Source organism: Streptomyces sp. NPDC088766 (genome assembly GCF_044750845.1).
Lineage (GTDB): Bacteria > Actinomycetota > Actinomycetes > Streptomycetales > Streptomycetaceae > Streptomyces.
The window spans coordinates 110,972-168,642 of the sequence record NZ_JBIVKQ010000012.1; the positions used below are offsets into that span (position 1 = coordinate 110,972).

Sequence of the window (57,671 nt, forward strand, 5' to 3'; positions counted from 1 at the left end):
GGTCCGGTTCGCGGCCGATACCCTGGACGGCATGACGTCGCACCAGAGCACCCAGACGATGAAGCCCGCGACCGCGGCGAAGAAGCTGGGTGTGTACCTCCCCGCCACCCCCGCCGAGTTCCAGGAGGGTGTCGTCACGCGCGCCGAGCTGAACGAGCTCCAGGCGAACCCGCCGGAGTGGCTGCGCGCCCTGCGGGACAAGGGCCCGCACCCCCGTCCGGTGGTGGCGGCCAAGCTCGGCGTGTCCATCGCCGGACTGGCGCGCGGCGGTGTCACGGAGGCGCTGACCACCGAGCAGATCCAGGAGATCAAGGACGCCGGGCCCGAGTGGCTGGCGAAGGAGCGCGCCACCCAGGCCGAGGTCCGCAAGGAGGCGGCGCGCCTGCGGCAGCGCGACGCCGAGAAGGCGGCCGGCGCGGAGTCCTGACCCGCCTTTGGTACGGCGTCGGAGCCTGACCCGCCTTCGGTACGGCGTCGGAGCCCGCCCCGTGCGCCCGTGGTGGTCGCCCCCGGCCGTCGGGGTGACTACGATCTGGTCAGGTTCACCGATGTGGGTGTGCGAGGTCGCTGGGGGTTGGGATGGTTGCTGGTCGTGTGGTGCGCTTCGACAGCCAGCGGGGTTACGGGTTCATCGCGCCCGACGACGGCGGGGAGGACGTCTTCCTGCACGTCAACGACATGCTGATGCCCGAGTCGCAGGTCCGCCGGGGCATCGTCGTCGAGTTCGAGATCGAGGACGGCGAGCGCGGACCGAAGGCCTCCGGGGTGCGGCTCGCGCGCGGGGCGGACGGCAAGCCGCTCGCGGCCGACGACGACGTCCTGTGCGACGTGCTCAGCACGGAGGAGTTCACCCGCGACGTCACCGAGGCCCTGCTGACGGCGGCGCCCTCGCTGACCGCCGAGCAGATCCTCCAGGTGCGCTCCGGGCTGGCCCAGTTCGCGAAGAACCACGGCTGGGTCGAGGGCTGACCTCCCCCGCCGGCCCCCGGCCGCTCTCCCCGGCCGCCCCCTGTCGGTACACCTCCCGTCACCGGCCCGTGGGCCGCGTACCGCCTGGCCCCCGCCGCCCGTTTCCACCCGGCCCGTTTCCACCCGGTGGTTCGAGGGCGTGCGGCGCGGCGACGATCGAGGCCCCCGGTTCCAGGAGAACGGTCGCCGGAACGCCGGCCTCTCGTCGGAGACCCGTTGTCAGTGGCCTGATCTAGAGTTCCCGTCACTTGATCACTGCGGGTGCGGGAGGCACGCATGGGGTGGGTGTCGGCCGGCGGCTATGAAGTCGCCCTCGACGACGGCAAGGTGGTGTGCCGCAACGCGGCGGGGCGACGGTTGAAGTCCGTTCCGCCCAAGATCGCCGACGATCCGGCCGTGGTGGGCCTGCGTCAGCTCGTCGAATGGCTGGAACGGCACGAACAGCGGTGCCTGACCGACGTGGAGCGCTGGATGGTGCGCTCGCTGCCGGTGCCGTTCGCCGTTCTCGCGCGGGTGTGGCCCGACCCGGCGTGGCAGGCCGCCCTGCGCGACCTCGTCGTCACCGGGCAGGACGGCGAGGTGGCCGGATTCCTGCGGGACGCCGACCCCGAGCGCGGCCTCGGCCTCGTCGACCTCGACGGCGACACCGTCCGCATCACCCCCGGCCTCGTCCGCCTCCCGCACCCCGTGCTCCTCGAAGACCTGGAGGACCTCAGGGAGTTCGCCGTCGAACTCGGCGTCGAGCAGCGCGCCCAGCAGCTGTTCCGCGAGGTCTGGCACCGGCCCGCCACGCTCGATCCGGAGGGCACCTCCGTCGAGGAGTACGCCGGCGGCGCCTTCAAGGAGCTGCGTTTCCTGCACGGCAGGGCCGCCCAGCTCGGCTACCGCGTGCGCGGCGGCAGCGCCGTCTGCTCCGTCCTGGAGGACGGCCGGGGCGTCGAGGCCCGGGTGTGGATCGGCGACTACGAAGGCTACGAGGAGACGGAGACCGGCCCTCTCACCTTCACCGACACCGCCGGCCGGGCGCTGAAGCTCGGCCAGGTGGGGCCGGTGGCCTGGTCGGAAGGCATGCGCATGGCGGCCTCGCTGTACGCCGGGCGGAACATCGAGGACGAGGAGCAGGCGGCATGACGACGTACGACGAGACGGCTTTTGCGGCACTGCTCGACGCCGGCGCGATCCTGCCGCCGGGCACCACCGGCCGGGAGGACGCCGACGTCCTCACCGTGCGCACGTACACGCATCCCGCCCTGGACGAGCGCAGGATCGTGCGGCTGGTGCCGGGCACACTCGGCGAGGCGGAGGACCTGGCGCTGGACTTCCTCGGCCTGGTCCGGGATCCGGAGACGCCGGAGGTCGGGCAGATACGCCGGGAGACGCTCGGCTTCCCCGCCTGGGCGCTGGTCAACGACCCGGCGAACGGCCACCACGCGCTGGCCCTCGTCAAGGACGTCGAGCGGCTCGCACGGCAGGCCAAGTCCCGCCCCGGCACCGCCAAGGAGGGCTTCGAGGCGCTCGGCGAACGGCTCGGCCGGGCCGTGCCGCACTTCCTGCCCACCTTCTACGAGCAGGCCGCCCGCGTCTTCCTCCAGCACGAGAACACCACGTACGCCGCCGCGTTCTTCGGCAAGGCCCGCGAGGCCGAGCGGGTGCACGCGCTGGCCGTGGACGAGGAACGGCAGCGCGCCGTGTTCCTGGAGTTCGCGTTCGCCGGGGCGCTCACCGTGAAGGCGCTCAAGGAGCACGTCAAGGCTCTCGCGGCGCGCCTGAGCCCCGCCGACGCCTGGAGCCAGTTCCGGCAGCTGACGGTGGAGCGCTGCGCGGCCGGTATGCCGCCGTACGCCTCGCTCCCGCAGGACGCGCGCGGGCTGATCAAGGCCGCGGGCCTGGACCGGGTCACCGAGGAGTGCGCGCTGGTCGCCGACCTGATCACCTCCCCGGCGGCGGTCCGGGCGCCCGCGTCCTTCTGGAACACCTACCGGGCGACGCTGGTGCTGCTCGCGCGACAACAGCCCGCCGTGCGGGCCCGGCTGCTGGAGATCATGCCGGCCGGCCTGGGCCGCGCCACGCGCGACGACGAGTTCTGGCTGGACCTGCTCACCGAGTGCGGCGCGGATCTGCTGCTCACCGGAGAGACCGGTTCCGACGTGGACGCGGCGGACTGGCTCAGCCGCTGGTCCCTGCACCGCAAGCACGGCAGCTCGGTCAGCGGCCGCTCGCCCGCCACCCTGGCGCTCGTCCGGCGGATGGCGTCGCGGCTGCGCGAGGGCGGCCGGCCCGTCGACCTCTTCACCGGCCGCTGGCACTCCGGCGCCGACCTGGACCTGCTCGACCTGTGCCTGGCGGAGGACGTGCCGCTGGCCGACCCCGGCGCCGGCCAGAACGTCTTCCTGCCCCTGGGCCAGTGGCTGAAGGACAAGGCGCCGGGGCGGCAGGACCTGACGGCCCTCGCGGCGCACCCGCGCCACCGCCGGCTGCTGTACCTGTCCGTCGGCACGCTCAGCGGCCACCGGCCGGACACGCAGCTGCTGGAGGGGCTGGCCGGTCATCCCGTCCTCGCCGACGTGCTGCGCCAGTGGCTGGAGGACGCGGCCGGGGAGCTGACCGCCGCGGCCGGTCTGCCCGCCGCGCGCGCGGCGCTGGAGAGACTGCGGCCGTTTCGCGCGGTGGCGGCCCGGGTCAGCCCCGCCGCCGTCGCCGAGGTCGCCGCGCACGAGGTCGCGCCGCTGCTGGGCCGCACGCTGCGCGCCGGCATCCCGGACGAACTGGTCTGGCCCGCTCTCGAAGAGGCGCTGAAGCGGCTCGACGCCGAGACCAGGCGCGACCGTGACGACACCCTGCGCGTCGAGGAGGCCTGGCCCGCGCTGATCCTCTCCCGCAAGCACAAGGTGATCGTCGTCGGCCCCGAGGACATCCTCCTCGAACACGAGGTGCGGCTGCCCGACGGCCTGGACCGCTGGCAGCGTCCGTCGTTCCGCTTCACGGACGGCGAGCTGCTGGTGACCTGGCCGCACGGCAGCAAGCAGTTCGGCTACTGGTCGGCCCGCCCCTCCGACACGTTCCCCCTGAGCGGCGAACGGGCCTCCCACTGGTACGGCGCCAGCGACGCCGGTGAACCCTCGATCCCGCTGCCGGGAGGCGGCCGGGCCACCGGCGGCCGCACGCTGCACGCCGGCGACACCGTCCTGCCGCCGAGCCGCCGCATCCTCGGCGACGGCACCTCGTACTGGCGTCAGGGCCGGCAGGGGCGCAAGCAGGTGTGGCTGGAGTACGACCCGGCCACCGGCACCCACGGGCGCGCCTCACTGCCCGCGTTCCTGCGGACAGGCGTCACCGACGAATCCACGCTGCTCCAGCAGCACTGCGCGGTGCTGCCGCTCCAGCCCGGTCTGGAACACAGCCCGTTCGGTACGGACGGCACGGTCCTCGGACGCTGGGTGCGCGAGGAGGGCGAGGGCGCCGAGGCCCGCATCACCGCCGGCACGCCGGACGGGCGCACGGTCTGCCTGCCGAAGGGCCGCGACGGCGTCGCGCGCGGCGTGCCGGTCGGCGCACTGCGGCTCCCCGGAGGGGCCGAACCCGTCGTCGTCGCCCTGCACCGGCAGATCGCCTTCCACACCGCGGACGACACCTCCGAGTCCGGGGAGTCGGGACGGGTGACCCCGCTGGAGCGGGGCGGCGAGTTCGCCGCCGGCACACGGCTGGTCCCGCCGGTCGACTTCTGGCACGCGCTGCGGCCCCGGGACGAGGCCGCGTCGGCGGTCCTGCGGGCGCTGAGCGACGAGCAGGCGGCCACGGTGCTGCGCACCGGCGCGGAGGCGCTCGCCGAGCACGCCGCGCGCGTGGCGGCGGCGAAGGCCGCCACGGCGGGCGCGGCCGAGGGTGCGGCGGCCACGACGGGGACGTCCGCGGTGTCGAACGACGCCGCCGACGGCAAGCCCGTCCTGCCGACCGCCGACGAGGTCCTGCGCGAGGCGGTCTCCCGTTGCCTGCCCGGTATCGGCGAGCGGCGCCTGCTCATCGGGGTCTCCGCGCTGGTGCGCGCGGTGCTGCGGCTCGCGGAGTCGACCGCCGCGTTCGTGGCTCCTCCGGTGGAGCTGAAGCCGGTGCAACGGCGGCGCGTCGAGGGCATGTTCGACGACTACAGTCCCCGGCACGCGGACGACCAGACGCTGCGGGAGGCCACCGCCGGCCTCGCCGACCAGCAGGGCTGGTGGGGCAACGGGCAGCAGTGGAGCGCCGTGCGGCAGATCCGCGCCGTCAACCACGTGCTGTCCGGCAGGCCCGCCGACGGCAGGCCGCTGCCCGAGCGCTCCCGGTCGACGGGGTCCGCGGAGGGATGGCGGAGCGACGAGTTCACCGTCCCCGGCATCGGGATGCTGTGGCCGTCCCTGCTCGACGTGCTGCGGCCCCTGGCCTACCGTGCCGCCTCCCCGGTCCTCTCCGACGCGCACCGGGAGGCTCTCCTGGTGCTGTTCGAGGTGATCGCGGACGGACGGCTGGCCGCGGCCGACGGCGCCGCTCTGCGGGAGGTCGTGCTGAGCGAGCCGCAGCACAAGCACGAGCGTGTGGGCCAGGTGCTGCGCCGCGAAGGCCGTACGGTCGTCGTGCTCGGCTGCCGCCAGGTCGACCGCGAGAAGGGCCGGGTGCACTGGCTGGCCCTGGACCACGACCCGTCCGGCGCGTTCGGCGCGATCGCCCACTTCGTGCTGGAGCGGGAGACCGCGCACCCGCCGGTGTTCCCCGCCGACGCCCTGGCCGCCGTCACCGGGCTGATCCGGGACAAGGGCGCCGCGCCCTGGCAGCCGGAGGCTCCGGACGCGCTCACCGCCGCGACGGGGGGCGGGCTCGGGCCCGTGCAGTCGGCGCTGCTGCTGGCCGGCAAGCCGGTGCAGGTGGCCACGGACCTGCTCGCGACCATCGGCCTGAAACCCCGTCAGAAGGCCTTCGGTGACGGCCTGCTGACCTCCTTCCGGCTCGGCGACGGGCCCGCCCTCGTCGGCGCCCTGCTGCCCGACAGCCCCGGCGACCTGTGGACCGCCGGCCCGGACACGGCGGCCGCGGGCCGGGTCTGGCAGGAGCGGTTCGGCGGGTTCGTCCGTCTCCCCGAGGACATCGCCGCCGACCTCGAACTCGCCGGAGTCTCCGCCGGTGCGGCCGAGGACGTGCTCAACCCGACGCGTACGCCCTGGATCAGCCGCACCACCGTCCAGCGGCCGGGCAGGAACGGCGACCTCGTCCCCGACGACGCCCGGGCGCTGCCCGGCCGCCACCACCTGTCGAACGCCGTGGCCTCCCTGGCCGGGCTCGCCTACACGCTGCCGTACGGCCATCCGCTGCGCGCCGCCCTCCCCGAGGGGCTCGCCGCGGTCCGCCGCCGCCTCACGGACCCGGGACTGCTGCTCGACCTCGACGTCACCTGGGCGGAGAAGGGCATGACCGCCCCCGCCCTGCGCAAGGCCTACGGTCTGCCCGCCACCGGCGGCGGTGACGCGGACGGTCTGACCCGGCTGGGCGAAGCACTCGTGCTGCGCCCCTGGTACCAGGACCAGGAGGCGGTCCTGGTGCGGCCGGCCGGGCTGAGCGGGCCGGACGACGCCGTGTTCGGACTCGTCGAAGGGCTGGCCGGACCGGGACGCGGCGGCGGCCTGCGCGCGCTGCGGGCCGTCCTCGGCGACGACCTGGCCCGTGCGCTCGCCGCCGGCACCGGTCCCGAGGAGGCCGGCGGGCACGCCCAGGACCCGATGGCCACCGTGCCGGAGCTGGTCGCGGAGGTCGCCGGTGCGCACGGCCTGAGCGAGGACGCGGCGGCGCTCTACCTCCAGCTGCTCGCCCTGCCCGATCCCACGGACCGCAACTGCGCCCGCTGGACCGGCTGGAAGCCCGCGCGGACGAAGAGGGCCCGTGCGGAACTCGCGGCCACCGACCTGGTCGTGGAGGCCAAGCGGCCGCGTGCCGGGCGCACCCTCTTCCTGCCGTGCGGCTGGCGCGAGCCGAAGGCGCCCGCGCTGCCGGTCGAGGTGTGGAAGGAGGGCCTGTATCCGGTGGGCGAGCGCGTCCGTGCGGTGCCGCTGATGCCGGTGCCCGAGCTGTTCACCCGCGCGTGGGACCGCGTCCGGGCCGGCGACGCCCCGGCCTACGAGGAACTGACCACCCGCGCCACCCGAAAGGGCCGCCGCCGATGACCACCGTCCCCCCGCACCTGGAAGAACACGCGCCGATGACGACCACCCTCTCCCCCGCCCCGGCCCGCCAGGTCGTCCCGCCCGAGGACCGGCACGCCACCGAACTGGCCTTCCTCGCCGCGTACGACGACGGGCCGCGCCCGCCCGCCTGGCGGCTGACCCCGCGGGCGGTCGTCACGTTCGTCATGGGCAGCGACGGACGGGCCCTGAAACTGCCCGACGGGGCCGAGGCGGCCGAGGGGGTGCCGCGCCGGCTCGTGATCGAGGGCAAGTTCGTGGGCGACCGGGCCCTGGTCGAGCGGTGTGTGGTGACCCTCGCGGGCGAGCGCGGTCTGCTGCTCGTCGGCGAGCCCGGCACCGCCAAGTCCATGCTGTCGGAGCTGCTGTCGGCCGCCGTGTGCGGCACCAGCGGCCTGGTCGTGCAGGGCACCGCGGGCACCACGGAGGACCAGCTCAAGTACGGCTGGAACTACGCCCTGTTGCTGGCGCAGGGACCGAGCCGGCAGGCGCTGGTGCCCTCGCCGGTGCTGACCGCCATGCGCCGGGGCGGTATCGCACGGGTCGAGGAGGTCACCCGCTGTCTGCCCGAGGTGCAGGACTCCCTCGTGTCGCTGCTCTCCGAACGGCGCATCGCGGTACCCGAACTGGCCGGCTCCGAGGACGCGTTGGCGCACGCGGCACCCGGATTCAACCTCATCGCCACCGCCAACCTGCGCGACAAGGGGGTCTCCGAGATGTCCGCGGCCCTCAAGCGCCGCTTCAACTTCGAGACGGTCGGCCCCATCCCGGACGTCGACGCGGAGACGGCGCTCGTGCGCAGCCAGGCACGGGCGTCGGTGGAGCGGGCGGGGGCGCCGTTCCACGTCGACGACGCGGTGCTGGAGGCGCTGGTGACGGCCTTCCGGGACCTGCGCGAGGGCCGGTCGGCGGAGGGTTGGGAGGTGGAGCGGCCGTCCACCGTGATGAGCACCGCCGAGGCCGTGTCGGTGGCGGGGGCCCTGGCTCTGGCGGCGGCGTACTTCCCGGGGGACCGTGACGTGCTCGGCCTGCTGCCGGGCCACCTGCTGGGCGTGGTCCGCAAGGACGACCCCGCCGACGCGGCCCGGCTGCGCGGCTACTGGGACGGTCCCGTCCGCCGCCGCGCGGAGCAGGGTTCCGCCACCTGGCGCACCCTGTGGGACCTGCGCACGGTTCTGGAGGGCTGACGGCCGTGTCCCTCTCCCGCCTCTCCACCCGCCTCGGGCCGGACGCGGCCGGATCCGGCTCCGGTCAGGTGCCGTCCGGTTCCCGTCCCGGTTCCGTGCCTCCCGAGGAGGCCCTCGCCGCCCTGACCGGCCCGGCGGCGCCCTACCTGGTGGGCGTACGGCATCACGCTCCCTCCCTGGCCGCGGCGGTGCCCGCGCTGCTGGACGCGGCGAAGCCGGACGTGCTGCTCATCGAGCTGCCTGCCGAGATGCAGGAGTGGCTGCCGTGGCTCGGGCACGAGGAGACGCGGGCCCCGGTCGCGCTCGCCGCCGCCCCCGCTGACGGGAGGGGCGGCGCGGGGCCGGCGTTCTATCCGTTCGCGGACTTCTCGCCCGAGCTGGCCGCCGTGCGCTGGGCGAACCGCCGGGGCGTGCCGGTGGTCGCCTGCGACCTGCCGCTCGCCGACCGGGCGTGGGGGGAGGGCCGGGCCGCCGCCCCGGCACCGGGTGCGGGCGGTCCCGGGCTGGCCGCCGCGCTGCGGGCCGGGGTGAGCGGCCGTCCCGGGGACGATCTGTGGGACCGGCTCGTCGAGGCCACCGCCCCCGGTTCGCCGCCGGAGGCCCTGCGCCGGGCGGCCCTGCTCACCGGCTGGGCGCTGCGCGAGGACGCGGCCGCGGCGGGCGGCGTGCCCGAGCTGGACCTGCGGCGGGAGCGGTGGATGCGGGCGCGGATCGCTCGGGCCACCGCACACGGGGAGCGGGCCGCCGTGGTGGTCGGGGCCTTTCACGCCCCGGCGCTGGTGGGTGGACACCCGGAGGAGGCGGAAGAGGCCGGTCAGGCCGCAGCCGGCCCGGACCGCCCCGCGTGGACCACGTCTCTCATCCCCTACACCTACGCCCTGCTGGACGAGCGGTCCGGTTATCCGGCGGGCATCCGGGACCCCGAGTGGCAGGACATGGTCCTGCGGGCCGCGGGCGTCCCCGAGGCGCTGGAAGAGGCGTTGACGCGGGCCGCCGTCCGCGTCTGTGCCGAGCTGCGCCTTCTCGGCCACCCGTCGGGGCCCGCCGACGCGCGGGAGATCGTCCGGCTCGCCTCCGATCTGTCCCGGCTGCGCGGGCTGCCCGCGGCGGGCCGGGGTGAGCTGGTGGAGGCCGTGCAGACGGTGCTGACGCAGGGTGAGCCGTACGGGCGGGGGCGGGCCGTGGCGCGGGCGATGGAACGGGTGCTGGTCGGTACCCGCACCGGGCGGCCCGCGCCGGACGCGCCGCGCTGCGGTCTGGCCCCGGCGGTGGAGAGCGAGGTGGCGGAACTGGGCCTGCCCGGACCGGCGGACGGGGTGCCCGGTGCGGCGCGGGATCTGCGTCTGGACCCGCTGCGCTCCGATCTCGACCGGCGCCGTGAGCTGCTGCTGCGCCGGCTGGCGGTGTGCGGGGTGCCGTACGGGGAGGCGAAGGAGGTGAGCGGCGCTGGGGGTGCCGAGGCACTCACTTCGCGCTGGGAGGTGCGCTGGACGCCCGCGACGGCGGCCATGCTGACCTCGGCCGGTGTACGCGGGGTCACCGCCGCCCAGGCCGCAGAAGGGGTGCTGCGCGAACGGCGGCGCGCCGAGGAGGACGAGGGCGGGCCGACGGCGGCGCAGGCACTCGACGGGCTGGCGCAGGCCGCCGAGTGCGGTCTGACCGGGCTCGCGGACGAACGCCTCGACGACCTCGCCGAGGTGCTCCCCGGCGCCGGCACCCTGCCCGAGCTGCTGGCCGGGCTGGCCCTGCTGGACCGGCTGCGGGCCGGGCACGTCCCCGGCCTCGGCGCCGACGGGGACCGTACGGCGCGGGCGGCCGGCGTGGCCGGGCTGCTCACGTCGGCGGCGGTGCGGCAGGTGGACGGCCTGACCGGTTCCGAGGAACTGGCGGACGCCCGCGCCCTGCTCGAACTGGCCCACCGTGCCGACCTGTCGGGCGGCATCAGGCTCACCGATGCCCTTGGCCGGCTGGCGGCCGACGGGTCCCCGCTGATGCGCGGCGCCGCCGGGGCCGTACGCGTGCTGCTCGGGCAGGAGGATCCGCGGGTGTTCGGGGACCGGGTGGCGTCCTGGGTCGACGGGGCCGTCGACGCCGACTCGCGGGCCGCGCTCACCGCGCGGCTCGGCGGGCTGCTGACCGCCGCCGGTCCCCTGCTGGAGGCGGCGGCGCCCGCGCTGGAACCCCTGCTCGACCGGGTGTCGGAGCTGCCCGACCGGGAGTTCCTCGACCGGCTCCCGGCGCTGCGCGGCGGCTTCGACGCCCTCAGCCCCGCGGCCCGCGACCGTCTGCTGGCGGCCGTCGAGGAACGCCTCGACGTCTCGCACGTCGCGGACACCGGCGGTGTCGACCCGGCCGCGCTCGCCGCCTGGACGCGGGCGGACCTCGCCGGCCGCGAGACCCTGCGGGCTCTGGGGCTGCTGCCCGCGCCCGCCGCTGCGCAAGCGGACGTGCTCGTCGGGTCGCCGGGGGCTCGGGCCGAGGGCGGTCTGCTCGCCCCCGGTGACCGCTGGCGACTCGTCCTGGGCCGCAGGAAGGATCAGCTTCCCTCCTCGGCGGCCTCGCTCGCGACCGCGCTGGACGAGCTGTACGGCAGCGGGCGCGGGGAGGGCAGCAGGGGCGGCCTGACCGGGCGCGGCTCGGGCGGTGGCCGGGAGGTGCCCTATCCCGGCGTGCGGGAGTGGTCGCAGGAGCTGGCGGTGCTGTTCGGTCCGGGCATCCGGGAGGAGGTGCTGGCGGCGGCCGCCGCTTCGGGGCGCACGGACGTGCTCGCCGAGCTGGACGCGGACAGCGTGCGCCCCTCGGTCGACCTGCTGCGCACCGTGCTGAGTCACGCGGGCGGTCTGCCCGAGGCCCGGCTGGCCGCGCTGCGTCCGCTGGTCCGGCGGCTGGTCGAGGCCCTGACCCGGCAACTGGCCACCCGGCTGCGGCCGGCCCTGCACGGCACGGCCCTGCCCCGCCCGAGCAGACGGCCGGGCGGCGGTCTCGACCTGCCGCGCACCCTGCGCGCCAACCTGGCGACCGCGCGCCGCGCCCCCGACGGCACGATCCGGGTCATCCCCGAGCACCCCGTGTTCCGCACCCGTGCGCGGCGGTCCGCGGACTGGCGGCTGATCCTGGTCACCGACGTGTCCGGGTCCATGGAGGCGTCTACGGTCTGGGCCGCGCTCACGGCGTCGGTGCTGGCCGGGGTGCCGACCCTGTCCACGCACTTCCTGGCGTTCTCCACCGAGGTCATCGATCTCACGGGGCACGTCGAGGACCCGCTGTCGCTGCTGCTGGAGGTCAGCGTGGGCGGCGGCACGCACATCGCGGCGGGACTGCGGCACGCCCGTGAGCTGGTCACCGTCCCCTCGCGGACCCTCGTCGTGGTCGTCAGCGACTTCGAGGAGGGCTATCCGCTCGGCGGGCTGCTCGCCGAGGTCCGCGCGCTGGTCGGGGCGGGCTGTCACGTCCTGGGCTGCGCGAGCCTCGACGACACGGGCCGGCCCCGCTACTCCACGGGCGTCGCCGGTCAGCTCGTCACCGCGGGCATGCCCGTGGCCGCCCTCAGTCCACTCGAACTCGCCCGCTGGGTAGGGGAGAAGATCGCATGACCCCGGACCTGTCCGCGGAACACCCGGACCCGGAAGGGACCACTGATCGCCCTGGCCCGGAAGGGACCTCGCGTCACCCGAACCCGGAAGGGACCTCGCGTCACCCGGGCCCGGAAGGGGCCTCGGACCGTCCGGGCGCGGGGCTGCCCCCGGTCGCCCCGTCCGTCACCGCCGAGCTGGTCGGGGCGCTGTCGCCCCGGCTCCGCAAGCGGCTGGACGCGGGGGTCGCCAAGCTCGCGGCCCGTCCGGTGGTGCGCGACGGCGACATCGTACGGATCGCCGTCGACGACGGCACCGACCTCGAACTGCGCGCCTCCGGCGGGGCGGTGACCAGCACGGACGCCATCCGCTGCGGCTGCCTGCTGGCACCGGACTGCCTGCACCGCGCGGCCGCCGCCTCGGCGGCGCCGGTCGCCGAGGACACACCACCGGCCGCACCGGCCGGCGAACCGGCGGACACGGCAGGGGTGTCGCGGGAGGACGCCGGACCCGAAACCGGACCCGAGCCGCAGTCCGCCGGGCCGGAGGAACGCGCCGCCGCCCGTGCGGTGTTCGAGGCGGCGGCCGCCGTTCTGGAGGCCGGCACCGACGGGGCCGGCGCCGTGCTCCAGTCCGAGTTGCTGCGCGCCGCGCACACCGCACGCCTCGCAGGTCTCCCGCGCGCCTCGGCCGCCGCGGTCTCCGTGGTCACCGGGGTGCGCGCGGCCCGTTCCGCCGACCCGGCCCACCGCCTCGACGACCTCGCGGACGCGCTCCGCGGCGTCCTGGCCGTGGCGCACCGTCTCCCTCACGCCACGGGCCCCGACCTGGCCGAACTGCGCGGCACGGCACGGCAGCCGTACCGCCCCGACGGCTCCCTGCGGCTGTACGGACTGTTCTCCGAGCCGGTCCTCACGACCACCGGTTACGCGGGCGCGGTCACCTGGACCGCCGATGCCGACGGCCGCCTCTACACGGTGTCCGACGTGGCGCCCGGCGGTCCCGGCCGCGCGACCGGTGCCGCCGACCGGGCCGTCCGGATCGGCGACACCTCCCTGACACACCGTGAACTGGCGCGCGCGGGTCTCGCCGTGTCGGGCGCGACCGTCTCGCCGACGGGGCGCCTCGGCGCGGGGGCGGGGGTGCGGGCGGTGCGCGCGTCCGGCGCGGCATGGCGCGGCGAGCCGCTGGACCGGCTGTGGGCCGTACCCGTAGCCGATCAGGTGGCGCGAGCCCTCGGGGGCGGTCATGATCTGCTGTTCCTAGAGGTGACGCTCCGGGGCGCGGTCCGGGAGCCGGCGGGCGACTGTCTGCTGGCCGACTGCGCCGGCGTGCCCCTGCGGCTGGCGGTGGCCCACGACGCGCCCGCTCTGCCGTACCGCGAGAATCTGCGTCTGCTGGCGGCGTCCGGGGGCGGCAGCGTGCGGGTCGTGGCCCGGCTGGCGCCCGGGCCGGTTCCCCGTGCGCTGCTGCTGGCCACCGAGCACCCGAGCGACCCGGCAGCCCGGGTGGACCTGGGGCTGGACCGGCTCCAGCACGCGGACCTGCCCGCGACGACGTCCCGGGACGGGATTCCGGCTCCGGCCCCGGACGTGGACGAGGCACCGCTGCACCTGCTGCGCCGTCGGGTCCACCAGGCCGTGTCGGGGGGCCGCCGGGTGCTGGCCTTCCCGGGCGGCGCGGCGGGCGACGGGGCCCGGCTTCGCCGCGTGGGGCTCGGCACGGCGGGTGACCTCCTCGACGCGCTGCACGCCGCCGCGGCGGACCGCGCCCGTGACGCGTTCGGTCGGCTCCTGCCGTCGGACTCGGGGCGTTTCGCGAGCGCGTGGCTGGCGGCGGCGCTGTACACGGGCGAGGTCGAGCGGGCGCTGTGCGCGCAGGCGTGGGGGGTGGCCGCGCTCCCGGCGTGAGGGCGATCCGCGGACCCCCTCTCTTTGGATCCGCGGCCCCGCCTCTTTAGGACAGGACCTGACCTGTATCCCTCCTAACGTGGTCCACGAACGCGGAACACACCTCTCGGAGACGGAGACACGCCATGTCCCTGAACAGCACCGCCCCCCTCGCCCCGACCCTCACCGGGGAGCGCGCCGACCTGCTGGAGACCCTGGCCAAGCACCGCGGTTTCCTCCGCTTCACCACCAACGGCCTGACCGACGAGCAGGCGGGGCTGCGGACCACCGCCGGCGAGCTGTGTCTCGGCGGCCTGATCAAGCACGTCACCTCGGTCGAGCGGAACTGGGCCGCCTTCATCGTGGACGGCCCGTCGGCGATGGGCGACTTCGACGACATGACCGAGGAGGACTTCGCCCGACGCGCCGACGAGTTCCGGATGCTGCCCGGCGAGACGCTGGCGGGGGTGCTGGAGGAGTACGCCGAGGTGGCCCGCCGCACCGACGAACTGGTCGCGTCACTGCCCGACCTCGACGCGGCGCACCCGCTGCCGTCGGCGCCGTGGTTCGAGCCGGGCAAGCACTGGTCGGCCCGCCGGGTGCTGCTGCACGTGATCGCCGAGACCTCCCAGCACGCGGGGCACGCCGACATCATCCGCGAGTCCCTGGACGGCGCGAAGACCATGGGATGAGCCGGTTGAGCCGGTTGAGTCGCTCGTCCGTCAGGAGACCCGGAAGCCGTCGGGGGGACGCTCGTAAGGCGGGCGGGGCCGGCGCGGGCGCCTTGCGTGAACGTCCGTACGGGCGATGCGGGCCCGCCCGGAGACGGGTTTCCCGGCTGCCCGCCCCACCGTCGTGGTGGGGCAGGCCCCACCTCCGGTCCGGTGGGTTGCTCCCTCGTGCCGATGAGGGGAACACGGCATCGTTCGACGCGGCGGTTCTGCAGTGGGGTTGGAGTCCAAGTGGCCCAAGTGTCCAGGCCCGCGTGCCAGTAGGTCCGATCACCCCGGAAGGAACCCGCGATGACGTCGCCCGTCCTGTCGATGCCTCAGCCGAAGCCGCGGCGGCAGTCGGCGCAGGAGCCGCTGCGCACGGGTGGCGCGACCGGTGCGGGGTCCGCGGTGGTGGCTGCTGCGTCGACGACGCCCGGCCCGTTGAGCTCCTTCGTGCGGTTCGTGGTCTGCGGCGGCGGGGTCGGGCTCCTCTCCGGCGCCGCCGTCCCGCTGGTGGCCACGCTGATTCCCTGGGCCCTGGCGAACGCGGTGATCACCGTGGTCTCGACCCTGGTGTGCACCGAGTTGCACGCCTTCTTCACCTTCGGCACCGGACGACGCGCCGGGTGGCGCCGTCACCTGCAGTCCGCCGGTTCGGCGACCGCCGCGTACGGGGTCACCACCGCCGCAGTGTTCGTCCTGTACGCGGTGCGGTCGTCACCCGATCTCGTCGCTCAGCAGTCCGTGTACCTGGGCGCCTCCGCCCTGGCGGGCACGGGGCGCTTTGTGGTGCTGCGCCTGTTCGTGTTCGCGGACCGCGCGCGGAGCGGAACGGCCGAGGCCGCGCAGGGCGGAGCGGCCACGCCGGCCGCGGCCGCTCGGGCCACAGCCGCTCCTGTCTCGGTCAGGCCGACCGCGGCCGCCGCGTCCGCCGCCGGACCGGTCGTCGTCGAGCCACCCGCGTTCCGGACGGCCGTCGTCACGCGGCCGGCCCTGGCCGCCGCCTGCTGAACGGCACCCCGGGGCCGCTGTGCCGACGGGCCGAGGCCGGGATGCTGTCGGCGCCGGTCTCCTCGAGTACGCTCCGGACCTGTTGCGCGGCGTGGAACTCGGCCGGCATGTCCTCGTGCCGGGCGGCCCGTCCGGGCATCGGGAGGCTCCGCTGGACGGGCAGGCTCCCCCGTGGTGACCGTGCGTCAGCCCCGGCCGGATGACTGTGCCGCCTGCCCCGGCGGCCCGGACGGCGCCGTGTCCGCCCCGTCCGCCGTGAGCGCCGTGAGGGTTTCGCGGGCGCGGGCGGCCAGTTGCTCGTCGGCGCGGATGATCCGGTTCTCGATCCCTGCGGTCACCACCCGCCGGTCGCCCCGGCCCAGACGTTCGACGCGGTGCAGGTGTTCGCCGGTCAGGGCGGCCCGGCCCAGCGCCGACAGCGCATCGAACGCGGTGGCCGCGTCGATGTCGGACTCCGCCGCGTCCAGTACCTGCCCGGCCAGCGCGGTGCGCTCCAACGGGCCGCGCAGTTCCTCCTCGGGGAGCGCGGCCAGCAACGCGAGGACCGCGGCCGGTGCGTGCAGTGGTGTGGCGAGGAGATCCTCCAGCGCCGGGCGCAACGGCCGGGCCGCGGGCCCCAGCCGGACCGCGAGGCGCGCCGTCCGCAGGGCCGTCCACCGGGTCCAGGGGCCGCCGTCGGCTCTGATGACGGCGTCGAACACCGGGACCACCGTGGCGGCGTCGCCCGTGATGTCCCAGAGCGCGGCGGCGAGTTCCGCGAGGGCGTCGAGCCGGGGGACCGACCGGCCCTCGGACCGTTCCCGCAGGGCGTCGCGCATCGCGGGCACGAGCTCCCCCGCGGCCTCCCCGAGACCGGTGACGAGCCGGGCCGCCTCCCGCAAGCACCTTCCCTCGCCGGTCAGTTCGGCGCGTATCGCGGTGAGCAGTGGTCCGCTCTCGCCCGTCAGCCCGTGCAGAGCACGCGCCGCGGACAGCCGTCCCCCGTCGGGACCGTGCAGGGCGGCCGCGCTCAGGGCCTCCACCGTGCGGGTGCGGGGCTCGCCGTCGTGCGGGCAGACCGCGGCCAGCGCGGTGGGACCGGCGAGCGGGATCCTCGGCAGCGCGTCGAGCAGTTCGGGGACGGCGGGGGCAGCCCGTTGTCCCCAGGAGGCGAGCAGCAGGGCGAGATGGATGGGCTCGTTCCCCTTGGCCCCGGGGTCGGCGAGGCGCCGTCGGACCGCGTCGAGCAGTGCGGCGTCGTAAGGGAAGGGAGCGCTGACGGCCGTACCGAGTGCGCGGGCCCCGGCGGCCTCGGCCAGCGCCAGGGGGCGTTCCGGCAGCCGCTCGGCGAGCAGCGGGGCCGCCGGGCCGGGGGCGGCCGTCACCAGCGCGGCGAGTGCCCGGTCGGCAAGGTCTCCGTCACCCGCGGCGAGCCGGGCGAGTGCGGTACCGGCGGCGCCCGCCTGCTCCGCGACCTTGCCGAGCAGGGTCACCACATCGTGCGGCGGCTGCGGTTCGTCGAGCAGGGGGAGCAGCGCGGGCAGCAACCGCGCGGGCGCGGAACGGGACACCATGCACGCGTGGTCCGCCGCCCACACGGCTTCGGCGCGTACGTCCGGCGTCGGAACGCGCAGGGCGTCCGCCAGCAGTACGAAGGCGGCCTCCCGGTCCTCGGCCGTGCCCCGCCGGAGCAGCCCGCCGACCACGGCCTGGAGGGGCTCGCACTGCTCGAACGCGGAAACCAGGCCCTCGGCCGGCAGCGCGGCGAGTACGGCGTCGTGCTGCCGGGTGTCCCACGGCAGGTCCGCCGCCAGGCAGGCGAGGACGGCGGTGACGCGCAGCCGGGGCGGACCGTCCGGCGCGAGGGCGGCCAGGGCCGTCGGGGCGCCGCGTGCCGGGTCGAGCCGGACCAGGGCGGTCACCAGTTCCGCCCTGACCACCTCGTCGGACTCCTCCTCCCACCGTCGCCGCAGCACGGGCCACGCCTCGGCGGGGGCGGCGGTGTGCCCGGCCGCCCATACGGCGGCCTGCCGCACCCGCGCCTCCCCGGCGCCCGTCAGGTCCAGGACGGACGGGAGTTGACCGGCGACCGCCGCGCGGCAGGCGCCCGCTGCCACCCCGTGCTCGTCGGTGCTCTCGGCGATGCCGCCGAGCAGGACGAGGAGGTCGGCGCTGCGGTGGCCGGCCGCCGCGAGACGGGCGAGGAACGGCACCGCTTCGGCGGTCGCCGGGTAGACGGTGCCCTGGTGCAGGATGCTGCCGTACAGCTCGTCCAGGGCGTCGTCCGCGGTGTCCGGGTCGTCGCCCGCGAGAGAGCGCAGGAGGGCGGGCAGGTCCTCCGCGCTTCCGTAGGCGTGGTCCAGTTCCGGCCAGGGACGGTCGTCGAGTCCGGCGAGGGCGAGCGTGCGATCCATGGGCGGATCTTCGCAGAGCGGCACACCGGCGCCGCCACCGCCCGGAGCGCCGCGGAGTCAGAGCCTGGTCGGCGGTACGGCCCGTCACGGGAGGACATGCCGATGCCGGACGGTCCGTCCCTCTCGGCGTGACCTGCTCGGCTTGGCGACCGGTCACCGCCGACTGACGACAGGTCAGGCAATCCCCGGGGAACCGCCTCGGGGCAGGTCCCAGCGGTGTGTTCGGTGTCACGCACTCCGGGCACCGTCTAAGTCGTCTACATCACAGCGGAAATGTCCTTTTATCACCCATGCTCGAGACAGATGCCGGCTCCCGAACTGGAGCTCCCCGGCGACGCCTTGGGCACCGAATCCTGAAGTGACCCATGACACAGCACTCGTGACACTCCCGCTCGTTCCCTTGGAAAGGTGACCCGCAATGGCCGCTTACCTCTGCCCTCCTGCCGTGATACATGGCGAACACGCCGTGCGGACCAGCCAGATCGTGGCGGAGGTGCGCGACCGGCATCCACATGCGGCGTGGGCGCCGCGCATCGACGGCATCGCGGCGAGCACGGGCATCGAGACCCGCGGGTGGATGCTGCCGCTGGAGACCGCCGTCGCGCCCGGCAACGGCGGCGGCCTGCCGGCCGTCGGCGCCGGACCGGCCCAAGAGGCCTTGGCACGCGCCGGTTTCGCCCAGCAGGACGTGGAGCGGGTGATCGCCACCCTGGAGGCGATACCCGGGCCGCAGACCGTCCAGGAACGCACCGCGCCGGCCTGGGAGGCCGTGCAGTCCTACGGCGAGCGGGCGGCGCGCGGGGCCCTGCAGATCGCCGGACTGGAGGCCGCGGACGTCGACTGCCTGATCACCAGTCACTCCACCACCCCGGCACTGCCGGGCCTGGACGTCGCCCTGGCCAACAAGCTCCCGCTCCGCAGCGACACGATGCTGCTCCCGGCCACGCAGTGGGCCTGTGTCGCGGGGACCCGCTCGCTGGCGCTGGCGGCGGATCTCGTGGCCGCGGACCCCGACCGGGTGGTCCTGGTCGTCATCGCGGAGGCGCTCAGCACGACCTACCAGCCCGCGGACGACACCCTCGAGTCCCTGATCGTCCGGTTGTTGTTCGCGGACACCGCCGTCGCCGCGGTGGTCACGGGCCGGCCGCGGCGCGAGTCGGTGCTGCGGCTGGACTCCGCCTGGCACCACACCCTGCCCGGCACACAGGACCTGCACCGCCTGGAGACGCGGGCGGACGGCACCCACTTCGTGATGGACCGTCGCGGGCCGCGGGCCGTGCAGGAGACGGTGACCGCGATGTGGGAGTGGCTGCGCGTCCGTTACCAGGACGACCCCACCTCCTGGCACCCCGACGTGCTGCTGGCGCACCCCGGCGGAACCCGCGTGCTGGAGTACATGGAACAGACGATGCCCGACTCCTGGCCGTCGGGACTGCTGGACCACAGCAGGGAGAGCTACACCAGCGGCAATCGTGGCGGCGCCGCCGTGTTCGACATCCTGCGGCGGGCGCACGACGCCGGGCAGAAGCCGGGCAGTCGCGCCGTGCTGTACGCGGCGGCGCCGGGCCTCACCGCCACCGCCCTGGAAGGGGAGTGGCTGTAGGGCGGGCCCGCGCCACCGCAGCGGCGACGGGCCGTCCGCGGCACCGGCCGCGCCACGCCGCCGTCACCGCCGAGTAGCGCCGTGCGGACCGTGGTGCCGGCCGACGCGCACGCCACCCGCACCGACACCGCGCTCCGGTACGCCGGGCCGGAGCCGGCCCGGCGGCCGCGTGCTGGGCCGAACGGGTGCGGCGGCTCGCGGAGCACGGCAGCATCGCGGTACGCCGGCCGTGTCACCTCACGACGGTCGCCCACACCACCTTGCCGGTCTCCGTCCACCGCACCCCCCACCGGGTGGTGAGCCTGTGCACGATGTGCAGGCCACGACCGCCTTCGTCGAGGAGGCCGCCCAGGCTCAGACGCGGCCTGCCGTTGCCGGTGTCGCCCACCTCGCACAGCAGGCCGTGGCCGGCCCTGATCAGCCGTACCGTGATCGGACCGGTGGCGTGGCGCACCGCGTTCGTGACCAGCTCGCTGACCAGCAGCGACACGTTGTCGCGGGTGTCGTCCCTGGTGCGCCATTGCCGCAGCAGCGCGGAGACCTGCGCGCGGGCGCGGGCGGGCGCGTCGTCGCGGGCGGGCAGCCGCCAGGTCGCGGTGTCCCCCTTGCGGTAGCCGATCGTGCGGGCGAGCAGCAGGGTCACGTCGTCGCGCTGGCGCGCGGGCGCCAGCACGGAGACGACCCGCCGCGCAGCCTGCTGCAGGGAGTCCCAGGGGTGCACCGCGGACACGGTCTCCGCCAGCCTGCCGATGCCCTCGTCGATCGACATGGCCGGATCCTCCACCAGGCCGTCGGTGTAGAGGGCGAGCAGGGAGCCCGGGGGTGCGTCGAAGGTGTGGAGGTCGAACGGCTCACGCAGCGCGAACTCGGCGCCGAGACCGGGATGGGGGCGGACCGCGAGCAGGTCCGCCTGCCCGTCCGGCGACACCAGGACCGGCGGGAGGTGGCCGGCGCTGGACAGCGTCACCTGGTGGCTGACCGGGTCGTAGAGGACGATGCAGCAGGTCGACCCGAGGGCGCTGTAGCCGGCCGTCAGCCCGGACTCCGCGTCGTCCAGCAGCGTCACGGTCTCGTCCAGGTGCTCCAGCACCTCGTCGGGCGCCAGCCCCGCGGACAGCAGCGCGCGGGCCTCCATGCTCAGCTGGCCCATGGTCGCCGCGGCCCCCAGACCGTGCCCGACGACGTCACCGACCACCAGCGCGGTACGGCCGTCCGCCAGGGGAAAGCTGTTCACCCAGTCGCCGCCGACGCCGGCGCTGTCGGGGGTGGCGGGCTGGTAGATGCTGGCAACCGCGATGGTGTCGCCGCCGGTCCGGGGCAGCAGCCGGCGCTGCAACGCCAGGACCTGGGTGTGCTCGCGCTGGTGCTGGCGGGCCAGATCGACGTGATGGGCGGTCCTGGCCACCAGTTCCTGCAGGTCCAGCAACTCGCTGTCGCGGAAGGGACAGTCCGCCCGCCGCCAGACCTCCGCCACGCCCAGCACGACGGGCGGCGTGCCGTCCAGCACCAGCGGGATGCACGCCACGCCCGCCGACCGGTCGCCGGGCACCAGGGCGCGCACCACGCGCGGGCTGCCGAGTACCCGCTCGACCGTTTCCCGGTCGGGTATGACGATCGTCTGCGGGGCGTCGTCCCGCCGTACCGCCTGCGCCAGCAGGCGGCTCGCATCGCCGGGGAGATCGTCACCCGGCGTCGCATAGCCGTCGGGCCACGCGCGGTCCGGCACGAGAGCCGCCCGCCGGAGCCGGATGCGCCCCGGCGCCTGCCCGGTGACTCCCTCGCCCGTCCACACGGCGAAGTCGAGGTCGACGGCAGCCACATCTCCCCAGGCCAGCAGTGACTGGGCCAGCGACTGCGCGGTCTCGCCGATGTCCAGCGACGTGCCGATCGCGGTCTCGGCGGCGTACAGGTGCAGCCTCCTGGCCATGGCGATCAAGGAGACGGTCAGGCCCTCCTCGGTCGCCGCGGCGGGCAGGATGCTCAGGGAGACCACCAGCTCCGACCCGTCGCCACGCCGCAGGCGCTGGATCCGGGCGACGTGCGCCTCACCGGTCTCCAGAACCTGCCGCAACCGCCGTGTGACCGTCGGTACGTCCCCGGAGGGCAGGAGATCGACGAAAAGACTTCCGACCTCGGCTTCCAGGCCCGCGAACACGGGGGCGTCCAGATTGCAGCGGGTGATCCTCAGATCCCGGTCCAGGTTGACCGCACCGAGAATCTGATCCTGCCGGCCGGCTTCCGGGTCGTCGGGCACGCGTCGGCGGGCGGCGCGGTCGTCCTGCTCCTCGGCGGCTGCCGCTCCGCCGCGCGGGATGTAGCGCCCCAGGGCGCTGCTCACCAGCTCGAAGGGCGACGACGGAGACGGTGTGGAGTCCATGCGGCTCTCTCGGCAATCCCCGGCACAGCACCGGGGCCGTACTCGGATCCGTGCGACGGGACCCCGAGATCCCCGACCGCACACCTCATTGAATAACACCGGAGGTCGCTTCGCCCACACCGGCGGATCGCGCGGTGAACACGGACCGTGAGGGAATGCCGCAGCGCGCAGGCCGCGGCCGCCGTGCCGGTGGGCGCCGTGCCGGTAGGAGGTACGGATCAGGAGGTACGGATCGTGACCAGCTCGCCGCCCCCCTTCCCGACCTCGCCGGGACCGGCACGCGAGGTCTCCGTCCGGCACCTGCGTCAGCCGAGGAAGCTCAGCCGTACCTGACGGTCGGCGTTGTCCTTGGTCCCACGATGGGCGTCCTGGCCGCCGACCACCTGGCCCGTGCCATCGTGGGCGCCCCGAGCTGGATGCCCGCCGGGCGGCTCGACCTCGCCGGGCACGTGTTCCTGGACGCCGTCGCGCGGGAGTCGTACCGGCGGTGGGGTGACGTGGCCTGCCAGACCGTGGGGTTCTTACGCCTTCCGCCGGACGCCGTCCCGGTGACGCGCGGCTGGCCCGGATCGTCACCGGCCCGAGCCGCCGCAGTGAGGAGTTCCGTTCCCTGTGGGCGTCACAGAAGGCAGGGGAGAAGTCGTTCGGTACCAGGAGCCTGCGGCACCCGGTGATCAGTAACGTGAGTCCCTCGTTCCGCGCCGACACGGGGAGGTGGTGCGGAACTTCGGGGCCATGGGCCGCCTTCCGTCAACCGACGCGGTTGACGGGCGGGCACTGCCATCGCGCGTCGATGACCTCGGGGCGTGGGAGATACATGCGCAGCGCGGCGTACCAGATGCCCTGCTGCGGCGTGGGCAGCCAGTTGGACTCCCGCTCCGGCCCCGGCGAGTCCGGCTGCAGATAGAGGGTCAAACCCCCGTCGTCGTCTGTGACCAACCCTCGGGTGCGGTCTCCGACGGAGTACCGGTTGATCGGGTTCGGGACCAGGTTCCGGTCCTCGTCGTAGGCGGTCAGCGACCAGAACGCGTCTACCGGGGGCAGCGTCCCCGCCTCGAAGCGCAGCTCGTAGCGGCCGGTGGTCAGCGTCTCGTCAGCGTCGTCGGTGAAGGCCGTCAGGTAGACCGCTTCCTCGGGATCGTTGACGGCGATGCCCACCAGGGACTGCTCCGCGGCCCGCCTGAGAAAGTCGTCCCCGTAGTGCCCGACCTCCCCGTGAGGGTAGCGCCAGCCGTTGACCAGCTCGGCCCACTGGCCGCTGAGCAGCTGCTGTTCGAGCATGGGCACAGCGGTGGCGGCGGCCCGGATCAGGCCCTCCTTCACCGGCTCCGGCTGTGCCTCGACGTCCAGCCCCGGGCCGATGCCGATCTCCGCGAACTGCCGGAGCAGGACATCGTGGTGCTTCGGCAGAGGGTTCTCGGCGAGCGCCGCGTTGAGTGTCTTCCACGGACCGAGCGGATCCTCGGCGGGGTCGACCGGTACCGGTACGTCGCGGCGTTCCGGGAGCGCGGCGCCCTCCTTGCCGAACAGGTGGAGCGGCGTCAGCCGGTACTGCTGCTGCAGCGCGTGGACGGCCGGGAGGTCCTCCTCGCCCTCGACGAGGGTTCGCCCGACGATCAGGACCCACGGGGTGGGGGCGGTCGCCGTGCGGCGCACGCCCTCCGGGAGGTGCCCGCTCCAGCCCGGGCCGATGAGGGCGAAGTCACCGGCCTGCGATCCGGTCGCCCGCATGCCCACGTAGTCGTAGTTGTCGGAGGTGAAAGCGACCAGTTCGAAGGTGAAGTAGCGGGCGCCCATGTCCGGATGCGAGAGAATGAGGGGCTCCTCGCGCAGGTCCACCCACGCCCAGGAATACAGCGTGTCGATGTTGGGTGACACGCCCTCCCTGTCCGAGACGTCCCAGAGTCTGCTCGCATGCCAGAAGTGGTTGACGGCCATGTGGGGCGTCGTTTTCGTCTCCGGCCTCTGGGTCACCCAACGGTGGCGGAGCTCTGCGTTGTAGATGTAGGGGAAGCCATAGATGAAGGCCTGCTCCCCCAACGTGTACGCGTACTCGCGGCGCCAGTCGTCCACCCGGCCGGTCAGCGCCGGCTTCACCGAGTGCCATGCCACGGGCAGGGCCCGCGTCACCTTCCTGGCGCGGTCGATGGTGTCCCCCGGATGACGTACGGCCGCCGCGGTGGCCTTTCCGGTGGCGGCCGCCGCTTGGCCGAGACCGGCTGCCGCCGCGGCGAGATCGTGGCGCAGACCTCGCCTGGGATGGTTGCTGTCGGCTGAGGATGCCATCACCGCGTTCCTCTCCTGAAGCTGAACGGCACAGCTTGCAGCCACCATGCGAACTCACCACGCGAACTGGGGAAACCGGCGACCGTCGACGACGCGTCCCGCCTCCTCCCGGTGCGCCACGCGGCGGCATTCTGCGCTCTGCTTCGTGGGGTTGCCGGGCCGGTGCTCGAACAAGCACCTACTCTTCGAGTAGATCACCGCGTCCATACCCCGGCAAATGGGGCTCGTGGGTCACGACGGCCCCGATCTGTCACTCAGCGTGTTCACGGGGCGGCAGACGAGTCGGGCTGTACGCCGGGGCCTGTCCCACCCAGGGAGCGATCACGCTCTGACCTGCACGTTCACGGGCACCCGGCGGCTGGTTTCGCCCTCAGGGACTTCGCACACGCAACAGGTTGACCAGTGCCACCCCATGCTGGACCGTCCAAAGGCGTCTGGCCACCGGCCGGCCACCCCAGGGCATCCATGCTGCACCTCGGCACCTACTCACATGCGTTGACGCACCTCCACAGGTCACGGGCAATGCAGACGTCCATGTCGCTCACCTTGCTGGCGCCTCAGCAGGCGCCTCCGGGGACGTGGACCGGCCCTTTGGGCAGGATGTTCCCCGCGCCGACAACGACTCCCGTCGCCACACCCGCGACGGCGACCGCCAGTCCGTACCCACGGGCGTCGATGTCGTAGACACCCGTGAGTGATCCTGGCGAGTAGATACCGGTCGGCCGGGGCGAGGGCTCGGCGGTGGGCGTACGGGGAGCCTTCGCGGGCGTTCCGGTACTCGGTCCTGGCGTGCGCGGCGGTTTCTCGACGGCTTCATTGCTCGGCCGGCCCGATGCCCAGCAGGTCCAGCAGCCGGAAGAACAGTTCCTCCGCGAAAAAGGCGTCCTCCACGGCGAACACCTCCAGGAGGCCGGACGGATCAGGTAGGAGGCCGGCCTCCCTCGCCCAGACGGCAGCGGCGTGTGCGGCCGCCTCCGGGGGCGGGAACTCGGCGTCGAAATCCTCTTCGTCGTCCTCGCAGTAGGCCTCGGCGGCCTCCCGGACCAGACAGGCCCGCCAGTGGCCGCCCCCGGCGGAGAAGCCCTCGACGAAGACGGTGTCGCTGTCCAGTACGAAGCCGGTCAGCGCCGGCGCGCCCGTCTCGTCGGCCAGTTCGGCGAGCAGGGCCGGACCGTCGTCGGCGAGTTCGGGGCCCGGGCAGCGGCCGATCTGCCAGCCGCCGGGGCGGTGTTCGTGCTCGTCGATGCCGTCGTGCCGTTCGACGACGGCATGGATGCCGTCGAGCGGGGTTTGGCTGCGGCACACGACGTAGGAGCCCCAGAAGCCCATGTCAGGTCTCCCCCGCCACGCGCTCCCGCAACCGCTGTCGCGCCCAGACGACGAAGGCCGGGAAGACCCCGTCCGCCTCCGCCTTGTCGACCAGCGCGGCCACGTCCTCGACCGGGTCGTCGTCGACACGGAGCACGATCTCGCTCTGTACGGCGCCCCACATCCTGACCAGGTCGCCGTTCGGGTTGGTCCGGGTCTCCGCCAGGAGGGTCCCGCGGTCGAGCAGCCGCGTCATCCGCGGAAGGTCGTCCTCGACGAGGACGCGAGCCAGTTCCCGCCCGCACAGATCCCGCGTCGTCGGCTCCGTGAACGCCCACCGCGACCGGAACGGCATCTCCTCGTCCGGCTCGTGGGCGACCGATGCCGGCGGCATCACCGGGCAGTTGGCCAGAGCGCCGCTGGCATCGGGTGCCGGCGGCTCGGCGTACTGCCGCTTGAGGAATTGCCAGTACGGCAGGGGTACGACCCAGAAGGTGACGTCGAAGACGTGTCGGCCCGGGTCGACCGCATGGGTGTCGAACTGCAGGAACAGGTGATCGCCGTTCTCGGCCGCGAGCCGGAAGGCTCTGCCCTTCCTGGTGAATCCGGCCGTCTTCATGACCGGAACCACATGCTGTTTGATGAGGGTGTCAAGGGGATTCATGTCCGCCGCTTCCTTCTCACGCCGCCAGTTCGAAGAGACTCGCGGCGACGGTCGCGCTCACCGATACCGTGGCCGCCGCACCGCCTCCCTCGACGACCACCGGCGCTGCCACGATGACGATGGGTACCAGCAACGGCCACTGATTCACTCCGTCCGTCGCCTGGGGCACGATACCCAGTCCGGGCTGGTCGATCGTCCCCGGATAGGGTCCCGGTCCGGGCCCGGGTGTGGGAGTGGGCTGGGGCGCGGCCTGGGCCTGCTGCTGGGCCGCCGCGGGGCTGGAACTCAGCACGCGCTTGAACTTCTTGTTGTTGGGTCTGCCGTAGATGACCGCGCCCGGTTCCGGGCCGATCACCTTGTCGCCGTTCACCACGTTGTACGGGCCGCCGATGGTCCATCCCAGCACCGTGTTCTTCCCGTCGGCGCGCATGCGGTTGGCGTACCACTGGGCCTCGGGTACGGCCTTGGACGCCACGCCCGCGGACTTGACCTCCCAGACGTAGTAGACGTCGTGATTGGCGTCGTAGCCGACGATGTCCGGCACGCCGTAGCTGCACGACGCCCCGACGTTCCTGCCGGGGTGCATGCACTTCTTGCTCGCACCCGGTACCTGCATCGACGTGTAGATCTTGAAGTTCTTCACCCCGAGGGCCTTGACCTGCATCTGGATCACCTTGATGGCCCGGTCGCGGGCCTGGTCGTGCCTGGTCGTCTTGTTGCCGGTGGCCGCTGCCGGCGCCGGGGATGCGGGGCCGTCGTGGCTCGACCCGTCGTACTGGTCGGACTCCGGGTCGTTCTGCGGCTTGTACGTCCCGTAGGTGCCGTTGCTGCCCGAGCAGTAGTGGGGATAGCAGGACTCCAGACCGGTCGGGTCCGAGTGGGTGACCGGGTTGTTGTTGGCGTAGGTGTAGCCGTTGAGCGACTGGGCCTGGTCTGTGGTCAGGATCGGGTCGACGCTGATGAAGCGGCCGGTGACCGGGTCGTACTCACGGGCTCCCAAGTGGGTAAGGCCGGTGCCCGAGTCGGCTGTCTTGCCGAGGAAGCCCTTGTCGTCCGCCCAGCTGCCGGCGCCACCGGGACGGTTCGCGCCGAACGGTGTCATGTAGCGCTTGGTGACGGCCTGCGTGGTCGACTCGACGGCCAGCGCGGAGGTGCCGTGCCGGTCCGCGGCGAGCCAGGTCAGCGTGTTGGCGCCGGACTTGTTGCTGCGCAGGGCGACGGTGGAGTCGCCGGCGGTGTAGTAGCGCTGCGCCCAGTACTTCGTGGTGGAGGTGCTGGTGTCGAGGTGGACCTCGGTGGCGCCCAGGTAGAGGACTGTCTCGCCGGCGGTGTTGCGCCGGATCAGCAGGCTGCCGTCGGCGTCGTAGACGTAGCCGGTGGTACTGCTGCCCTCGACGAGCTTGCCGAGGTCGCCCTCCTCGTTCCAGACGAGGGACTGGGTGGCGCTCCCGTCGGGGCGGGTGGTGGTGTTCCCGGTCGTGTCGTAGGCGTAGGTGGGCGTCACGCCGGTGCAGGAGGCGGCCGTGGTGACCGCCGCCAGGGCGTGTGTGCGGGTGCCGTCGTAGCAGTAGGTCTTCTTGGTGTCGCCGCCGGCGCCATGAACGGTCTCGGTGGAGCGCAGACCGGAGTCCTGGTACGCGTACGTGGTCCAGTAGGGGCTCGCCCCGCCCAGGTTGGCCGTGGTGCGGCCGGTGGCCGAGCAGTCGGCGGTCCTGGGCGTCCAGGCCTCGGTCAGCCGCTGGTGGCCGTCGTAGGCGAAGCACTGGTTGTCCGCCGCCGACGTCCCTCCCAGGGTGGTGGGGTCGAGGACGGAGGTGACGTTGCCCGCGTCGTCGTAGGCGTAGTTGAGCTCCTGGAGCTCGTATCCGTGGGTCTGGTCGGTGACCGCGGACTGTTTGAGGCGGCCGGTGCCCTCCTCGAAGGTGTTGGTGATGTACGCCTTCTTGGTGCCGGTGGCCGCGGAGGTGCCCAGGGTCAGCTGCTCGGTCTCGCCGAGGGCGGAGTAGCTGGTGCCGAGGACGTAGCCGCTGGCCCCGGAGACGGTGGTGGGCAGGCCTACGCCGTTGTACTCGTTGTTGATCTGCTCGGCCGCCAGGCCGCCGGCGGCGGGCTCCTTGGTGTACTGCCTGGTGCCGTCGACGTTGTAGTAGGAGGTGAAGTCGAGCGTGGTGGAGGGGACCGCTCCCGAGGTGACCAGGGCGTCTCCGGCGGGCAGGACGACCTGGGTGCCGGTGGGGCGGTACAGGGCGTCATAGGCGGTGATCTTCTTGGTGTAGGCCGTGCCCGAACTGCCGCCGACGTAGCGGACGGCGGTGTCCAACTGCCCCTTGGCCGCGGTGTCGTAGGTGTAGGCCGTCAGCTGGTTGGCGGCGACCCGTTCTTCCGCGGTGGAGGTCAGGTCGGCGGTGGCCGGTGCGCTCCAGGTGCCGGAGACCCGGCCGAGGGTGTCGTACGCGGAGATCGACGCGCGTCCGGCCGCGTCCTTGACCCATGAGACCTGGTCGGCGTCGGTGTAGCCGGTGGTGGTCTTCCCCTTGTCAGGGTCGGTGGAGGTGACCTTGCGGCCGTAGAGGTCGTAGCCGTAGGACCAGCCGGAGCCGTCGGGGCCGGTGACCGTCGACTCCTTGCCGTCCGGGGTGTAGGTGAAGGACGTAGAGGTGTAGGCGGAACCGGGGCCGGAACCGTAGGCGGAGTCCGCGGGGGAGGCGCCGGCGTACTCACGCCGCTCGACGGTGCGGCCGAGTGCGTCGGTGATCACCCGGGTCGCGGAGCCACCGGACGGAGCGGTGGTCGCGGTGGAGTCGCCGGTGTATCCGGTCGAGGTGGTCCAGCGCTTGACGCCGTAGACGTAGAGCGAGCTGCCGGTGGGCCGTTCGGCGCCGTCGAAGGTGGTCGCGGTCTGCTGCGCGGCCTCGCCGTACTCGGCGCGCGTGTAGGTCCCGTTCGGGGTCTTGTCCTGGTCGAAGATCTGCGCGTAGGCCTCGTAGGCCAGGCCGCGGCTGTCGTAGCGGGTGTCGGTCAGCAGTCGGCCGCCGAGCGGGCTCGGGGACTGGGTCTGCAGGGGCCGCAGCAGCGCGTCGTAGAGGCTGTAGACGGTGTTGTAGGTGTTGCCGTCCGCCTTCAGGGTCGAGGTCGACGTCCAGGAGGGGGCGTCGGGATCGACCGAGTAGGCGTACGTGTAGTTCGCCGCCTGTTCGGAAGAATGCGAGCGGTTGGGCAACCACACCGAGGTGATCCGGCCCAGCGCGTCGTACTCGCTCTCGGTCAGCTTCGTGTTGACGTCGTAGACCTTGGTCTTGGAGCCGCGCGCCGGGTCCAGATAGGTGTAGCTCTTCTGGCTCTTGGCGTTGGTGATCACCGTCCGGGTCAGCGGGCCGGCGTCGGTGGGTGTGTAGGCGGCGCCGGTGGTGTTGCCGGCGGCATCGGTGACGGATATGGGACGGCCGAGTTTGGTCGTCGAGGTGTCGTAAGCAGTTTTGCTGACGGTCTGCCAGGAGGTGGGAGTTCGCTCGCCGTTGGTCGCCGTGGTGGGGTAGGCCGAGGCGCGGCCCTTCCAGGTGGCCAGCCCCAGCGTCGGGGTCTGGGCGGCGCTCCATGCGGTCGCCGAGGTGTTGTCGTAGACGGTCGCGGTGTCGGAGAGCACGTCGCCCGGGCTCGCGGCGGCCGTCGGCAGATTCAGTGCGGTCTCGGAGACGGAGCAGGGCCGGCCCACGACTCTGGTGCGGGAGGGCAGGGCGGTGATGCCCAGGCCGTCGTTGCGGGCGTACCAGTTACGGGTGCAGGTCTCGTCGCCCGACTTGGCGGTGTCGCCCGAGTCGTCGACGGTGGCGGCCATGCCGTAGTCGTCGTAGGTGGTCGTGGAGGTGCGGGTGCGCCACTTCGCGAGGGCGGTCAGATGGGTGTGGGTGTACGCCTTGGCCTCGCGTACGTAGTAGGCCTCGGTGTCCGTGTACGACTTGTGCTGGGTGGCCGTCTTCTTGGACCAGGGGTCGTGGACGGTGACGCCGACCGGTGTCGAACCGTCGTAGGTGATCTTCTCGCGCAGGAAGCCGGCGTACGGCTCGCTGTCGGTCTGGCCGGCCACGTCCAGACCGCCGACGTCGACGCCCTCGACTGCGGCGGAGCGGCGGTTGCTCACGTCGAGCTTGCCGTCCGCGTCGAGCAGCCGGTCGCCGTTCATGCCCTGGAGGTAGACCGAGACGGTCTTGCTCCGGGTGGATCCCGTCCCCTTGGTGGCGGTGACCTGGCCGTAGCCGCGGAAGACCGACCAGGTGCGTTCGTCGGCGGGGGTGAACGGGTTGTCGTCGTAGTGCCAGGCGGGATCGGCGTAGGAGTACTGGTACTCCACGGCATCGTTCAGACCTGTCGGGTCGGAGACCACGACGGCCAGCACGCGGTACTTGTGGAACCAGTCGATCGACGCCTCCTCGGCGCCGTTGATGTTCCAGAACTGCGGATAGCAGAAGGTGGAGTTGTGGTCGGCCGCACTCGGGAGGTTCGAGCCGCGCACGCACTCCGGCTCGGAGAGCGTGACCCGGGTGATCGAACCGGTCTCGGAGGTGACGCTCTCGATGCGCGGGCGGCTCAGCGGCAGGATGTCGTCGGTGGCGTCGACGCGGTTCTCACGCATCTGGTACGTGAAGGTCACCGGTGGCAGGGTGACGGCGGTGCCGTTCCTGCCGGTGTGCCGCAAGCTCTTGAGCACCAGCGTCTGGTCACTGGTGTCGCCGATGTCACCGCCGTCCAGGAACTGCTGCGTGAACGCCCATGAGTCGACGGCGGTGAAGGTGCTGGAGGCCGCCGACCAGGCGTAGGTGTCGACCTGGGCGAGCCGTTTGCGGGTGAAGAAGAACGGGCCGCGCACATCGCAGTCGGTGTCCTTCTTGCAGATTGCGTCGAACGGCACGTCCGGCCAGTTGTCGGACGTGGAGTCCTTCAGCTCGGAGCAGTCGGCGGCGGTGCAGCGCTCCTCGTAGGTGAAGGTGACTTTGTCGGAGGTGACGCCGGTGAACAGGGCGTCGGCGCGCTGCCCGTAGAGGATCTTGTCGAGGTGGCCGCCGCGGACGTACTCGGTGGTGGCGGTGGTGCCGCCGTTCTTGCCGTAGTAGTTGGTCTCCGGCGTGTACCAGTACGTCATGGCGTTGCCGTTCAGGTCCTCGACGTAGTCGAGGTTCCAGCGCCAGGCCTGGGTGGCGGAGCGGTTGGCGAACGCTGAGCCCTGGTCGTAGCCGGGTTCGCCGGAGTCGTCGCCGAAGACGGGCACGGTCCACACCGAGTTGGTGCGTTCCGTGCCGGCGCCGGCGAGCTTGTTCTGACCGAAGACGTACTTCGTGCCCTCGCCGGTGATGACCGTCCAGTACTCGCCGTTGCCGTCACCGTTGTCGGCGCCGGTGGAGCGGGTGACGGTGGAGGCGTCGTCGTTCTTCAATCGCCATACGCCGGTGGTGTCGTCCTTGACCAGTTCGCTGGACTTGCCGTTGAGGACGAGGGAGGCGTTGTCGTACTTCCAGCACAGGTCCGACTTACCGTCCTGGCCGTCCTTGTCGCAGGAGCCGTAGGACCGCTCGACGTAGGAGCCGGAGGAGAGGTCGAAGCCCTCACCGACCTGGGTGGCCTGGTTGTTGGTCGAGGCCGTGCGGCCGTCGATGCCTCCGGAGTCGTAGGACAGTTGGAGGTCGGGCTGAGGTCCCACTGCGGCGGGCGGTGTGTCCAGCGGGTACGACCAGGTGAACGATCCGGACGAGCCGCCCGCCTCCCAGGTGGAGGACGAGGACAACGGGGTTGCCGAGTAGTCTCCGGCGCCCGAAGTGGACGTGCCGGAGACGGCGGTCAGCGCCAGCACGGTGGCGGATGAGGCCGAGGCCATCGCCACATCGGCGGAGACGGTCTGCTCGGCGGTCTCGTTGTCCGCGGACAACGGGGTACGTGTGCGGCACGCCGCCTTCTCGGGTGTCGTCAGAGCGCACTCCGGCAGCCGCACCAACCCGAGCCGACCGGCCCAGCCACCCCCGTACGCCGAGGCGAACCCCGAGTAGTCCAGGGTGAGACGGGCTCGGCCCGGCCGGGTGGCGGTCGCGGTAAGCAGTACGCCCTTGATGCCCGTGGCGGTGGTGGCCTTGCGGTCCAGCACACGGATCGTCACGTCGCCGGCGGCCACGTTGCCCACGCTGCCCCGGGCGACCGTGACCGGCAGCCCGCCCGCCTTCGTCGTCGCACGGCCCGACCGGCTCCCGGGCACGACAACGGTCGCTCGGGCCGGCTTCGGCCAGGTGGAGATCTGCTCGGCCGTGGCCCGACGGGCCTGGGCGGAGTTCCTCTCGCGCGCCGCGGCGACTGCCGCGCGGGCCTTCTTCGCGCCCAGCCCCGTGACCTCGCGGACATCGCTGTCCCGGTGCTCGGGCAGGTCCGGCCGGCCCAGACCGCCGCTCGCCGCCTGCGCCGGTGTCGCGGCGGGCAACGCCCCGGTGGCCAGCGCGACCGCCAGCGTCACCACGATCCCGGCGCGTCTGCCGCGCAGCCAAGAAACCACTCTGGTACCGGTGTTCACGACATACCCCTGTCAAGGCACGGCCGACGGAAGCGGCCAGGGAGAAAGAGCCGAGGGAAAAGAGCCGAGGAAAAGGAGTCGGAGGACGGGAAGGGGCGCGGCCGTCAGCCGCCGATCATGGTGTCGAGCTGGGTGCCGTCGGCCGCCGCGCCCGTCCAGATCCGGATGTCGGAGATCCGGCCGGGCAGGTAGTGGCCCCAGGCGCTGTCCACGAAGCCCTTGCCGGCCGCCAGTTCGCCGGATCCGAGCACGGCCGTATACGGGGTGTCAGTGTCGTTCTGGGTCGAATCCAGGTAGAGGGCGATGGTGCCGGCCTGCGCGTCGTACACCCCGGTCAGCCGCACCCGGCTGCCGACCACGGCCGCGTTGTCGGAGTCGACGGCAGTGAAGCCGTCGGGGCCGAGGCGGCCGAACCGCCAGAAGCCGACGGGAACTTCGTAGGGGTTGTCGTCGTCGAAGCGGGTCTCGGTGCCGGTCGTCTCGTACCACAGGCCCCAGGCGGAGCCGTCGGCGGTGCGCTGGCCGAGGACCTGGCCGATGAAGCCGGTGCCCTTGGCGTTCAGGGCGGCCTGGTCGAGCTCGACCTCGGTCGTGACCGTGAAGGAGCCGGTGTCGTCGACAACCGGTCCGACGGTGGTGGTGGCGGCGTCGGTGCCGTCCAGCACGATCGCCTTGCCGTCGAGAGAGGCGCCTCCGGTCAGCGTCAGCGACCTGCCGTAGCCGGTGACGGTGTCGACGAGCGTGGTGCCGCTCGCCCCCTCCGGGTTCCAGGCCGCGACCATCTCGGTGGCCGTCGTCGTGTCGGTGGCATCCAGCAGCCTGGCCTCCGTGGCGACGGCGGCGGGCGTGAGGGCCTCCTGGAAGACGGCGACCTCGTCGATACGGCCCTTCCAGTACTGCGTGTAATCGCCGTAGACGTAGCTTGCTCGGCCGAACTGCAGCGTCCCGTCCGGGGTCTGCTTCTCGCCTCCGGCCGGGACGGCCACCGGGGAGCCCTGCGCGCGTCCGTTGACGTACAACTGGATGTTCTTGTCATCGGCGTCGTAGACGGCGGCGACGTGGGTCCACACCTTCAGTGCGGGGCCCTCGGCCGACGCGTTCTTGGTGACGTAGCGCCGGGTGCCGGTGCTGTCGGTCCAGTCGAAGCGGAAGACCCAGCGCTTGACGCCCGCCGACCAGTAGAGGACGAAACCGGAGTGGTCGGTGCCGGTCTGGGACAGGACGGCCCGGTACTCGGTGTTCTCCGTCAGGTACGCCCAGGCGGAGACCGTGTACGAGGACTGGGTGTTGACGGCCGCCGAAGTAGTCGCCGCATAGCCCGACTGCCGGGTGGTGTCGGAGGTGTCGTTCAGCCACAGCGAGCGGTCACTGGAGCCGCGGCGGCCCCAGCCGGACCAGCCGGCGCCGGTGGTGTACAGGGTGGCCGGGTGGCGGGTGCCCGCGGTCGTCGTGGAGTCGGCGGCGAGGGTCTCGCCGGAGCCGACCGCACTGTCGTTGAAGTGCCAGCGCCCGGTGGCTCCTTGGCCCTCCTGCACGTTGAACTTGACGCTCGCGATGGCTCCCCAGCGTCCGCTGCCCACGTTGTCCAGCGCCCGCACCTGGAGCACTTGGGTGCCGGCCAGGTCCGGTGCGATCGCCTTTTGCACCGTCGTACCGGAGACCGTGGGCGACCAGGAAGCGGACGAGGACAGCTTGTAGCGGTAGCCGACGACGGTGGACGTGTCGCCGGACGCCGGGGCGAAGGTGAACGTGCCCTTCACTCCGGGGCCGCCGGCCGGCGGGCAGTCGTTGGCCGTACACGCGGAGTACGGAGTGCCGAAGGTGATCACCGGGGCCTTGGGCGCGGTCGTGTCGACCTTGAAGTAGCACCAGCCCTTGGTCGTCACCGTGCTGTGCGACTCCAGGTAGCTGTTGCCGCTGTTGTAGTAGGAGCGGGTGAACACGGCCATCCGGTAGGTCCCGCCGTCCGCCAGCGTCACCGGCGAACTGACGTCCACCTTCTTGCCGTCACCCGTGTAGCCGGGGCTGACCGGGCGCACCGGTTCGGTGACCACGCTCCAGGTGTTGTCGCTGTTCTTCTTCTGCACGTAGAAGCGGGTGCGCAGGTTCGCCTCGGACTCGCCGCCGGCGAGGGTCTGGGCGACCGCACTGAACGTAGGTGTGGGGTCCGACAGGACGGCGGGGTCGCCCGCGTCCGTCTCGCACGAGGAGATCTCCCCGGACAGGACGCCGGGGCTGGTGGGCGGGGCTGGGACGCCCACGTAGTCGACGTCGAGCACGGCGTCGTCGTCGAACCGCTTCCAGCCGTTGGGGTCCGACTCGTTGTACGCCTTCAGCATCAGCGTGAGACGGGAGAAGTCGCCGGCCGCGAAGGACTTCACCGTGCTGGTGAGGTTCTCGTAGCTCTGCGCCGGGTCGTCGTTGAACTCGATGGGCGCGTCGGGCTGGCTCGGGTCGCAGGCGGTGCCGCGGCCGGCCGACACGGTGCGGTCGCCCATGATGTCCCAGTTGCTGGTCGGGCCCGGTCACCGAGTCGCCGAGGAGATGTTCGGGGTCCGCACCAACTGCACGGTGGTGTGCGTGCACGACATCGACCAGCGCTCGGTCACCCGGAATGTGGCGTCCAGCACCCGCTTGCCGCGCAGCGCGGTCGGCGCGAACTCGAAGTACATGCGCTGCTTGTAGCCGGAACCGCAGACGTAGGCATAGCCGCCGGTCACATAGGTGCCGCAGTAACCGATGCCCTCGCCGTCGTCGCCGCCGGAGAAGTTGTAGAAGGTGTCGCCGTCGGAGGACAGGAGTGTGCGCTCGGACTCGTTCCAGGAGACGTCGGGGTCGATGTAGAGCGGGTAGACCGTGTCCTGGCCGGTCAGCAGGGCGGTGTCGGGTACGACGGTAATGGAGTCGGCGTCCGCCGTGACCGGCAGCACTGCGAAGGCGTCCCCGTCGCTGGGCCCGGCCGCCGGGTCGGGGGTGTGGTCGCCATCTGCGGGGACCTGTTCGTCCGCCGCGGCCAGGGACATCGTGGACGCCCCGGATGTTACGGCCGTCTCGGCGTCGCCCGCGGAGTCCCACTGGCGTGCGGTCGGCGCACGGAAGACGGCGTTGCCGTTGTCGTCGAGGGCGTTCAGACCGCCACCCGCGCCCTGGCTCAGGGTCAGCCCCTGGACCCGTACGGGGAAGTCGAGCTTCCTCAGCTCCTCGCTCGCCGCGGCCTCGGGCGTCTTGACGACGAGCACCTCGCGGTAGCCGTCGGTGGTCGCGGTCATCCTGAGGTCCACACCCGGCAGCACCTCGGGGTAGACGGCCGACGCTCCGTCGAGGGTCGGTTCGGGCAGGGTGCCCGGCCAGCCGACGGTCAGAGAGCGGTCGCCTTCGGCGACGGTCACGAGGTCGGCGCCGTCGCCGCCGCCGGAGAAGGAGACGTCCACGACGGTCGCTCTGGGGCCGACGGTGCCGTCGGTGCGGCGCTCCAGCGTAGCGTCGGGCTCTGCCCAGGAGCCGTCGGACTGCCGAGCGCGGACCGGCACGGTGGACAGGCTGAGGGAGAAGGTGAAGCCGTCCGGGTTGGCATAGGTGGTGGCGTATTCGGTGCGCTCGCTCTGCACCTCGACGCGTTCGCCGCTCTCGACTGCTTCCTGGGCCGCTTTCTGCGCGTCGGACAGGCCCGTCTGGGAATTCCGACCTTCAACGGCGACCTCGGTGGAGATGGCGGAAGCAGGAATCGCATTGAGCGTCCCCATGGCCACCGCCAGGACGGTAAGGAGACTCACCCATCCTCTGAGCGAAGGTCTTCGGCCATACGTCGAAACACGTCGCACTACAGCCCCCCGTGAGCCCCAAGTCCCCAAGTGGTGCAATCATCACGCACTCTGACCATTGATCGTCAAGGTCGATCCGCGAATTAACCGGACCTTGATCATTTCCTGGAACGACAAGGGAAGCAGAAGGAAATTCATGGGAAACGAAACCTGAACGACGGGCGATGTGACGGCGGCCACAGAGGCCTCACCCTCTGGATGTCGACGCCCGGAGGGGGTTTGTTGGCGATCACAGCTTCAGGGCGCATGCGGCCGATGTCGATGAGTCGACCCTTCACCGCGGCCGCCACATCACCGTCGGCCGCGTCCACGATCAGGCGCCGCGGGCAGGGTGCTGACGGCAGCTCGCCTTCACTCGCGTCGGCGCGCGGCCGGTTTCCGGGCAGTCATCGGCTACGCGTCGCCAGCCAAGGTGTACGGCGGTGGCTGCTGTTCACAGCTACGGCTCCACCGGTTGCACGCTCGTCGACAATCCGAACCCGACAGCCCCGAACTGACCGGCGGTGGAGAACAAAAGCCAGGTCACAGCCCTGTGGACCGAAACGCCCACTGCCAGTCGATCCCAGATCCACGCATTGCAATGCATGGACTACAAGTGCCCGGTTGGCCCGGATTCCAAGGTCGCTCGAAACAAGAAACCCCAGTCCAGAGGCCCGACCTGGGGTTCACCATGGAGCCGCCCTTGGGATTCGAACCCGAGATCTACGCATTACGAGTGCACGAGACCAGACAACGAACACTTCGCCGCAGTCCACTTTCCATCGATCTGACCGTCTCAGAGGCGTCATCCGCCCCTCCGCTCCAGGGACTTTTCAGGGACTTTCAGCTCTGCCCGGGGGAATTCCGAGGGACTATTCGCCACCTAACACGACAAGCTCTCGAAAGACCGGAAAGGGCCTCCGACACAGGTTGGAATCCCTTTCGCAGGCAAAGCCGCAGGCGAGTCGGGCTGCACGACGGATCATGTTTGGATTTCAGCAGAACGGAGGCGCTTGCTTGCGCCGGAGCCGCTGGGCTCCTGCCTGCCGCCTTGTCCGATCAAACGATTGTCACGCTTGGAGCAGAGGAAGCCCTACATCCTCCTTCCCATGGCACCGTGAGGCTCCGCACTACGCGGCCAACCGGTATGGGATTGCCCGGGTCCCCCAAGAAAGGCGTTGCCCCACCGGCTGAGACAAAGCCACCTCAACACCCGACCGTGTGCGGATATCTGTTCGGAGCAGTCGGATCCGTGCTTCCAACGCTCCGCCCCTCAAAGCACCACTACGGGCCAGACCCTGAAGCCAAAGACTCAGCGCCCAGGACGTCGACCGCATGAAGAGGGGCCCGAGGTCGGGCGCCGCGTGGAGGTAGAACAGAAACGCCGCCCGAGGAACTTCTCCTCGAAGGTTCCGCGTGACCGATTTCCGGCAGATATCACCGAAGCGGCAACCACAAAGACACCCATACTGCCCACTCGATTCAGAGCCTTCGCCCTCTTGACAGGGACACCACTCACCCAGCCCCTCGCCGATTCCGGCGCCGCTGATATGCACGGAATCAGCATCTGCGATTCGCACCAACACCTCATCCATCAAAAGAGTCCGCACGAACTCGCACGATGCGATAGCACAGGAACGTCGTTCTGCGGGCAATGCGTCGGCGATCGCTTGGTCGATCTGCCGATCACGCGACACGATCAACCACGCCGCGCCGGATTCCGTCTTTTCGACCTGCAGTTCCGCCACCGCGTTCTCACGCAGCCACCGCTGCCGCGACCAAGCCGTCGTACGGGCCCCTCTCGTCACGGAGCCACGGGCCCAGGCTCGGGCGGGTCACGGGATCCGTGGCGCCGGAGACCTCCCAGTCGTCCGCCCAACCGATGATGTGCGCCCCGACGGAGGAGGCGGCAGTGAGCACGTTCTCACGCTGGCGCTCGGGCGAAGACGCAGCCGGCTTCACGCGCGACAGCCGCCGCACTCCGAGCAGGCACTTGCCGCATCCGTCGTAAGGAGGTTCGACCGCATTGGGGTCCGTACCGCGCGTTTCTTCTCTCCGTTCGAGCGCGCATGGTACGGAGAATCGGCGGCACGCCCCAGCTGAACGATCTTGGTCAGCCGAGGAAGCTCAGACGAACCTGACGGTTGCCTTTGGCAATGTTCGTGTCCACCAGGCACACCGACTGCCAGGTTCCCAGCTGCAGGGCGCCGTCCACCACCGGCAGGGTGGCGTGGGGCGGCACGAGGGCCGGCAGGACGTGGTCGCGGCCGTGGCCGGGGCTGCCGTGGCGGTGCTGCCAGCGGTCGTCGGCGGGGAGAAGGGTGTGGAGGGCGGCGAGGAGGTCGTCGTCGCTTCCGGCACCGGTCTCGATGATCGCGATGCCGGCCGTCGCGTGGGGGACGAAGACGTTGAGGAGGCCGTCGCGGCCGGCCGCCGCCTCCCGCAGGAAGGTCTCGCAGTCTCGGGTGAGGTCGACGACCCTCTCCTGTGCGCCGGAGGCGATGTGCAGTACCCGGGTGGTGAACGCATCTGACATGCCTCCATCCTGACCCATCGGCAACCCCGTGCACCGGATTCCACAGGCCGGTGGCCGCCCGACCCGTGACACAGGGGGTCCGGCCCGCGAGCCGCCCGCCGACCACGACCACGACCACGACCACGCTGGCGTGCAGGAGCGCCGACGCGTTCACGGGAAGATCCACGACCTCACCCCTGTTGGTTCAAATGTGAACGACATGCGTGAGGTCGAGGTGGTCGTCATAGGCGCCGGGCAGGCGGGACTGGCCGCCGCCTATCACCTGCGGCGCACCGGCTTCCAGCCGGAGCGGGACTTCGTGGTGCTGGACCACTCCCCCGGCCCGGGCGGCGCCTGGCAGTTCCGGTGGGCCTCGCTGACGTACGGCAAGGTGCACGGGATGCACGCGCTGCCCGGCAGGGAGCTGACGGGCGCGGATCCGGCGCGGCCCTCCTCCGAGGTGATCACCGAGTACTTCACGGCGTACGAGCACGCCTTCGACCTGCGGGTACGGCGGCCGGTCGAGGTGACGGCAGTGCGTGAGGGAACGGGCGGGCGACTGCTCGTGGAGAGCAGCGCCGGTACGTGGGCGACGAGGACGCTGGTCAACGCCACCGGCACCTGGGACCGGCCCTTCTGGCCGCGCTACCCCGGGCAGGAGACCTTCCTGGGCCGGCAGCTGCACACCGCGCGCTATCCGGGGCCCGAGGCGTTCGCCGGACTGCGGGTGGTCGTGGTGGGCGGGGGTGCGTCGGGGACCCAGCACCTGCTGGAACTCGCCCCCTACGCGGCCGCCACCACCTGGGTGACGCGACGCCCGCCGGTCTTCCGCGAGGGCCCCTTCGACGAGGAGGCGGGCCGCGCGGCGGTCGCCCTCGTGGAGGAGCGGGTACGGCAGGGGCTCCCGCCGAAGAGCGTCGTCTCCGTGACGGACCTGCCGCTGAACGACGCGATCAGGCAGGGGCTGGCGGACGGGGTCCTCGACCGGCTGCCGATGTTCGACCGGATCACCCCGGACGGCGTGGAGTGGAAGAACGGGCGGCGGGTGCCCGCCGACGTCATCCTGTGGGCGACCGGCTTCCGGCCCGCCGTGGACCACCTGGCACCGCTGCGGCTGCGCGAGCCGGGCGGCGGAATCCGCGTCGAGGGCACGCGCGCGGTCGCCGACCCTCGTGTGCACCTCGTCGGCTACGGCCCCTCCGCGAGCACCATCGGCGCCAACCGGGCGGGGCGCGCTGCCGTGCGGGACATCAGGCGGCTGCTCACCGAGCGGGCCGGTGAGCCGGCCGCCGCCTGATGTGCCTCCGCCGGATCAGCGGGTCTTCGACGGACTCGCCGAGGCCTGGACGCTCTGTTGGACCCTGTTGAACTCCGCGACGTTGCGCTGGTGTTCCTCGTAGCTGGCGGTGAAACGTGTGTCGCCCGGCTTGACGGTGACGAAGTACAGCCAGTCGCCCGGCGTCGGGGTGATCGCGGCGCGCACGGCCTCCTCGCCGGGGTTGTCGATCGGGGTCGGGGGCAACCCCATGCGCTGGTAGGAGTTGTAGGGACTGTCGATGCGGGTGTCCGCCGTGCTCGTCCTGAGCGTGGGGCGGTTCAGCGCGTAGTTGATGGTGGAGTCCATCTGCAACGGCATGCCGCGCTCCAGACGGTTGAAGACGACACGGGCCACCTTGCCCATGTCCGCCTTGGTGGCGGACTCGGCCTGGACGATGCTGGCGACGGTGACGGCCTGGTAGACGTTCATGGCGTTGCGCTGTGCCCCGGCGGCGACGGGGGCGCCGTTGAACTTCCTGTTCGCGGTGTCGACCATCTGGGCCAGCACCGTCTGCGGCGTCGGTTCCTCGCCCAGCGGATACGTCGCAGGGAAGAGATAGCCCTCCGGGTTGCCCTCGGCGTCGACCGGCAGCTTCAGACCGGCCTTCGGCAGCGATTTCCTGGTGGTGCCGGGCGGCAGGGCGAGGGCCTTGTCGACGGCCTCGTAGATCTGGCTCGCGCGCCAGCCCTCCGGGATCACCAGCGTCGTCGGTCTCTTCTTCTCGGAGCCGTCCATGCTCAGCAGCGGCACGGCCACAGCGGTGCCGGCCGCGACGGCTCCGATCGCGATGAGGACGAGACGACCCCGGCGCGTCAGTCGGATCGCGCTCCGTGGCGGAGTGTTCATCTGCATGCGGGCACGGTAACCCGCACAACGTCACAATCCCGACATAACCGGGCTTATCGTCGTCTTGTCATCTCGTCGGCTCCAGGCGGGCGTCCCGGCGCACCAGCTCGGCGTATCGCCCGTCGCGCTCCAACAGCTCCTCGTGCGTGCCACGTTCGGCCAATCGGCCGGAGTCCAGGACCACGATCTGGTCGGCGCTCCGGATGGTGGACAGCCGGTGGGCGATGGTGAGCGTGGTGCGGTTGGCCGAGAGCGCGTCGATGGCCTCCTGGACAGCGTGCTCGGTCCGGGTGTCGAGGGCACTGGTCGCCTCGTCGAGGATCAGCACCGGCGGGTCGCGCAGGATGGTGCGGGCGATGGCCAGGCGCTGCTTCTCACCACCGGAGAAACGGTGGCCGCGCTCGCCCACGACCGTGTCGTACCCGTCGGGCAGCGCGGCGATGTGATCGTGGATCTGGGCCGCCCGCGCCGCGGCGTGCAGTTCCTCGTCGGTGGCGTCCGGCTTGGCGAAGCGCAGGTTGTCCGCGATCGAGGAATGGAAGAGGTACGTCTCCTGCGAGACGACGCCGACCGCGCGCGCGAGGGTGTCGAAGTCGAGGTCGCGGACGTCGACCCCGTCGATGGTGACCCGGCCGCCGGTCACGTCGTACAGACGCGGCACCAGGTAGCCCAGCGTGGACTTGCCCGCGCCGGTCGGCCCGACGACGGCGAGGCTGCTGCCGGCCGGGACGGTCACGTCGATGCCGTCGAGGACGGGGGCGACCGTGTCGTCGTCGCCGTCGTAGCGGAACTCCACGTGCTCGAAGCGGACCTCGCCCTTGACCTGGTCGAGGTGGACCGGGTCCGCCCGCTCGGTGATGTCGACGGGCAGGTCGAGGTACTCGAAGATGCGCTGGAAGAGCGCGAGGGAGGTCTGGATCTGCACGCCGGTCGACAGCAGGCTGACGGCCGGACGGAACAGGCCCTGCTGGAGGGAGACGAAGGCGACGATCGTGCCCAGGGAGGCGCCGGGTCCGCCGAGTTCCATCGTCAGGCCCGCGGTCCAGTAGATGACGGCCGGCATGGCCGACATGACGATTCCGATGACGGCCATGCGCCAGCGGCCGGCCATGCTCGACCTCACTTCGAGGTCGACGAGGCGCTCGGACTCGTCGGCGAAGGAGTGGGTGAGGGAGTCTGCGCGGCCCATGGTGCGGCCGAGCAGGATGCCGCTCACCGAGAGCGATTCGGTGACCGTGGCGGCCATCCCGGCCATCTGTTTCTGCCGCTGGGTGGTGATCTTCCGCCGTTCGTTACCGACGCGGCGGCTGATCCACACGAACACCGGCAGCAGGAGCAGCGAGACGACGGTGAGACGCCAGTCGAGGGCGACCATCGCGACGATCGTGGCGACGACGCTGGTGAAGTTGGAGACCAGGGAGGTGGCGGTGGAGGTGACGGTCGCCTGCATGCCGCCGATGTCGTTGGCGATGCGGGACTGGACCTCGCCGGTACGCGTGCGCGTGAAGAACGCGAGCGACATGCGCTGGAGGCGGCCGTAGACGGCGGTGCGCAGATCGTGCATCACGCGCTGGCCGACCGTGGTGGAGATCAGCGTCTGGAGGACGCCGAAGACTCCGGCGAGGACGGCGCTGAGGATCATGCCGAGGGCGAGCAGGCTCAGCAGGCCGGTGCGGCCCTCGGGGATGGCGACGTCCAGGGCCTCCTTCAGCAGGAACGGCGTGGCCACCGAGACGAGCGAGGAGGCGGCGACGAGCAGGCCGACGACCGCGAGCCGCCCGCGGTAGGGGCGGAAGAGTTTCAGGATGCGGCGCACCTGCCGGGGGTGTTCCCCGGCGTCGCCGGACGGGTTCCAGGAATCTGGCGTGTCGGGGTGCATGGGCTCCTACGGGAGGTGAGGCGAGACGAGCGAGACATGGGGAGCATAGCTCATTGTTACCTATACTCACAATGATCGACGTCCTGATATTGTTCCCGCATGACCACCTCCGATCCGGACGGCGCGCTCGCCGAGCAGCTGCTGCGGTTCACCCGTCGGGTGCACCGCATCCAGAAGCACCATCTGGAGCTGTCGGACCTGGGCATCACACCCGCCCAGTCCCGTCTGCTGCGCACCCTCTCCCATTTCGGCGCACCGCCGCGGATGGCGGACCTCGCCGAACGCCTGGAGGTCGTGCCGCGGGCGGTGACCACGCTGGTCGACGGACTGGAGGCGCACGGCAAGGTCCGCCGGGTGCCGGACCCGACCAACCGCCGGGTGATCCGGATCGAGCTGACCGACGCGGGCCGCGCCACGCTGCGCGAACTGCACCGGGCACGTCAGTCGGCGGCGCGGGAGATCCTGGCCCCCCTGACGGACGTGGAACGGGCGGTGCTCGGGGAGCTGCTGGACACGTTGATCGGCGGGACGGCGGCTCCTCACTGCTGAGAGGTTCACGCACCACATGCGGGCGGGCCACGGCCGTCTCTCCGGGATGCCGGAGGGGCGGCCGTGGCCTTTGGGGACGACTTTCCGACGACGGACCGGCCGCAGTGGTCGCCGGTGGCGGGTTCCTCGGGGCGGTGACCGCCTTCGGTGGCAGCCGGAACCACGCGGTGCCGCGGAAAACCGGTTGATTCCGACCACCCTGCGGAGCGAACCTTTCACGGTTTGCTGTCGCCGCTCGCCGCGGCGCCCTCCCCCCATCCCTGACACGAGCCACTGGGACGTCATGAAGATCCGAGACCTTCCGTATCCAGACCCGGGTGTGCCCGACGCCCGCTCGGGGCCCCGATTCCTGTGGTGGCTCGGACGCAATCAACTGGGCGGCCAGCTCACCTCCCTGGCCTGGGGCCTGCTGCACTTCATGGCCGTCTCGGCACAGCCGTTCTGCGTCGGGTTCGCCATCGAGGCGGTCGTCGACCGCTCGGGCGCCCGGCTGGCCCTCGCCGGTGGGCTGATGGCCCTGTTCGGCGCAGCCACCGCGCTCGGGGACACCTTCCTGCACCGCACCGCCGTCACCAACTGGATCACCGCGGCCGCCCGCGTCCAGCAGCTCCTCGCCCGCAAGGCCTCACAGTTGGGCTCCGCCCTCAGCCGGCGGGTCGCGGCCGGGGAGGTCGTCGCCGTCTCCACCGGCGACGTCGAGAAGATCGGCTGGTTCGTCGAGGCCGTCTCCCGCTTCACGGCAGCCGCCCTCACGGTCGTGTTCGTCTGCGTCGGCCTGGTGTTCTACCAGCCGGCCCTCGGCGTCGTCGTCGCCGTGGGCCTGCCCGTCGTCGCTCTCGCGGCGCTGCCCCTGCTGCCCCGCGCGACCCGGCGGGCCGACTTCCAGCGGGAGAAGGCAGGACGCGCCACCGAACTGGCCTCCGACACGGTGGCCGGCCTGCGGGTACTGCGGGGCATCGGCGGCGAGGACCTCTTCCTCGACCGCTACCGCCGCGCCTCCCAGGAAGTCCGTCACGCGGCCGTGCGCAGTGCCCGCATGTGGTCGCTGATCAGCGCCATCCAGGTCCTGCTGCCGGGGCTGCTGCTGATCGCGGTCGTGTTCTACGGCGTCCACCTGGCCCGCGCGGGCCGGATCTCCGTCGGGGAACTCGTCACCGTCTACAGCTCCGTCATGGTCCTGACCTATCCCCTCAGACACTTCGAGGAGATCGCGATGGCCTACTCCTTCTCCCGTCCCTCGGCGAAACGCGCCGCCCGCGTCCTGTCGATGGAACGGGTCACGGACGCGGACGGATCACGCGCCGCGGACCTGCCCTCCGGTGACCTGTACGACCCGGCCACCGGCCTGCTCGCCCCGGCCGCACGGCTCACCGCCGTGGTGTGCGGCGACCCGGACGCCGCCGGACGACTGGCCGAACGCCTCGGCGGACACCCTGCGGAGAACGGCCCGTCCGTGCTGCTCGGCGGGATACCGCTGGACGAGTTGCCGCTGGACAGCGCGCGCACCGCCGTCCTCGTCCAGGACAAGGACCCGGTGCTGCTGTCGGGCTCCCTGCGCGACCTGCTGGACGTGCCCGCCTCGGGCGAGGTCGGCGCGGCCGCGGCGCTGGCGGCCGCCCGGTGCAAAGACGTCCTCGACGCCCTCGTCCAGGGCTCGCTGGACGTGGACGATCCGATGGACGCCCACATCACCGAGCGGGGACGCTCCCTGTCGGGCGGCCAGCGCCAGCGGCTGGCACTGGCCCGGTCGCTGTTCACGGACCCGGAGGTCCTCGTCCTGGACGAGCCGACCTCCGCCGTCGACTCGCACACCGAGGCACGGATCGCCGAGGGGCTGCGGGAGATCAGGACGGGACGCACCACGGTCCTGTTCACCTCGTCCCCGCTGCTGCTGGACCGGGCCGACCGCGTGGTCCTCGTCCACGAGGGCCTGGCCGTCGCCGCCGGTGTGCACCGCGAACTGCTGCACACCGAGCCGCGGTACCGCGCGGTGGTCACCCGCGAGACCGACGAAGAGACCTCGCTGAGCGGTGTGCTGGACGAACTGCACGGACTGCAAGAACTGCACGGACTGCAAGACACGGAACGGCACGAGATCGAGGAGTCCGCATGATCGGCGTGGCGCCACCGGCATACGACCCGGCGGCACCGACGACAGCCAACACGCTGCCCGTCGGCGCCCCCGCGACCGTACGCGCCTACGTGGCCGAACTGCTGCGCCGGCACCGGCGTGCCTTCGGGATCCTCCTGGCCGTCAACACGGTCGCCACCGTCGCCTCGATGGTGGGTCCGTGGCTGCTGGGCGACGTCGTGGAGCGGCTGTCGGAAGGAGCCCGCGAACTCCACCTGGGCCTCACGGCGACGCTGTTCGCCCTCGCCCTCGTCGTCCAGGCCGTCTTCGTGCGGCAGGTGAGGCTGCGCGGCGCGATGCTCGGCGAGCGCATGCTGGCCGACCTGCGCGAGGACTTCCTCGTCCGGGCGGTGCGGCTGCCGCCGGGCGTGCTGGAGCGGGCCGGCACCGGTGACCTGCTGTCGCGCATCACCACCGACATCGACCGGCTGGCCAACGCCATGCGCGAGGCCGTGCCGCAACTGACGATCGGCGTGATGTGGGCGGCGCTGCTGCTCGGCGGGCTCGTCGTGACCGCTCCGCCGCTGGCACCGGCCGTGCTGGTCGCGGTGCCCCTGCTGGTGGCCGGCTGCCGCTGGTACTTCAGGCGGGCCCCGGCCGGCTACCGCTCGGAGGCCGCGGGTTACGCCTCCGTCTCCGCCGCCCTCGCCGAGACCGTGGACGCCGGCCGTACGGTCGAGGCCCACCGCCTGGGCGACCGCCGCGTCGGGCTGTCGGAACTGCGGATCAAGCAGTGGACGGCCTGGGAGAACTACACGCTGTGGCTGCGGTCGGTCCTCTTCCCGGTCATCAACCTCGTGCACGTCACCGTCCTGGGTTCGGTCCTCATGCTCGGCGGGGTGTTCGTCCTGCAGGGCTGGATCGAGGTCGGTCAGCTGACCACGGGCGCGCTGCTGGCCCAGATGCTCGTCGACCCCGTGAACCTCATCCTGCGCTGGTACGACGAGCTCCAGGTCGCGCAGGTGTCGCTGGCCCGGCTCGTCGGGGTGCGCGACATCGAGCCGGACGCCGGTGACTCCGGGCTGGAACCGGACGGGCGGGACGTACTCGCCGACCGGGTCCACTTCGGCTACCGCGAGGGCGTCGACGTGCTGCGCCAGGTGTCCCTGGAGGTCGCGCCCGGCACCCGGCTGGCTCTCGTCGGCCCCTCCGGCGCGGGCAAGTCCACGCTGGGCCGGCTCCTCGCGGGCGTCTACGCGCCCAGGGACGGCCGGGTCGCCCTCGGTGGCGCGGAACTGTCCCGGATGACCGCCGAACGGGTCCGCTCGCACGTGGCGCTCGTCAACCAGGAGCACCACGTCTTCGTCGGTTCGCTGCGCGACAACCTCCGGCTAGCCCTGCCCCACGCCCGCCTCGAGGAGAACCGGCCGGACCCGGCCGACGCCCGGCAGACGGAGGAGGCCGCGCTGTGGACGGCGCTCACCGCGGTCGACGCCGACGGCTGGGCGCGCACCCTGTCCGACGGCCTGGACACGCAGGTCGGCTCGGGCGGGCACGTGCTCACCCCGGCACAGGCCCAGCAGATCGCGCTGGCCCGCCTGGTCCTCGCCGACCCGCACACGCTGGTCCTCGACGAGGCGACCTCGCTGCTCGACCCGCGCGCCGCCCGTCACCTGGAACGCTCCCTCGCCCGCGTCCTGGACGGCCGCACCGTGATCGCCATCGCCCACCGCCTCCACACCGCGCACGACGCGGACGTCATCGCCGTCGTGGAGAACGGCCGCATCAGCGAGCTGGGCAGCCACGCCGAGCTGGTCGCCGCGGACGGGGCCTACGCGGCCCTGTGGCGGTCCTGGCACGGCTGAGGAGGCGGATGCCGGCCCCGGCCCGGACAGGAACCGGTCGCGGCAGGCCCGCAACCGGACAGCCAGGCGGGAGCCGGCCGCCCGGCTCGCCCGGGGCGGACACACCGACCGGACCACCGCGGGACGGGCGGCTGCTCCACGAGCCCGGACGGCTGCCGGACGAACGGGGGGCGGGCACCTCCCCGGGGTGGCGACGCGGTGTGAGACCCGTGGGGTCCCCGTCGGCGGACCACCGCGGTCGCCACGCAGACGGTGCCGGGGGGGGAGGCTCTCCGCCCGCGTCCGAGCATGCCGGCGCGGCTCTGGCGTTGCGCACCCCCGAAGGGGGGTGGAACGCTGGAGAGCGGCACCCCCCGTGGCAGGCGGCCGGACCGGCCGGTCCGGCGCGCTCCGCCGACGGCAGGTGTCCCGTACCACGGTCGCCCACCGCCGCCCCAGCGGTGAGGACGGGCCCGTCACCCCCTGGAGGTACCCGTGAACAGCGCCGACGGATGGGGAGACGACGTCTACCAGCCCGACGCCTCCGAGATCCAGGACGACGCCGGACTTCTCGACGCGGAGGACACTCTGGAGAACGACGGCGTCGGGGATCCCCTGGACCGGGGATGGTCGCCTCCTGAGCGGCCCTGGGCCGTGGAGCACTCCGGCGTGACGGCCGCGGAGCGCCGGCGGGGCGAGACCCTGGACCAGCGGCTTGCGGAAGAACTGCCCGACCTCGTCGCACCCGACGGTGACGGCCTCGGCGACTGCGACGGCACCGACGGGGAACTCCTGGACAACGAGGTCGGCGCCGCCCGCTCCGGCCGGCTCGTCGCACCGGACGAGGGAGCCCACGAGGACGAGGAGAGCGCCCTGGTCGCCACCGACGTCGGTATCGACGGCGCTGCCTCCTCCGCGGAGGAGGCGGCGATGCACATCGTCGACGAGGACGCTCTGCCCGGCTGATCGGCGCTGCCCGTCCGGTCCGGCCGCCACGGCCCGCCCGGGTCGGTCGGCCCCGCACCCACCGCACGCACTGTCCGAGGAGCACGCATGCAGCAGGACAAGCACCCCGACTACCACTCGGTCGTCTTCCGCGACCGCACCGCCGGCTACGCCTTCCTGACCCGGTCCACCGCGACCAGCGACCAGACGATCGAATGGGACGACGGGGAGACCTACCCCGTCGTGGATGTCGAGATCTCCTCGGAGAGCCACCCGTTCTACACCGGCAAGGCCCGCACCGTGGACACGGAAGGTCGTATCGCACGCTTCGAGCGGCGCTACGGGGAGGGCACGCCGACCTGAGCCGGTCCCGTCGGCCCCGGCAGGACTCAGATGTAGTTGAGCGCGGCCGCGCCGCCCACACCTCCGAGCACCATGAACACGGGCATCAGCACCTTCAGCTCGACCCAGCTTCCGGCCCGGAACCGCATCGCCTTGGGCGGACCGATCGGGTACCAGCGCTTGCGCCCGATCGGGATGGGCCACAGAACCGGACAGCCCGAGACGGTCAGCGCGTCCCCGATGTCGTGGACCAGGGCACCGAGCACGATCGGCAGTCCGAGCCAGAGGTATTCCTGGCCCGGGTCCGTGAACAGCCAGTCCGACCCGTTGCCCGGCTTGTCCAGCACGCCGGCGATGATCCACGCGCTCGTCGCCGCCAGCAGCCACACCAGCACATCGCTGCTGGACCCCCGCGTCGCCCGCCACAGCAGGCCCTCGATCGCCAGGACCATGTGGACGAAGAGCAGCGCAAGAACCGCCCAGCGTCCACCGGTGATCGCCAGCGCCGAGGAGCCCGCGCCGATCATCACCGCCCACAGCCAGGTGTGCGTCAGGGTGCGGTGCCCGCCGGAGCGGCGCGGGTCGCCCTGCTTTCGCGTGCTCTTGTAGACGGCGTAGGAGAGCTTGTCCACGATCTCGCACAGCCAGCGCGAGAGGGGTCCGAAGGCGCGGGAGATCGTCGCGGCCTTGTGGTCGAGGTCCGGGGCCAGAGCAGCGCCGGCGCAGATCAGCGCACCGGCGAGCAGTACCGGCCACGGCATCGAGTGGCCGGTCGCGGCTGCCGCAGCGCCGACGCCGAGCCATGCGGCGGCGCCCGACAGTGAGTGTGCTGGTCCCATCATGGCCGTTGCCCGCCCCATTCCTCTTGCACCGCTGTCCAGTTGACCGGGTGCGATCACGCTCCGTCGGCGACACAGCGTAGCTGCCGTGATCTTCGGTCCCGCATCCGATTCCCCCGTTGCGCACCGGGGCAGGCAAGATGGGGGCGTGACCCTCATCGATCAGTTGCCGCCGACCGCAGATCCCGACGCCCTGTACGAAGCCTTCGAGTCCTGGGCCCAGGAGCGCGGTCTGACGCTCTACCCCCATCAGGAGGAGGCGTTGATCGAGGCGGTCTCCGGGGCGAACGTGATCGTGTCGACGCCGACCGGCTCCGGCAAGAGCATGATCGCGGCGGGTGCGCACTTCGCGGCTCTCGCCCGCGACGAGGTCACCTTCTACACCGCTCCGATCAAGGCGCTGGTGTCGGAGAAGTTCTTCGAGCTGTGCAAGATCTTCGGCACGGAGAACGTCGGCATGCTCACCGGTGACGCGTCCGTCAACGCCGACGCCCCGGTCATCTGCTGCACCGCCGAGGTGCTCGCGTCGATCGCGCTGCGCGACGGCAGGCACGCGGACGTCGGCCAGGTCGTCATGGACGAGTTCCACTTCTACGCGGAGGGCGATCGCGGCTGGGCCTGGCAGATCCCGATCCTGGAACTGCCCCAGGCCCAGTTCATCCTCATGTCGGCCACGCTCGGCGACGTGTCCTTCTTCGAGAAGGACCTCGCCCGGCGCACCGGCCGGCCCACCGCGGTGGTCCGCTCGGCGACCCGCCCCGTACCGCTGTCCTACGAGTACCGCTTCACGCCGCTCACGGAGACGCTCACCGAGCTGCTGGAGACGAAGCAGGCTCCCGTGTACATCGTGCACTTCACCCAGGCGCAGGCGGTGGAGCGGGCGCAGGCGCTGATGAGCATCAACATGTGCTCGCGCGAGGAGAAGGAGCGGATCGCCGAGCTGATCGGGAACTTCCGTTTCACCACCAAGTTCGGCCGCAACCTCTCGCGTTACGTACGGCACGGCATCGGCGTGCACCATGCCGGCATGCTCCCCAAGTACCGGCGACTCGTGGAGAAGCTCGCCCAGGCCGGCCTGCTGAAGGTGATCTGCGGGACGGACACGCTCGGCGTCGGCGTCAACGTGCCGATCCGCACCGTGCTGTTCACGGCGCTGACGAAGTACGACGGCAGCCGTGTCCGCACGCTGCGGGCCCGTGAGTTCCACCAGATCGCGGGCCGGGCCGGCCGGGCCGGCTTCGACACGGCGGGCCTGGTGGTCGCGCAGGCGCCCGAGCACGTCGTCGAGAACGAGAAGGCGCTCGCGAAGGCCGGCGACGACCCGAAGAAACGCCGCAAGGTGGTCCGCAAGAAGGCTCCCGAGGGCTTCGTCGGCTGGACCGAGAGCACCTTCGAGAAGCTCATCGCCTCCGAACCGGAACCGCTGGCCTCCCGCTTCCGGGTGACGCACACGATGCTGCTGTCGGTCATCGCACGCCCCGGCAACGCCTTCGAGGCGATGCGGCACCTGCTGGAGGACAACCACGAGCCGCGCAAGCAGCAGCTGCGGCACATCCGGCGCGCGATCGCGATCTACCGTTCGCTGCTGGACGGCGGGATCGTGGAGAAGCTCGACGAGCCGGACGCCACGGGCCGCGTCGTCCGCCTGACGGTGGACCTTCAGCAGGACTTCGCGCTGAACCAGCCGCTGTCCACCTTCGCACTGGCCGCGTTCGAGCTGCTGGACCCGGAGTCGCCGTCGTACGCGCTCGACATGGTCTCCGTCGTGGAGTCCACTCTGGACGATCCGCGGCAGATCCTCGCGGCCCAGCAGAACAAGGCGCGCGGCGAGGCGGTCGCCGCGATGAAGTCGGACGGCGTGGAGTACGAGGAACGCATGGAGCGTCTCCAGGACATCACGTACCCGAAGCCGCTGGAGGAGCTGCTGTTCCACGCGTACGACACGTACCGCAGGAGTCACCCGTGGGTGGGTGACCATCCGCTGTCGCCGAAGTCGGTGATCCGTGACATGTACGAGCGGGCGATGTCGTTCACCGAGCTGGTGTCGCACTACGAGCTGGCCCGCACCGAGGGCATCGTGCTGCGCTACCTGGCGAGCGCCTACAAGGCGCTCGATCACACGGTCCCGGACGACCTGAAGTCGGAGGACCTGCAGGATCTGATCGAGTGGCTCGGCGAGATGGTGCGGCAGGTCGACTCCAGTCTGCTGGACGAATGGGAGCAGCTGGCCAATCCGGAGGAGATGACCGCCGAGGAGGCCCAGGAGAAGGCCGACGAGGTCAAGCCCGTCACCGCCAACGCGCGTGCCTTCCGCGTCCTCGTCCGCAACGCGATGTTCCGCCGCGTCGAACTCGCCGCCCTCGATCATGTCGACGAGTTGGGCGAGATGGACGGTGAGTCCGGCTGGGACGCCGACGCGTGGGGCGAGGCGATGGACAAGTACTGGGACGAGTACGACGACCTCGGTACCGGTCCGGACGCCCGCGGTCCCAAGCTGCTGGTCATCAAGGAGGAGCCGCAGCACGGGCTGTGGCGGGTCCGTCAGATCTTCGACGATCCGAACGACGATCACGACTGGGGCATCAGCGCGGAGGTCGACCTCGCGGCGTCGGACGCCGAGGGCCGCGCGGTGGTCCGCGTCACCGACGTCGGCCAGTTGTGAGCACAGGACGAGGCAGGCGCGGCACAGGAGAAGCACACACATGACGAATCCGGCCGAGAGGCTCGTGGACCTGCTGGACCTCGAGCAGATCGAGGTCAACATCTTTCGCGGCCGCAGCCCGCAGGAGTCACTGCAGCGGGTCTTCGGCGGACAGGTCGCCGGCCAGGCGCTGGTGGCGGCCGGCCGGACGACGGAGGGCGACCGGCCCGTGCACTCGCTGCACGCGTACTTCCTGCGGCCGGGCCGGCCGGGGGTGCCGATCGTGTACCAGGTCGAACGGGTACGGGACGGGCGGTCGTTCACGACCCGCCGGGTCACCGCGGTGCAGCAGGGGCGCACGATCTTCAATCTCACCGCCTCCTTTCACAAGCCCGAGGAAGGTCCTTTCGAGCACCAGCTGCCGCCGGCCCGCGAGGTGCCGGATCCGGAGTCCCTGCCGACGGTCACCGATGAGGTACGGGCACATCTGGGCGCGCTGCCGGAGCAGTTGGAGCGGATGGCGCGTCGGCAGCCCTTCGACATCCGGTACGCGGACCGGCTGCGCTGGAGCTCCGAGGAGATCAAGGACGCCGAGCCGCGCAGTGCGGTCTGGATGCGTGCCGTCGGTCCGCTGGGTGACGATCCGCTGGTGCACACCTGCGCCCTGACGTACGCCAGCGACATGACTCTCCTGGACGCCGTGCGTCTTCCGGTCGAACCGCTGTGGGGGCCCCGGAACTTCGACATGGCGTCCCTGGACCACGCGATGTGGTTCCACCGGCCGTTCCGCGCGGACGAGTGGTTCCTCTACGACCAGGAGTCGCCCGTCGCGATCGGGGGTCGCGGTCTGGCCCGCGGGCGGATCTACGACCTTCAGGGGCGGCTGCTGGTGTCCGTCGTGCAGGAGGGCCTGTTCCGGAAGCTGTAGGCCCCGGTGCCTCGGACGCTTCTGCGGAGCAGCCGGCCCAGGAGTCCGGTCCTGGGCCGCCCGGTCCGCGGGGCCGGCTCCCGTTTTCCGGTCGGCCGTGGCGGGGCGGGCTCCACGGTGGGTCGTGGTGCCGGTCGGTGTGCGCGGGCCTGTTCGAGGGCGTGCGCCAGGTCGGAGCGCAGCCAGGCGATCTCGTCGGGGTCGGCCGCCGTCATGATCCTCTCCGCCAGCTGCGCTGCCGGTGAACCCGGGGCGCTGTACGTCGGCGGTCCGGGCCGGAAGCGGTTCAGGTGGGAGCGTTCATAGGGGTCCCTGGCGATGTCGGCGATCTGTGCCGGGTCCAGGAAGGCGGCCACGGCGCCGGCCCGCTGCCAGGGACCCTCGGCCTGCCGCAGCAGGGATCCGAGGTGCCGTCCGCGCCAGTTCCGGGCCCGTAGGTCCACTCCGGCGGCCAACCGGTCCCGCATCCCCTCGGGCGCGCGCCCCGTCAGCAGGGTCGCATTGTCCTTGTCGGTGGCGAACTGCCGCAGCTCATCGGCGAGATAGAGCCATACGACGGCGCGGTAGCGATTCAGACAGAACGTCACGGGCACCAGGAGCCCCATCCTCGCCAGGCGGGTGAACCGGCTCGGAGGCACTCCCACGACGGCCGCCGCCTCGGTGGTGCCGACGGCCTCGACGCTCCTGGTCAGGGCGTCGGGGAAGCCGGGCGCCGCGCGCAGGCGGTCGATCTCGCCGCGGGTCACCCGTCGGCCCCCGCCTCCGTCGTCGGGCACGGTCCTGATGCGTCCGAGGTGCACGGCGAGATCGAACTGGCTGCGCTTGAGGCCCAGTTCCCGTGCCGCGCGGCTGTAGGTGCAGGACAGGGCGTGCGGTGACGCGACGGTGTTGCCTGACATGGCCGGTCTCCCCCGTGGAGTGAAGGGCCCCGCGCCGTCCGCGGTGGCCTCGGGAAAAACCGTAGCCGCATTCGCGAAACTCTTGGCGGCCTGTGGATAAGTCCACAGGGGATGGCGAACACGCAGGTCAGAGCTATGGGTGGGGGTCGCTGTCGGGTCGGCGTGCGTCGACGGTGAGGTGCTCTCCGACACGGTTGACGAGCAGGGCCATCTCGTAGGCGATCTGTCCCATGTCGGCCTCGGCCGCGCTGAGCACGCAGAGACAACTGCCGCTGCCGGCGGCCGTGACGAACAGCACCGCGTCGTCGAACTCGACCATCGTCTGGCGCACCCGGCCGACACCGAAGTGACGGCCGGATCCCTTGGCGAGGCTGTGCAGTCCGGACGAGACGGCGGCGAGGTGCTCGGCGTCCTCCCTGCGCAGTCCCGTGCTCGCGCCCGCCACCAGCCCGTCGTTGGACAGGACCAGCGCGTGGTGCACTTGTTCGACGCGCTCGGTCAGGTCGTCCAGCAGCCATCCCAGGCTCTGCTTCTGTGCCATGGTCCGTCTCCCCGTGATGTTTCCCCGTGTGGTGTTCCCGCCTGGCCGGCAGGTCCGTCCGCCAGCCTTCCCCACCTCCGGCCGCCGGACAAGGAGGATGGGGGCATGGCACAGAAGATGACCGACGAGGAATGGCGGGCGTTCGTCTCGCAGGGCACCCGCACCGCAAAACTGTCGACGGTACGGGCCGACGGAAGCCCGCACGTGGCACCCGTCTGGTTCCTGCTCGACGGGGACGAGGTGGTGTTCAACACCGGTAAGGAGACGGTGAAGGGGCGCAATCTGGCGCGGGACGGCCGGGTCGCCCTGTGCGTGGACGACGACCGGCCGCCGTTCGACTTCGTGGTGCTGCAGGGTCGCGCCCGGATCTCGGAGGACCTCGACCAGGTGCGGCTGTGGGCGACCCGTATCGCGGCGCGGTACATGGGAGAGGACCGGGCCGAGGCGTTCGGCGCCCGCAACGGCGTCCCGGGCGAACTGGTGGTCCGCGTCGGGATCGAGAAGGTCCTGGCGCAGAAGGCCGTGGCGGACTGACGCGAGGGGGGCCTCCTCCAGCTCACGGAGTCGAGGAGCCGGGCGGTGTGCATCCGCCCGGCCTACTCGACGAGCCGGATCAGCACAGCCTTCCCCGAGTCGCGCTTCCCCGAGTCGCGGTCGCGTTCGGTCGACGTCGGTTCGGGGTTCCAGCGCTACGGCGGGCGGGCCGCGCGCTGCGGCGCGTGGGTCACGAAGGCAGCATCATGGCAACGGCGTCCCGTCGGCGGCTGGTTCGACCGCTGTCTGCGCGATGCGACCGCCTCATGTCGCTTCGCTGTCCGAGGACGTGCCCGATTCGGTTCGGGGCGGTTCCGTCCGCTTCCGGGCCGGTCCCGCCGTCCCGCCACAGGGCCCGCAGTCCCTCCACGGCCTCGCGGAGGATCCGCTGGTCGGGCAGTCGTGCGGGCAATACCGGGCGGCTGGCGGTGACACGGCCGAGTTCCAGCAGGTCACCGAGGAGCACCCGGACCACGCCCACGGGCAGGTCCGAGTCCGCCGCGAGTTCCGCGACGGACCGGCTCTCCGTGCGGCACAAGTGGACGAGGACGCGGTGTTGCAGCCCGAGCCCCGTGCCGTCGGCACCCGGTACGGCGCGGTCCAGGGCGACCAGGGCGATGAGGTCGAAGCGCACCCCCGGTGGGACCGGGTTGCGTGCGTCCACCCGTCATGGCGTACGGGCGGACCAGGGGCCCGGCCTCGGTGTCGTACCACTGGCTCCCCTGTTCGTGCGGGGCGACGGCCGTCATGTCCTCTCCTCGTTCATCCGCGCGGCTCACCTCTCGCCTCATCGGGCGGTGGGCGGTCACGCGGACCCGCGCGGCGCCGTGCGGAGGTGCTCTCCGACCCCCTTGACCAGCCTCGCCGTCTCGTACTCCACCAGGCCGATGTCGGTGGTCACGACGGTGAGGACGGCCGGGCAGGAACCGTCAGCGCGGCGGCGAACGGGAAGACGTCGTCCATCTCCACCACGGTCTGGCGTACGCCGCCGGCGCCGAAGTGCCGGCCGGCGCCTTCGGCGAGGCTGTGGAAGCCGGAGGCGACGGTGGCGAGGTGTTCGGCGTCCGCACGGCCGAGGCCGGTGGAGGCGCCGGAGGCGAGACCGGCGGCGAGTTCGGCGCGCTCCACGGCGGCCCGCAGCGCGACGGTGAGGGGAACGTCGTAGCGGATGCCGGTCCCGCCGACGCCGAACCCGAGCACGGCCACGAAGTGCACGGTCCAGATGCCGGTGCCGATCGCCGAGGCCGCCGTGACGAGCCGGTTGCGGCGCGAGCGCCCGGTCGCGCCCAGCGCACGGACGCTGCAGCGCAGCCCGGGGGCGGCGCCGATGCAGGCCATCGCGTACGACAGCACGGAGGTCAGCCGGCCGAAGGCGGCGTGGTCCAGGTGTCCCACGGCTCGGGGACGCCGGTCGGGGCACGGAAGCTCAGGGGGGCGCATTTCGAGGGCTTCCGCAACATGACACGAAAATGCGCCGGGGCATCGCCTCGCGCTCGAGCGTGTGCACAGAGACGTCCTCCGTGCCGGTGAGGGATCATGCGGAACATGAGCGACGACCACACACACGTCCAGGAGTTCTTCACTCCGCGCGCGGCGGACTGGGACAGCCGGTTCCCCGACGACGCCCCCGTCTACGCGGCCGCGGTCACGGAACTCGGTCTGCGCGAGGGCGGCCGTGTGCTCGACGCGGGCTGTGGCACCGGACGGGCCCTGCCACCGCTGCGCGACGCCGTGGGACCCTCCGGGGTCGTCGTCGGGGTGGATCTGACCCCGGCGATGCTGGAAGCCGCCGTGCGGGCCGGACGCGACCGTGCCGGGCGACTGCTGCTCGCCGATGTCACCGCGCTCCCCCTGCGCTCCGGTTCGCTCGACGCGGTGTTCGCCGCAGGTCTCGTCGCCCACCTGCCCGACCCTTCGCGGAACCTGCGCGAACTGGCGCGGGCGGTCCGTCCCGGCGGCGCGCTGGCCCTCTTCCATCCGATCGGCAGGGCGGCCCTCGCGGCACGCCAGGGCCGCGGTATCACCCCGGACGACCTGCGCGCCGAGCCGAACCTGCGGCCGCTGCTCGCGGGCTCGGGGTGGCGCATGACGTCGTACGTCGACGAGGACGCCCGGTTCCTGGCACTGGCCGTGCGCGAGGACTGAGGCTCACCCGTCTCCGGCGACCGCCTTCACGAAGGCGTCGGGGTCGTCGAACATGACGTTGTGCCCGGCGGCCGGCACGGTCTCGACCCGTGCGCCCGCCGCGCTCAGGGCGTCGGCACCATCGAGCGGACTGCTCGACTCGCCTTGCAGATAGACGTGCTCGACCTTGTCGAGCCCCATGAGGATCTCCCGCATGACCGGCCGGGATCCTCGTCGCAGGCCGACGGCGGTGCGGTGCAGGCCGCGCGGGTCGGCCAACCGCGCGGTCGCCGCCCACAGCGGTCCGACTCCGTCCAGCACGCGCGCGTGGCCG

The 57,671-nt window shown here is 72.2% G+C and carries 36 protein-coding genes and 3 pseudogenes (1 of these 39 cut by a window edge); 21 read left to right on the forward strand and 18 right to left on the reverse strand.

Annotated elements, in window-relative coordinates; translation table 11 throughout:
- Window positions 1-31 precede the first annotated feature (31 nt).
- From ACIP5W_RS18775 to ACIP5W_RS18815, 9 genes are all read left to right on the forward strand, one after another.
- A complete protein-coding gene (locus ACIP5W_RS18775) occupies window positions 32-427 on the forward strand; it encodes a DUF5997 family protein (protein WP_401474237.1) in 396 nt (131 codons plus the stop codon).
- A gap of 152 nt (window positions 428-579) precedes the next feature.
- Complete coding sequence (locus tag ACIP5W_RS18780) at window positions 580-969, forward strand: cold shock domain-containing protein (RefSeq protein WP_363090272.1); 390 nt, start codon at window positions 580-582, stop codon at window positions 967-969.
- Between the two features lie 276 nt (window positions 970-1,245).
- Window positions 1,246-2,100 (forward strand): DUF4132 domain-containing protein, encoded by an 855-nt coding sequence (locus ACIP5W_RS18785; protein ID WP_401474240.1) that lies wholly within the window; start codon window positions 1,246-1,248, stop codon window positions 2,098-2,100.
- Window positions 2,097-7,154 (forward strand): hypothetical protein, encoded by a 5,058-nt coding sequence (locus ACIP5W_RS18790; RefSeq protein ID WP_401474243.1) that lies wholly within the window; start codon window positions 2,097-2,099, stop codon window positions 7,152-7,154. Before ACIP5W_RS18785 ends, ACIP5W_RS18790 begins: the two co-directional genes overlap by 4 nt.
- Window positions 7,155-7,189: 35 nt before the next feature.
- Entirely contained in the window at window positions 7,190-8,359 is a 1,170-nt protein-coding gene (locus ACIP5W_RS18795; RefSeq protein ID WP_401474466.1) for an AAA family ATPase, read from the forward strand.
- 68 nt (window positions 8,360-8,427) lie between these two features.
- A complete protein-coding gene (locus ACIP5W_RS18800; RefSeq protein WP_401474468.1) occupies window positions 8,428-11,952 on the forward strand; it encodes a DUF5682 family protein in 3,525 nt (1,174 codons plus the stop codon).
- Window positions 11,949-13,841, forward strand: coding sequence for a hypothetical protein (locus tag ACIP5W_RS18805; RefSeq protein ID WP_401474245.1), 1,893 nt, complete (start codon window positions 11,949-11,951; stop codon window positions 13,839-13,841). Before ACIP5W_RS18800 ends, ACIP5W_RS18805 begins: the two co-directional genes overlap by 4 nt.
- Before the next feature lie 125 nt (window positions 13,842-13,966).
- A complete protein-coding gene (locus ACIP5W_RS18810; RefSeq protein ID WP_401474247.1) occupies window positions 13,967-14,512 on the forward strand; it encodes a DinB family protein in 546 nt (181 codons plus the stop codon).
- Window positions 14,513-14,863: 351 nt separating this feature from the next.
- On the forward strand, window positions 14,864-15,544 hold the full coding sequence (locus ACIP5W_RS18815) for a GtrA family protein (RefSeq protein ID WP_401474471.1): 681 nt from the start codon (window positions 14,864-14,866) through the stop codon (window positions 15,542-15,544).
- A 185-nt stretch (window positions 15,545-15,729) separates the two neighbouring features.
- Here the strand turns inward: ACIP5W_RS18815 and ACIP5W_RS18820 are convergent, their stop codons facing one another.
- Entirely contained in the window at window positions 15,730-17,937 is a 2,208-nt protein-coding gene (locus ACIP5W_RS18820; protein ID WP_401474250.1) for a hypothetical protein, read from the reverse strand.
- 418 nt (window positions 17,938-18,355) lie between these two features.
- Between ACIP5W_RS18820 and ACIP5W_RS18825 the strand changes: the two genes are divergently transcribed.
- Entirely contained in the window at window positions 18,356-19,540 is a 1,185-nt protein-coding gene (locus ACIP5W_RS18825) for a type III polyketide synthase (RefSeq protein WP_401474253.1), read from the forward strand.
- 232 nt (window positions 19,541-19,772) lie between these two features.
- On the opposite strand, the gene ACIP5W_RS18830 is transcribed toward ACIP5W_RS18825, so the two are convergent.
- Window positions 19,773-21,917, reverse strand: coding sequence for a SpoIIE family protein phosphatase (locus tag ACIP5W_RS18830; protein WP_401474256.1), 2,145 nt, complete (start codon window positions 21,915-21,917; stop codon window positions 19,773-19,775).
- 305 nt (window positions 21,918-22,222) lie between these two features.
- Complete coding sequence (locus tag ACIP5W_RS18835; RefSeq protein WP_401474478.1) at window positions 22,223-22,366, reverse strand: hypothetical protein; 144 nt, start codon at window positions 22,364-22,366, stop codon at window positions 22,223-22,225.
- On the opposite strand from ACIP5W_RS18835, the pseudogene ACIP5W_RS18840 reads away from it, so the two are divergent.
- Window positions 22,316-22,533: pseudogene (locus ACIP5W_RS18840) on the forward strand (XRE family transcriptional regulator); the annotation flags it as partial. The gene ACIP5W_RS18835 and the pseudogene ACIP5W_RS18840 sit on opposite strands and share 51 nt — an antisense overlap.
- Window positions 22,534-22,667: 134 nt before the next feature.
- Here the strand turns inward: ACIP5W_RS18840 and ACIP5W_RS18845 are convergent.
- From ACIP5W_RS18845 to ACIP5W_RS18875, 7 genes are all read right to left on the reverse strand, one after another.
- Entirely contained in the window at window positions 22,668-24,203 is a 1,536-nt protein-coding gene (locus ACIP5W_RS18845; RefSeq protein ID WP_401474259.1) for a DUF1254 domain-containing protein, read from the reverse strand.
- A gap of 813 nt (window positions 24,204-25,016) precedes the next feature.
- Window positions 25,017-25,532 (reverse strand): hypothetical protein, encoded by a 516-nt coding sequence (locus ACIP5W_RS18850; RefSeq protein WP_401474262.1) that lies wholly within the window; start codon window positions 25,530-25,532, stop codon window positions 25,017-25,019.
- Between the two features lies 1 nt (window position 25,533).
- Window positions 25,534-26,175, reverse strand: coding sequence for a hypothetical protein (locus ACIP5W_RS18855; protein ID WP_401474265.1), 642 nt, complete (start codon window positions 26,173-26,175; stop codon window positions 25,534-25,536).
- A 16-nt stretch (window positions 26,176-26,191) separates the two neighbouring features.
- Entirely contained in the window at window positions 26,192-32,722 is a 6,531-nt protein-coding gene (locus ACIP5W_RS18860; protein WP_401474268.1) for an RHS repeat-associated core domain-containing protein, read from the reverse strand.
- Window positions 32,723-32,826: 104 nt separating this feature from the next.
- On the reverse strand, window positions 32,827-35,220 hold the full coding sequence (locus tag ACIP5W_RS18865) for a LamG-like jellyroll fold domain-containing protein (RefSeq protein ID WP_401474271.1): 2,394 nt from the start codon (window positions 35,218-35,220) through the stop codon (window positions 32,827-32,829).
- 27 nt (window positions 35,221-35,247) lie between these two features.
- Window positions 35,248-36,495 carry a hypothetical protein gene (locus tag ACIP5W_RS18870; protein ID WP_401474274.1) on the reverse strand — a complete coding sequence of 416 codons (1,248 nt, stop codon included), beginning with the start codon at window positions 36,493-36,495 and terminating at the stop codon, window positions 35,248-35,250.
- A gap of 2,140 nt (window positions 36,496-38,635) precedes the next feature.
- Entirely contained in the window at window positions 38,636-39,058 is a 423-nt protein-coding gene (locus ACIP5W_RS18875; protein WP_401474276.1) for a secondary thiamine-phosphate synthase enzyme YjbQ, read from the reverse strand.
- A 190-nt stretch (window positions 39,059-39,248) separates the two neighbouring features.
- On the opposite strand from ACIP5W_RS18875, the gene ACIP5W_RS18880 reads away from it, so the two are divergent.
- Window positions 39,249-40,334, forward strand: a complete 1,086-nt coding sequence (locus ACIP5W_RS18880; protein ID WP_401474279.1) for an NAD(P)-binding domain-containing protein — start codon at window positions 39,249-39,251, stop codon at window positions 40,332-40,334.
- 15 nt (window positions 40,335-40,349) lie between these two features.
- Here ACIP5W_RS18880 and mltG read toward each other — a convergent pair whose 3' ends face one another.
- Both mltG and ACIP5W_RS18890 read right to left on the reverse strand, forming a co-directional pair.
- Complete coding sequence (gene mltG, locus ACIP5W_RS18885) at window positions 40,350-41,207, reverse strand: endolytic transglycosylase MltG (protein ID WP_401474282.1); 858 nt, start codon at window positions 41,205-41,207, stop codon at window positions 40,350-40,352.
- 61 nt (window positions 41,208-41,268) lie between these two features.
- Complete coding sequence (locus ACIP5W_RS18890) at window positions 41,269-43,080, reverse strand: ABC transporter ATP-binding protein (protein ID WP_401474285.1); 1,812 nt, start codon at window positions 43,078-43,080, stop codon at window positions 41,269-41,271.
- A gap of 99 nt (window positions 43,081-43,179) precedes the next feature.
- On the opposite strand from ACIP5W_RS18890, the gene ACIP5W_RS18895 reads away from it, so the two are divergent.
- The 5 genes from ACIP5W_RS18895 (at window position 43,180) to ACIP5W_RS18915 (ending at window position 48,852) form a co-directional block, all read left to right on the forward strand.
- Window positions 43,180-43,629, forward strand: a complete 450-nt coding sequence (locus ACIP5W_RS18895; protein ID WP_401474288.1) for a MarR family winged helix-turn-helix transcriptional regulator — start codon at window positions 43,180-43,182, stop codon at window positions 43,627-43,629.
- Window positions 43,630-43,912: 283 nt separating this feature from the next.
- Window positions 43,913-45,742 (forward strand): ABC transporter transmembrane domain-containing protein, encoded by a 1,830-nt coding sequence (locus ACIP5W_RS18900; protein WP_401474291.1) that lies wholly within the window; start codon window positions 43,913-43,915, stop codon window positions 45,740-45,742.
- Complete coding sequence (locus ACIP5W_RS18905; RefSeq protein WP_401474293.1) at window positions 45,739-47,565, forward strand: ABC transporter ATP-binding protein; 1,827 nt, start codon at window positions 45,739-45,741, stop codon at window positions 47,563-47,565. Before ACIP5W_RS18900 ends, ACIP5W_RS18905 begins: the two co-directional genes overlap by 4 nt.
- A gap of 474 nt (window positions 47,566-48,039) precedes the next feature.
- Window positions 48,040-48,510: a DUF5709 domain-containing protein gene (locus tag ACIP5W_RS18910; protein WP_401474295.1), complete on the forward strand. Its 471-nt coding sequence runs from the start codon at window positions 48,040-48,042 to the stop codon at window positions 48,508-48,510.
- 87 nt (window positions 48,511-48,597) lie between these two features.
- The gene (locus ACIP5W_RS18915) at window positions 48,598-48,852 is read left to right on the forward strand and encodes a type B 50S ribosomal protein L31 (protein WP_401474298.1); all 255 of its coding nucleotides are present in this window, start codon (window positions 48,598-48,600) and stop codon (window positions 48,850-48,852) included.
- A gap of 26 nt (window positions 48,853-48,878) precedes the next feature.
- Here the strand turns inward: ACIP5W_RS18915 and ACIP5W_RS18920 are convergent, their stop codons facing one another.
- Complete coding sequence (locus ACIP5W_RS18920) at window positions 48,879-49,673, reverse strand: metal-dependent hydrolase (protein WP_401474301.1); 795 nt, start codon at window positions 49,671-49,673, stop codon at window positions 48,879-48,881.
- Window positions 49,674-49,818: 145 nt separating this feature from the next.
- Here ACIP5W_RS18920 and ACIP5W_RS18925 point away from each other — a divergent pair, with 145 nt between their 5' ends.
- Both ACIP5W_RS18925 and ACIP5W_RS18930 read left to right on the forward strand, forming a co-directional pair.
- Window positions 49,819-52,332: a DUF3516 domain-containing protein gene (locus tag ACIP5W_RS18925; RefSeq protein WP_401474304.1), complete on the forward strand. Its 2,514-nt coding sequence runs from the start codon at window positions 49,819-49,821 to the stop codon at window positions 52,330-52,332.
- 40 nt (window positions 52,333-52,372) lie between these two features.
- Complete coding sequence (locus tag ACIP5W_RS18930; protein ID WP_401474307.1) at window positions 52,373-53,239, forward strand: acyl-CoA thioesterase; 867 nt, start codon at window positions 52,373-52,375, stop codon at window positions 53,237-53,239.
- Here ACIP5W_RS18930 and ACIP5W_RS18935 read toward each other — a convergent pair.
- Window positions 53,185-54,138 (reverse strand): DUF6397 family protein, encoded by a 954-nt coding sequence (locus ACIP5W_RS18935; protein WP_401474310.1) that lies wholly within the window; start codon window positions 54,136-54,138, stop codon window positions 53,185-53,187. The two genes, ACIP5W_RS18930 and ACIP5W_RS18935, sit on opposite strands and share 55 nt — an antisense overlap.
- 133 nt (window positions 54,139-54,271) lie before the next feature.
- Window positions 54,272-54,679, reverse strand: coding sequence for a roadblock/LC7 domain-containing protein (locus tag ACIP5W_RS18940; protein WP_401474313.1), 408 nt, complete (start codon window positions 54,677-54,679; stop codon window positions 54,272-54,274).
- A 105-nt stretch (window positions 54,680-54,784) separates the two neighbouring features.
- On the opposite strand from ACIP5W_RS18940, the gene ACIP5W_RS18945 reads away from it, so the two are divergent.
- Complete coding sequence (locus tag ACIP5W_RS18945) at window positions 54,785-55,213, forward strand: PPOX class F420-dependent oxidoreductase (protein ID WP_401474316.1); 429 nt, start codon at window positions 54,785-54,787, stop codon at window positions 55,211-55,213.
- Window positions 55,214-55,562: 349 nt separating this feature from the next.
- On the opposite strand, the pseudogene ACIP5W_RS18950 reads toward ACIP5W_RS18945, so the two are convergent.
- A pseudogene (locus ACIP5W_RS18950) lies at window positions 55,563-55,962 on the reverse strand (DUF742 domain-containing protein); the annotation flags it as partial.
- Between the two features lie 148 nt (window positions 55,963-56,110).
- Window positions 56,111-56,608: a roadblock/LC7 domain-containing protein gene (locus ACIP5W_RS18955; RefSeq protein ID WP_401474319.1), complete on the reverse strand. Its 498-nt coding sequence runs from the start codon at window positions 56,606-56,608 to the stop codon at window positions 56,111-56,113.
- Between the two features lie 150 nt (window positions 56,609-56,758).
- Between ACIP5W_RS18955 and ACIP5W_RS18960 the strand changes: the two genes are divergently transcribed.
- Window positions 56,759-57,358 carry a class I SAM-dependent methyltransferase gene (locus tag ACIP5W_RS18960; RefSeq protein WP_401474322.1) on the forward strand — a complete coding sequence of 200 codons (600 nt, stop codon included), beginning with the start codon at window positions 56,759-56,761 and terminating at the stop codon, window positions 57,356-57,358.
- Between the two features lie 3 nt (window positions 57,359-57,361).
- Here the strand turns inward: ACIP5W_RS18960 and ACIP5W_RS18965 are convergent.
- Window positions 57,362-57,671 (reverse strand): annotated as a pseudogene (locus ACIP5W_RS18965) (alpha/beta fold hydrolase); its annotated part runs 152 nt beyond the window's last position; the annotation flags it as partial.

Bases quoted from the DNA above. Each gene is read 5' to 3' on its own strand.
- ACIP5W_RS18805 (WP_401474245.1), top strand. From the start codon at position 11,949: ATGACCCCGGACCTGTCCGCGGAACACCCGGACCCGGAAGGGACCACT.
- ACIP5W_RS18895 (WP_401474288.1), top strand. From the start codon at position 43,180: ATGACCACCTCCGATCCGGACGGCGCGCTCGCCGAGCAGCTGCTGCGG.
- ACIP5W_RS18795 (WP_401474466.1), top strand. From the start codon at position 7,190: ATGACGACCACCCTCTCCCCCGCCCCGGCCCGCCAGGTCGTCCCGCCC.
- ACIP5W_RS18935 (WP_401474310.1), bottom strand. From the start codon at position 54,138: ATGTCAGGCAACACCGTCGCGTCACCGCACGCCCTGTCCTGCACCTAC.
- ACIP5W_RS18915 (WP_401474298.1), top strand. From the start codon at position 48,598: ATGCAGCAGGACAAGCACCCCGACTACCACTCGGTCGTCTTCCGCGAC.
- ACIP5W_RS18845 (WP_401474259.1), bottom strand. From the start codon at position 24,203: ATGGCATCCTCAGCCGACAGCAACCATCCCAGGCGAGGTCTGCGCCAC.
- ACIP5W_RS18930 (WP_401474307.1), top strand. From the start codon at position 52,373: ATGACGAATCCGGCCGAGAGGCTCGTGGACCTGCTGGACCTCGAGCAG.
- ACIP5W_RS18865 (WP_401474271.1), bottom strand. From the start codon at position 35,220: ATGGGCGACCGCACCGTGTCGGCCGGCCGCGGCACCGCCTGCGACCCG.
- ACIP5W_RS18920 (WP_401474301.1), bottom strand. From the start codon at position 49,673: ATGATGGGACCAGCACACTCACTGTCGGGCGCCGCCGCATGGCTCGGC.
- ACIP5W_RS18960 (WP_401474322.1), top strand. From the start codon at position 56,759: ATGAGCGACGACCACACACACGTCCAGGAGTTCTTCACTCCGCGCGCG.
- ACIP5W_RS18780 (WP_363090272.1), top strand. From the start codon at position 580: ATGGTTGCTGGTCGTGTGGTGCGCTTCGACAGCCAGCGGGGTTACGGG.
- ACIP5W_RS18815 (WP_401474471.1), top strand. From the start codon at position 14,864: ATGCCTCAGCCGAAGCCGCGGCGGCAGTCGGCGCAGGAGCCGCTGCGC.
- ACIP5W_RS18820 (WP_401474250.1), bottom strand. From the start codon at position 17,937: ATGGATCGCACGCTCGCCCTCGCCGGACTCGACGACCGTCCCTGGCCG.
- ACIP5W_RS18785 (WP_401474240.1), top strand. From the start codon at position 1,246: ATGGGGTGGGTGTCGGCCGGCGGCTATGAAGTCGCCCTCGACGACGGC.
- ACIP5W_RS18900 (WP_401474291.1), top strand. From the start codon at position 43,913: ATGAAGATCCGAGACCTTCCGTATCCAGACCCGGGTGTGCCCGACGCC.
- ACIP5W_RS18775 (WP_401474237.1), top strand. From the start codon at position 32: ATGACGTCGCACCAGAGCACCCAGACGATGAAGCCCGCGACCGCGGCG.
- ACIP5W_RS18945 (WP_401474316.1), top strand. From the start codon at position 54,785: ATGGCACAGAAGATGACCGACGAGGAATGGCGGGCGTTCGTCTCGCAG.
- ACIP5W_RS18940 (WP_401474313.1), bottom strand. From the start codon at position 54,679: ATGGCACAGAAGCAGAGCCTGGGATGGCTGCTGGACGACCTGACCGAG.
- ACIP5W_RS18810 (WP_401474247.1), top strand. From the start codon at position 13,967: ATGTCCCTGAACAGCACCGCCCCCCTCGCCCCGACCCTCACCGGGGAG.
- ACIP5W_RS18850 (WP_401474262.1), bottom strand. From the start codon at position 25,532: ATGGGCTTCTGGGGCTCCTACGTCGTGTGCCGCAGCCAAACCCCGCTC.
- ACIP5W_RS18875 (WP_401474276.1), bottom strand. From the start codon at position 39,058: ATGTCAGATGCGTTCACCACCCGGGTACTGCACATCGCCTCCGGCGCA.
- ACIP5W_RS18825 (WP_401474253.1), top strand. From the start codon at position 18,356: ATGGCCGCTTACCTCTGCCCTCCTGCCGTGATACATGGCGAACACGCC.
- ACIP5W_RS18855 (WP_401474265.1), bottom strand. From the start codon at position 26,175: ATGAATCCCCTTGACACCCTCATCAAACAGCATGTGGTTCCGGTCATG.
- ACIP5W_RS18905 (WP_401474293.1), top strand. From the start codon at position 45,739: ATGATCGGCGTGGCGCCACCGGCATACGACCCGGCGGCACCGACGACA.
- mltG (WP_401474282.1), bottom strand. From the start codon at position 41,207: ATGCAGATGAACACTCCGCCACGGAGCGCGATCCGACTGACGCGCCGG.
- ACIP5W_RS18830 (WP_401474256.1), bottom strand. From the start codon at position 21,917: ATGGACTCCACACCGTCTCCGTCGTCGCCCTTCGAGCTGGTGAGCAGC.
- ACIP5W_RS18890 (WP_401474285.1), bottom strand. From the start codon at position 43,080: ATGCACCCCGACACGCCAGATTCCTGGAACCCGTCCGGCGACGCCGGG.
- ACIP5W_RS18790 (WP_401474243.1), top strand. From the start codon at position 2,097: ATGACGACGTACGACGAGACGGCTTTTGCGGCACTGCTCGACGCCGGC.